The organism is Teichococcus globiformis (assembly GCF_042646265.1).
Classification (GTDB): domain Bacteria; phylum Pseudomonadota; class Alphaproteobacteria; order Acetobacterales; family Acetobacteraceae; genus Pseudoroseomonas; species Pseudoroseomonas globiformis.
The window spans coordinates 1-56,306 of record NZ_JBHRTN010000004.1 but is presented as its reverse complement, the minus strand read 5'-3'; the positions used below and the strand labels follow the sequence as shown (position 1 = coordinate 56,306).

The 56,306-nt window shown below is 68.1% G+C and carries 49 protein-coding genes, 1 tRNA gene and 1 other annotated feature; of the genes, 25 read left to right on the top strand and 25 right to left on the bottom strand.

The window, feature by feature from the left end:
- The first annotated feature begins 16 nt into the window (after window positions 1-16).
- From ACFOD4_RS02045 to ACFOD4_RS02025, 5 genes are all read left to right on the top strand, one after another.
- Window positions 17-1,180, top strand: coding sequence for a hypothetical protein (locus ACFOD4_RS02045; RefSeq protein WP_379593102.1), 1,164 nt, complete (start codon window positions 17-19; stop codon window positions 1,178-1,180).
- 70 nt (window positions 1,181-1,250) lie between these two features.
- Window positions 1,251-1,306: a sequence feature (sul1 is cis-regulatory element that is thought to sense ions involved in sulfur or methionine metabolism; They are found in Alphaproteobacteria), on the top strand.
- Between the two features lie 70 nt (window positions 1,307-1,376).
- On the top strand, window positions 1,377-2,852 hold the full coding sequence (locus tag ACFOD4_RS02040; protein WP_379593100.1) for a SulP family inorganic anion transporter: 1,476 nt from the start codon (window positions 1,377-1,379) through the stop codon (window positions 2,850-2,852).
- A 66-nt stretch (window positions 2,853-2,918) separates the two neighbouring features.
- Entirely contained in the window at window positions 2,919-4,178 is a 1,260-nt protein-coding gene (locus tag ACFOD4_RS02035; protein ID WP_379593098.1) for an Hsp70 family protein, read from the top strand.
- A 58-nt stretch (window positions 4,179-4,236) separates the two neighbouring features.
- Window positions 4,237-5,073 carry a VOC family protein gene (locus ACFOD4_RS02030; RefSeq protein WP_379593096.1) on the top strand — a complete coding sequence of 279 codons (837 nt, stop codon included), beginning with the start codon at window positions 4,237-4,239 and terminating at the stop codon, window positions 5,071-5,073.
- 47 nt (window positions 5,074-5,120) lie between these two features.
- Window positions 5,121-6,746 carry an ABC transporter substrate-binding protein gene (locus tag ACFOD4_RS02025; RefSeq protein ID WP_379593094.1) on the top strand — a complete coding sequence of 542 codons (1,626 nt, stop codon included), beginning with the start codon at window positions 5,121-5,123 and terminating at the stop codon, window positions 6,744-6,746.
- Window positions 6,747-6,939: 193 nt separating this feature from the next.
- On the opposite strand, the gene proB is transcribed toward ACFOD4_RS02025, so the two are convergent.
- The 4 genes from proB to rplU form a co-directional block, all read right to left on the bottom strand.
- Entirely contained in the window at window positions 6,940-8,058 is a 1,119-nt protein-coding gene (gene proB / locus ACFOD4_RS02020) for a glutamate 5-kinase (protein ID WP_379593092.1), read from the bottom strand.
- Complete coding sequence (obgE, locus tag ACFOD4_RS02015; RefSeq protein ID WP_379593090.1) at window positions 8,055-9,065, bottom strand: GTPase ObgE; 1,011 nt, start codon at window positions 9,063-9,065, stop codon at window positions 8,055-8,057. The genes proB and obgE overlap by 4 nt, the downstream gene beginning before the upstream one ends.
- A 96-nt stretch (window positions 9,066-9,161) precedes the next feature.
- On the bottom strand, window positions 9,162-9,431 hold the full coding sequence (rpmA, locus tag ACFOD4_RS02010) for a 50S ribosomal protein L27 (protein ID WP_379593088.1): 270 nt from the start codon (window positions 9,429-9,431) through the stop codon (window positions 9,162-9,164).
- Window positions 9,432-9,449: 18 nt separating this feature from the next.
- On the bottom strand, window positions 9,450-9,767 hold the full coding sequence (gene rplU, locus ACFOD4_RS02005; protein ID WP_379593086.1) for a 50S ribosomal protein L21: 318 nt from the start codon (window positions 9,765-9,767) through the stop codon (window positions 9,450-9,452).
- Between the two features lie 241 nt (window positions 9,768-10,008).
- Here rplU and ACFOD4_RS02000 point away from each other — a divergent pair.
- The 4 genes from ACFOD4_RS02000 (at window position 10,009) to ACFOD4_RS01985 (ending at window position 12,961) form a co-directional block, all read left to right on the top strand.
- Window positions 10,009-10,098, top strand: a tRNA-Ser gene (locus ACFOD4_RS02000).
- A gap of 180 nt (window positions 10,099-10,278) precedes the next feature.
- Entirely contained in the window at window positions 10,279-10,716 is a 438-nt protein-coding gene (locus ACFOD4_RS01995; protein ID WP_379593084.1) for a response regulator, read from the top strand.
- Window positions 10,713-11,630: a helix-turn-helix domain-containing protein gene (locus ACFOD4_RS01990; RefSeq protein ID WP_379593082.1), complete on the top strand. Its 918-nt coding sequence runs from the start codon at window positions 10,713-10,715 to the stop codon at window positions 11,628-11,630. Before ACFOD4_RS01995 ends, ACFOD4_RS01990 begins: the two co-directional genes overlap by 4 nt.
- A 242-nt stretch (window positions 11,631-11,872) precedes the next feature.
- A complete protein-coding gene (locus tag ACFOD4_RS01985; RefSeq protein ID WP_379593080.1) occupies window positions 11,873-12,961 on the top strand; it encodes a catalase family protein in 1,089 nt (362 codons plus the stop codon).
- 905 nt (window positions 12,962-13,866) lie between these two features.
- On the opposite strand, the gene zigA is transcribed toward ACFOD4_RS01985, so the two are convergent.
- The 7 genes from zigA to ACFOD4_RS01950 all read right to left on the bottom strand — a co-directional run bounded on the left by zigA (window position 13,867) and on the right by ACFOD4_RS01950 (window position 22,321).
- Window positions 13,867-15,084, bottom strand: a complete 1,218-nt coding sequence (gene zigA, locus ACFOD4_RS01980) for a zinc metallochaperone GTPase ZigA (protein ID WP_379593078.1) — start codon at window positions 15,082-15,084, stop codon at window positions 13,867-13,869.
- 5 nt (window positions 15,085-15,089) lie between these two features.
- Window positions 15,090-15,752: a DUF1826 domain-containing protein gene (locus ACFOD4_RS01975; RefSeq protein ID WP_379593076.1), complete on the bottom strand. Its 663-nt coding sequence runs from the start codon at window positions 15,750-15,752 to the stop codon at window positions 15,090-15,092.
- Window positions 15,753-16,082: 330 nt separating this feature from the next.
- A complete protein-coding gene (locus ACFOD4_RS01970) occupies window positions 16,083-17,459 on the bottom strand; it encodes an MmgE/PrpD family protein (RefSeq protein WP_379593074.1) in 1,377 nt (458 codons plus the stop codon).
- Window positions 17,456-19,525: an acetate--CoA ligase family protein gene (locus ACFOD4_RS01965; protein WP_379593072.1), complete on the bottom strand. Its 2,070-nt coding sequence runs from the start codon at window positions 19,523-19,525 to the stop codon at window positions 17,456-17,458. The genes ACFOD4_RS01970 and ACFOD4_RS01965 overlap by 4 nt, the downstream gene beginning before the upstream one ends.
- Window positions 19,522-20,355: an enoyl-CoA hydratase/isomerase family protein gene (locus ACFOD4_RS01960; protein ID WP_379593070.1), complete on the bottom strand. Its 834-nt coding sequence runs from the start codon at window positions 20,353-20,355 to the stop codon at window positions 19,522-19,524. Before ACFOD4_RS01960 ends, ACFOD4_RS01965 begins: the two co-directional genes overlap by 4 nt.
- Before the next feature lie 14 nt (window positions 20,356-20,369).
- On the bottom strand, window positions 20,370-21,344 hold the full coding sequence (locus ACFOD4_RS01955; RefSeq protein ID WP_379593068.1) for a D-2-hydroxyacid dehydrogenase family protein: 975 nt from the start codon (window positions 21,342-21,344) through the stop codon (window positions 20,370-20,372).
- Window positions 21,344-22,321: a Bug family tripartite tricarboxylate transporter substrate binding protein gene (locus tag ACFOD4_RS01950; RefSeq protein WP_379593066.1), complete on the bottom strand. Its 978-nt coding sequence runs from the start codon at window positions 22,319-22,321 to the stop codon at window positions 21,344-21,346. Before ACFOD4_RS01950 ends, ACFOD4_RS01955 begins: the two co-directional genes overlap by 1 nt.
- A 135-nt stretch (window positions 22,322-22,456) precedes the next feature.
- Here ACFOD4_RS01950 and ACFOD4_RS01945 point away from each other — a divergent pair, with 135 nt between their 5' ends.
- Window positions 22,457-23,347, top strand: a complete 891-nt coding sequence (locus tag ACFOD4_RS01945) for a LysR substrate-binding domain-containing protein (RefSeq protein ID WP_379593064.1) — start codon at window positions 22,457-22,459, stop codon at window positions 23,345-23,347.
- Between the two features lie 28 nt (window positions 23,348-23,375).
- Here ACFOD4_RS01945 and ACFOD4_RS01940 read toward each other — a convergent pair whose 3' ends face one another.
- Window positions 23,376-24,389 (bottom strand): threonine ammonia-lyase, encoded by a 1,014-nt coding sequence (locus ACFOD4_RS01940; RefSeq protein WP_379593062.1) that lies wholly within the window; start codon window positions 24,387-24,389, stop codon window positions 23,376-23,378.
- 69 nt (window positions 24,390-24,458) lie between these two features.
- Between ACFOD4_RS01940 and ACFOD4_RS01935 the strand changes: the two genes are divergently transcribed.
- The 4 genes from ACFOD4_RS01935 (at window position 24,459) to ACFOD4_RS01920 (ending at window position 28,559) form a co-directional block, all read left to right on the top strand.
- Window positions 24,459-25,808 (top strand): aminotransferase-like domain-containing protein, encoded by a 1,350-nt coding sequence (locus tag ACFOD4_RS01935; RefSeq protein WP_379593060.1) that lies wholly within the window; start codon window positions 24,459-24,461, stop codon window positions 25,806-25,808.
- A 317-nt stretch (window positions 25,809-26,125) separates the two neighbouring features.
- Window positions 26,126-26,890 carry a GGDEF domain-containing protein gene (locus ACFOD4_RS01930; protein ID WP_379593058.1) on the top strand — a complete coding sequence of 255 codons (765 nt, stop codon included), beginning with the start codon at window positions 26,126-26,128 and terminating at the stop codon, window positions 26,888-26,890.
- Window positions 26,891-26,923: 33 nt separating this feature from the next.
- The gene (locus ACFOD4_RS01925; RefSeq protein ID WP_379593056.1) at window positions 26,924-27,994 is read left to right on the top strand and encodes a single-stranded-DNA-specific exonuclease RecJ family protein; all 1,071 of its coding nucleotides are present in this window, start codon (window positions 26,924-26,926) and stop codon (window positions 27,992-27,994) included.
- Window positions 27,995-28,109: 115 nt separating this feature from the next.
- The gene (locus tag ACFOD4_RS01920; RefSeq protein ID WP_379593054.1) at window positions 28,110-28,559 is read left to right on the top strand and encodes a GNAT family N-acetyltransferase; all 450 of its coding nucleotides are present in this window, start codon (window positions 28,110-28,112) and stop codon (window positions 28,557-28,559) included.
- A 101-nt stretch (window positions 28,560-28,660) separates the two neighbouring features.
- Here the strand turns inward: ACFOD4_RS01920 and ACFOD4_RS01915 are convergent, their stop codons facing one another.
- Entirely contained in the window at window positions 28,661-31,996 is a 3,336-nt protein-coding gene (locus ACFOD4_RS01915; RefSeq protein WP_379593052.1) for a PAS domain S-box protein, read from the bottom strand.
- Between the two features lie 548 nt (window positions 31,997-32,544).
- Window positions 32,545-33,018, bottom strand: coding sequence for a hypothetical protein (locus ACFOD4_RS01910; RefSeq protein ID WP_379593050.1), 474 nt, complete (start codon window positions 33,016-33,018; stop codon window positions 32,545-32,547).
- Between the two features lie 246 nt (window positions 33,019-33,264).
- On the opposite strand from ACFOD4_RS01910, the gene ACFOD4_RS01905 reads away from it, so the two are divergent.
- Entirely contained in the window at window positions 33,265-33,732 is a 468-nt protein-coding gene (locus tag ACFOD4_RS01905) for an acyl-CoA thioesterase (RefSeq protein WP_379593048.1), read from the top strand.
- A gap of 31 nt (window positions 33,733-33,763) precedes the next feature.
- Here ACFOD4_RS01905 and ACFOD4_RS01900 read toward each other — a convergent pair whose 3' ends face one another.
- On the bottom strand, window positions 33,764-34,972 hold the full coding sequence (locus tag ACFOD4_RS01900) for an MFS transporter (protein ID WP_379593046.1): 1,209 nt from the start codon (window positions 34,970-34,972) through the stop codon (window positions 33,764-33,766).
- Window positions 34,973-35,206: 234 nt separating this feature from the next.
- Between ACFOD4_RS01900 and ACFOD4_RS01895 the strand changes: the two genes are divergently transcribed.
- The 5 genes from ACFOD4_RS01895 to ACFOD4_RS01875 all read left to right on the top strand — a co-directional run bounded on the left by ACFOD4_RS01895 (window position 35,207) and on the right by ACFOD4_RS01875 (window position 38,782).
- On the top strand, window positions 35,207-35,578 hold the full coding sequence (locus tag ACFOD4_RS01895) for a DUF2946 family protein (protein WP_379593044.1): 372 nt from the start codon (window positions 35,207-35,209) through the stop codon (window positions 35,576-35,578).
- 147 nt (window positions 35,579-35,725) lie between these two features.
- On the top strand, window positions 35,726-37,102 hold the full coding sequence (locus ACFOD4_RS01890; RefSeq protein WP_379593042.1) for a PepSY-associated TM helix domain-containing protein: 1,377 nt from the start codon (window positions 35,726-35,728) through the stop codon (window positions 37,100-37,102).
- 67 nt (window positions 37,103-37,169) lie between these two features.
- A complete protein-coding gene (locus tag ACFOD4_RS01885) occupies window positions 37,170-37,544 on the top strand; it encodes a DUF2946 family protein (RefSeq protein ID WP_379593040.1) in 375 nt (124 codons plus the stop codon).
- A 76-nt stretch (window positions 37,545-37,620) separates the two neighbouring features.
- Window positions 37,621-38,256 (top strand): SCO family protein, encoded by a 636-nt coding sequence (locus ACFOD4_RS01880; protein WP_379593038.1) that lies wholly within the window; start codon window positions 37,621-37,623, stop codon window positions 38,254-38,256.
- A gap of 22 nt (window positions 38,257-38,278) precedes the next feature.
- Entirely contained in the window at window positions 38,279-38,782 is a 504-nt protein-coding gene (locus tag ACFOD4_RS01875; RefSeq protein WP_379593036.1) for a copper chaperone PCu(A)C, read from the top strand.
- Window positions 38,783-38,928: 146 nt separating this feature from the next.
- On the opposite strand, the gene ACFOD4_RS01870 is transcribed toward ACFOD4_RS01875, so the two are convergent.
- Window positions 38,929-39,510, bottom strand: a complete 582-nt coding sequence (locus ACFOD4_RS01870) for a hypothetical protein (RefSeq protein WP_379593034.1) — start codon at window positions 39,508-39,510, stop codon at window positions 38,929-38,931.
- Between the two features lie 448 nt (window positions 39,511-39,958).
- Between ACFOD4_RS01870 and ACFOD4_RS01865 the strand changes: the two genes are divergently transcribed.
- From ACFOD4_RS01865 to ACFOD4_RS01850, 4 genes are all read left to right on the top strand, one after another.
- Window positions 39,959-43,633, top strand: a complete 3,675-nt coding sequence (locus ACFOD4_RS01865) for an indolepyruvate ferredoxin oxidoreductase family protein (RefSeq protein ID WP_379593032.1) — start codon at window positions 39,959-39,961, stop codon at window positions 43,631-43,633.
- 77 nt (window positions 43,634-43,710) lie between these two features.
- Window positions 43,711-44,871 (top strand): isovaleryl-CoA dehydrogenase, encoded by a 1,161-nt coding sequence (locus ACFOD4_RS01860; protein WP_379593031.1) that lies wholly within the window; start codon window positions 43,711-43,713, stop codon window positions 44,869-44,871.
- A 131-nt stretch (window positions 44,872-45,002) separates the two neighbouring features.
- Window positions 45,003-46,409: an L-serine ammonia-lyase gene (locus ACFOD4_RS01855; protein WP_379593029.1), complete on the top strand. Its 1,407-nt coding sequence runs from the start codon at window positions 45,003-45,005 to the stop codon at window positions 46,407-46,409.
- 126 nt (window positions 46,410-46,535) lie between these two features.
- Entirely contained in the window at window positions 46,536-46,883 is a 348-nt protein-coding gene (locus ACFOD4_RS01850) for a hypothetical protein (protein WP_379593027.1), read from the top strand.
- A 114-nt stretch (window positions 46,884-46,997) separates the two neighbouring features.
- Here ACFOD4_RS01850 and ACFOD4_RS01845 read toward each other — a convergent pair whose 3' ends face one another.
- From ACFOD4_RS01845 to ACFOD4_RS01820, 6 genes are all read right to left on the bottom strand, one after another.
- Window positions 46,998-47,789, bottom strand: a complete 792-nt coding sequence (locus ACFOD4_RS01845) for an exodeoxyribonuclease III (RefSeq protein WP_379593025.1) — start codon at window positions 47,787-47,789, stop codon at window positions 46,998-47,000.
- A gap of 70 nt (window positions 47,790-47,859) precedes the next feature.
- On the bottom strand, window positions 47,860-48,525 hold the full coding sequence (locus ACFOD4_RS01840; protein ID WP_379593023.1) for an MBL fold metallo-hydrolase: 666 nt from the start codon (window positions 48,523-48,525) through the stop codon (window positions 47,860-47,862).
- Between the two features lie 47 nt (window positions 48,526-48,572).
- The gene (locus ACFOD4_RS01835; RefSeq protein ID WP_379593021.1) at window positions 48,573-49,205 is read right to left on the bottom strand and encodes an SAM-dependent methyltransferase; all 633 of its coding nucleotides are present in this window, start codon (window positions 49,203-49,205) and stop codon (window positions 48,573-48,575) included.
- The gene (locus ACFOD4_RS01830) at window positions 49,202-49,960 is read right to left on the bottom strand and encodes a PIG-L deacetylase family protein (protein ID WP_379593019.1); all 759 of its coding nucleotides are present in this window, start codon (window positions 49,958-49,960) and stop codon (window positions 49,202-49,204) included. The genes ACFOD4_RS01835 and ACFOD4_RS01830 overlap by 4 nt, the downstream gene beginning before the upstream one ends.
- Window positions 49,957-51,120, bottom strand: a complete 1,164-nt coding sequence (locus ACFOD4_RS01825; protein WP_379593017.1) for an acyl-CoA dehydrogenase family protein — start codon at window positions 51,118-51,120, stop codon at window positions 49,957-49,959. The genes ACFOD4_RS01830 and ACFOD4_RS01825 overlap by 4 nt, the downstream gene beginning before the upstream one ends.
- 103 nt (window positions 51,121-51,223) lie before the next feature.
- Window positions 51,224-51,766, bottom strand: coding sequence for a cytochrome b (locus ACFOD4_RS01820; protein ID WP_379593015.1), 543 nt, complete (start codon window positions 51,764-51,766; stop codon window positions 51,224-51,226).
- Window positions 51,767-51,844: 78 nt separating this feature from the next.
- On the opposite strand from ACFOD4_RS01820, the gene ACFOD4_RS01815 reads away from it, so the two are divergent.
- Window positions 51,845-52,699, top strand: coding sequence for a glycosyltransferase family 2 protein (locus ACFOD4_RS01815; protein WP_379593013.1), 855 nt, complete (start codon window positions 51,845-51,847; stop codon window positions 52,697-52,699).
- Window positions 52,700-52,705: 6 nt separating this feature from the next.
- Here the strand turns inward: ACFOD4_RS01815 and ACFOD4_RS01810 are convergent, their stop codons facing one another.
- The 3 genes from ACFOD4_RS01810 to ACFOD4_RS01800 are packed head-to-tail and all read right to left on the bottom strand — an operon-like array spanning window position 52,706 to window position 55,982.
- Window positions 52,706-53,755, bottom strand: coding sequence for a hypothetical protein (locus ACFOD4_RS01810; RefSeq protein WP_379593011.1), 1,050 nt, complete (start codon window positions 53,753-53,755; stop codon window positions 52,706-52,708).
- Window positions 53,752-54,801 (bottom strand): glycosyltransferase, encoded by a 1,050-nt coding sequence (locus tag ACFOD4_RS01805; protein WP_379593009.1) that lies wholly within the window; start codon window positions 54,799-54,801, stop codon window positions 53,752-53,754. The genes ACFOD4_RS01810 and ACFOD4_RS01805 overlap by 4 nt, the downstream gene beginning before the upstream one ends.
- Window positions 54,801-55,982, bottom strand: a complete 1,182-nt coding sequence (locus ACFOD4_RS01800) for a glycosyltransferase (RefSeq protein WP_379593007.1) — start codon at window positions 55,980-55,982, stop codon at window positions 54,801-54,803. The genes ACFOD4_RS01805 and ACFOD4_RS01800 overlap by 1 nt, the downstream gene beginning before the upstream one ends.
- Window positions 55,983-56,306: the final 324 nt, after the last annotated feature.

Here is a 56,306-nt window from a genome sequence, read left to right as displayed (position 1 = left end):
CGCCCGGAGAACCCAAGTGCCCGCGATCCCCGAGCCCGTGATATCCAGACCTGCGCGCCTGTCCGGCCCGATCGTCATATTCTCCTTCGATCGTCCCCAGTACCTTGGCCGCCTTTGCGCCTCGCTGAGGACGCAGCGGCGCGTCGAGATCCGCGACGAGGACGTGTATCTGCTGCAGGACGGGGCCGTGTCGCCGCATAGTGGGGTGCGCATGGCCGAGGATGACGCCATCGCCGCCTGCATCGCCGCCTTCCGCGAGCATTTCCCGGGCGGAAAGGTCATGCACAGCACCGAGAATCTGGGCATCGCCTTCAACATCCGCCGCGGCGAGAAGCTGGTTTTCGAAACGTTGGACTCCGATGTCGGGTACTTCTTCGAGGACGATCTCGAGGCCGGGCCCCTCTACATGCACATGATGGAGGAAATGTACGCGGCGCTTCGCCATGTGCCGCGCATGGGATACTTCGCCGCCTATGGCGATCAGAAGCTTTCCGCGCCGGGGCCGGAGGTCAGGCTGATCCCGCTGGCGCATAACTGGGGCTTCGGCCTCCTGCGCGGCGCCTGGCGCCAGATCGACGCGAAGCTGTCGCGCGGTTTCTACAAGGTGCTGGAAGGGCGCGACTATGGCGCACGCAACCATTTCCGGCTGCATGATCTGATGCGCGAAAGCGCGGTCGCCACTTCCGCCACCTCGCAGGACGCGTTCAAGGCGATGGCCTGCGCCGAACTGGGTTTGGTCCGCGTGCGCAGTGATGTTTGCTTCGCCCGCTACATCGGCGAACACGGCGTTCATTTTACGCCGAAGAATTTCGAGAAGCACGGCTTCCGCGACATGATGTGGGTGGACCGCGAGGATGTCGCTCTGGCGCCGGTGGACGGAGCGGAGCTGGCCCACCTGCAGGAGCGCACCGCCGAGGGGCTGCGCCGCTTTCGCCAGGACGGGTTCGAGGCCATGGCCGCCGCCCATGCCGAGAAGCGCTACGACGAGGACCGGCTGGTGACGCGCGAGGATGTCGAGGATCTCTACCGCCTGCTGCTGGACAAGCGCCCGCATGGCGAGGCGATGTTCAACGGCTTTGTCGGCAAGCGGTCGCTGAAGGATCTGCGGCGGCGCCTGGTGTTCACCGACGAATTCCGCAGCCGCAACCCGCTGCCGGACAGCTGGCACCGCAACGGCTGAAAACCCGGCACTGTGATCGGACGGGGTGTTGCGGTGCAGCGGAGGCTTGGCTACCGTTCGCCGTACTCATCCCGGACCCGGTGAAACCCCGGGTGGCTCTTCCGGCCGCCGATCCGCCGGATAACGCATACGACATGGCCTGAGCGACGCCTCCGATGGGGCGCGGTACCATGCCCCGATTGCGGATAATCTCGTTATGAAAACAAAAATGTTCGTCCACGACCGCGTGGAATGGTTCAGCGGCTGGCGCGATGCGCGACGCGACGTCCTGGCCGGCATGGTCGGCACTTTCGCGCTGATCCCCGAGGTGATCGCCTTCTCCTTTGTTGCCGGAGTCGACCCCGAGGTCGGACTGTTCGCCTCCTTCATCATCGGTCTGGTCATTGCCTTCGCGGGCGGGCGCCCGGCCATGATCTCCGGTGCTGCGGGCTCGGTCGCGCTGGTGGCGGCCGCGCTGGTCGCCAGCCACGGTGTGCAGTACCTCCTGGCTGCCACCGTGCTTTGCGGGGTCATCCAGGTGGTGTTCGGGCTTCTGCGGCTCGACGTGCTGATGCGCTTCGTGTCCAGGTCGGTGCGGACCGGCTTTGTCAATGCGCTGGCCATCCTGATCTTTTCGGCGCAGGTGCCGCAGATGATCGGCGTCACCTGGCACACCTACGCGCTGATCGCCGCCGGCCTCGGCATCATCTACCTCGTGCCGAGGGTCTTCACCGCGATCCCGTCGCCGCTGATCTGCATCCTGGTGCTCACGGCCTTCACGGTTGCCCAGCCGATGCCGGTGGCCACGGTGGCCGACCTGGGCCGGCTGCCGGACTCCTTGCCGCACTTCCTGCTGCCGGAGGTCCCGGTCAGCTTCGAGACCCTGTCCATCGTCGCGCCCTATGCGCTGGCCATGGCGATGGTCGGGCTGCTGGAATCCATGATGACCGCCAGCGTGGTGGACGACCTGACAGACACAACTTCCTCCAAGGCGCGGGAATGCACGGGGCTCGGCCTCGCCAACCTCGCAGCGGGCTTCTTCGGCGGCATCGCCGGTTGCGGCATGATCGGGCAGACGGTGGGCAATGTGCGCTTCGGTGGGCGCGGACGGCTATCCACCCTGACGGCGGGCGTGTTCCTGCTGGTGCTGATGGTGCTGCTGCGGCCCTGGGTCAGTCAGGTGCCGGTGGCGGCGCTGGTTGCCATCATGATCATGGTGTCGGTCGAGACCTTCTCCTGGTCCTCCCTGCGTGACGTGGCACGGCACCCCAAGGTGTCCAGCCTGGTGATGGTGGCCACGGTGCTGGTTACGGTGTTCACCCACAACCTTGCCCTGGGAGTGACGGTGGGCGTGCTGCTCTCAGGCGTGTTCTTCGCCTTCAAGGTCATGCGGCTGATGGATGTGCAGAGCCGCCTGGACGAGGCGGGGATTACCCGCACCTACCGGGTGCGGGGTCAGGTCTTCTTCGCCAGCGCTGACGCGCTGGCCGAAAGCTTCGACCTGCGCGACGAGGCCCTCCACGTGCGCATCGATCTGACGGAGGCGCATCTGTGGGACATCACCGCCGTGTCCGCGCTCGAGGGCGCGGTGGCCAAGATGCGCCGCAGCGGAAGGAGTGTGGAGGTGATCGGGCTCAATGCCGCCAGTGCCGTGCTGGTGGACAAGCTGGGACCGTCCATCCAGTCGCGCTGAGGGCTTGCCACGCGCCGCCAACCCTGCTGAAAGGCCCGCCCTTCCGGGCAGGGCAAGAGGCGGGGCATGGCGACGGTCATCGGGCTGGATTTCGGCACCACCAACAGTGTGATCTCGCTGCTGGACGAGGAAGGTCGCAGCAGCACCGCCAGCTTCCACCTGGGCGCCGGGAGCCTGGACGTGTTCCGCTCCGTGCTCTGCTTCTGGAGCGAGACGGCGCGCGGCAACGCGCTGCGGCACGAGGCAGGGCCGGCGGCGATCGAGGCCTATCTGGAGGACCCGCTGGCCAGCCGGCTCATCATGTCGATGAAGAGCCACCTTGCCACGGCGAGCTTCACCGAGACGCGAATCTTTGGCCGGTCCTGGTCGTTGGAGGCGCTGATCGCGACCTTTCTGCGAGCCCTGCTGGGCGCGTCCGGCAATCCGTCGCCCGAGGCGCTGCTGGTGGTAGGCCGGCCGGTTCGCTTTGTTGGCGAAACGGCGGACGATGCCCTGGCCGAGCGCCGCCTCCGCGCCGCCTTCGCCGAGGCGGGCCGGACGGCATTGCACCTGGCGCTGGAACCCGAGGCCGCCGGCACACGCTTCGCCGCGACGCTGGACGGGCCGGCAACTGTGCTGGTGGGCGATTTCGGCGGCGGCACCAGCGACTTCTCCATCTTGCGCTTCGATCCCCGGCAGGGCGTCGAAGCGCTGGGCCATGCGGGCGTCGGCATCGCCGGCGATGCGCTGGATTACCGGATCATCGACCGCGTCGTCTCGCCTGCCCTGGGCAAGGGCGGCACCTACCGCGTCATGGGCACGGACCTGCCGGTGCCGCCCACCTTCTTCTCCAATTTCGCCCATTGGCACCGATTGTCGATGATGCGCGGTCCAAAGACGCTGCGCGAGATCGAGGAGGTGGCGCGCCTCTCGGCCGATCCCTCCCGGCTGCGGCACCTCATCACGTTGATCGAGGACGAGGCGGGTTTCAGCCTTTACCGCGCGGTGTCCGGCGCGAAGGCAGCGTTGTCCGTCGCGGAGACGACCCGGCTGGTCTTCGAACATGAGCGATTCAAGGTCGACGCCGAGGTGACCCGCGGTGAGTTCGAAGGCTGGATCCGGCCGGAACTCGCGCGGATGGGCGGTGCCATCGACGCGGCGCTGAACGATGCTGGCCTTTCGGCGGGACAGGTGGACCGCGTCTTTCTGACCGGCGGCACCTCGCTGGTGCCGGCCGTACGAGGGCTGTTCGAGGAGCGCTTCGGGGCGGGCAAGGTCATGGGCGGCGGCGAGTTCGTGTCCGTGGCGGAGGGGTTGGCCCTGATCGGACGGCGCATCGCCGCCTGACGCCTTGCGGCACCGGCCAGCGCGGCCTTAACTGACGCGCAGCATCCGGGAGGACCCGATGGCCAGCTTCGCGCCGCGTATCGACCATGTGGTGATCACCGTGGGCGAGGAGCTCAATGCCGCTCAGCGCCGCTATGAAGCGTTGGGCTTTGCCCTGACCGAGCGCGGCCATCACAGCCTTGGTTCCAGCAACCATCTGGCCATCTTCGGCCAGGACTACCTTGAACTGCTTGGCTTCGAACCGGGACGTGGCAAACCCGGCCTCTGGCCCGACATCGCCGGGCTGAGCGGACTGGTGCTGAAGCCGGCGGGCGGCGAGGCGTTCTACGACACTCTTCGGAGCCAAGGCCTGCCCGTCGGTCCCGCACGGCGTTTCAGCCGCCCCGTGCGCAGCAGCGACGGCGTTGCCGAGGCGCGCTTCGTGACGGCCGATTTCGAGCATGCCGCGATCCGCCAGGGCCGGGTCTTCTTCTGCCACCACGAAACGCCGGATCTGGTCTGGCGCGACGAATGGCGCGGTCATGCCAATGGCACCACCGGTATTTCAGAATTCATTCTGTGCGGCGCCGCGCCTGAGCGCCTTGCCGAGCCCTATCGTGACCTGTTCGGTTCGGCGGCCCTGCAAGCCGTGGATGGTGGGCTCTCAATGGCCACCGACACGGCGCGGCTCCTGCTGTTGACGCCGCGCGCGGTGACGGAGCGCTTCGGCAACGCTGTCGCTCTGCCGCCCGAGGGTTCCGATGGCATGGTGGCACTGGGCCTGCGCAGTCAGGCGATGGCAGGGTTGGCCGACCGGATTCGGGCGGCGGGGATTACGGGCGTGACCGAAGGGGGCGGCCATGTGATCGTGCCCGCGCCGGAAGCCGCCGGCGTGGCGCTGGCCTTTGCCGCCTGAGCCGGCCGGACGCCGTAAAACAGAAGCCAAGCGCGAGGAGCAGGTCGATGGCGGATAAAGGGTGGGAGGCGCCGGTGTTGATGGGACGTAGGTCGGCGGGAAGTCTGGCGGCCTCGGCCCTGCTGCTGGCAGGGCTGGGCGGGCGTGGGGCGCGAGCCGCCGCGGCAGCCGGCACCACGCTGCGCGTGGCGCTGATCAACGACCTGACGGCGATCGACCCGGTCTTCTCCCAGGCGGGCTTTGTCCGAAACCACGGATTCTTCGTCTACGACCAGCTTTTCGCCTTCGACAGCCAGGGCGTGGCGCGGCCGCAGATGGTGGAGCGGCACGAGGTATCCGCGGATGGGGCGCGCTACAGCTTCACGCTGCGCGAGGGGCTGCGGTTCCATGACGGCCAGCCGGTGCGCGCGGCCGACGCCGTGGCCTCGATCCGGCGCTGGTCGCGGCGCGATGTGGTCGGCCGCGCCCTGGCCGCGGCCACCGAGGCGCTGCAGGTGGTGGACGACCGGAGCTTCACCCTGACCCTGAGCCGGCCTTTCGCGCTGGTGACTGAGGCGCTGGCGCGGCCGACCGCCAGCGCGCTGTTCGTGATGCCCGAGCGGATCGCCAACACGCCGCACGACGTCGCCATCACCGATCCCACCGGCTCCGGCCCCTTCATCTTCCGCAGCGAGGAATGGCGCGTCGGCGACCGCGCCGTGTACCACCGCAACCCCGATTACCGCCCCCGCGCCGAGCCTGCCGACGGGCTGGCCGGCGGCAAGGTGGTGAAGCTCGACCGGGTAGAGTGGGTCGCGATGCCCGATCCGGCCACCGCGGCGGCTGCCCTGCAGAATGGCGAACTGGATTTCATCGAGCAGCCCGCCCCTGACCTCCTGCCGACGCTGGAGCGCAACCGGCAGATCCGCACCATGGCCTTCAACCCGGTGGGCTTCCAGGTGTGGCTGCGGATCAACCACACCCAGCCGCCCTTCAACGATCCCCGCATCCGGCAGGCGCTGCTGAGCGCGATCGGGCAGGAGGAAGTGCTGGCCGGGATGGGTATCCGGCCTTCCGAGCAGGTGGCCGACTGCCCGGCCTTCTTCTTCTGCGGCACGCCGCTGGAAAGCCGCACCGGCTCGCCCAGCATGGCCAAGGGGGATCCGGAGCGTGCCCGGAGCCTGCTGAAGCAGGCGGGCTATGACGGTGCCCGGGTCGTGTTCCTGAACGCCTCCGACAGCCCGCTCAACAATGCCGCGACGCTGGTGATCGCCGATGCCATGCAGAAAGTCGGTTTCAACGTCGATGTGCCGACCATGGACTGGGGCACGCTGACACAGCGGCGCAACCGGCGGGAAGCCCCGTCGGCCGGAGGGTGGAGCCTGTTCATCACCGTGGCCAACGTGCTGGACGGGCAGAATCCGCTGACCAACCTGTATCTCGCCAGTCCCGGTGACAGCGGCCTGACCGGATGGCCCCAGGATGACGAGCTGGAGGCGCTGCGCCGGTCCTGGTGGGAGGAGGGCGACGTGACCAAGCGGCAGGCCATCTTGGACCAGGTGCAGGCCCGGGCCATGGCGGTGCTGCCCTATATCCCGGCGGCGCAGTTCCGCACGCTGGCGGCCTATCGCAGCAACGTCGAAGGGCTCCGGCCGACCACCATCCCCGTTTTCTGGGGCGTGTCGAAGGGCTGAGGCAGAGGGGGAGAGGGATCCGCTTTGGGCGGATTCTGGCTTAGCGGGCTTGGCCTGGCCCGGAACGTGCTCCCCGCAGACGCGATCGACCTGTGCGCTGCTGGGTGCCGTTGTTGGAAGGCATGGCGGCTTTATGGCCGCAGCGGCCAGACACCATGCGGCGGCGGGGGAGGGCAGAGGCCCGCAGGTGCCTTTACAGCAGCACCAGATCGTCGCGATGGATGATCTCGTCGCGACCGCGCCAGCCAAGGATCTCCTCGATCTCGGCCGACCGGCGGCCGGCAATCTGCCGCGCCGCCTCTGAAGCATAAGCGGAAAGGCCGCGTGCCAGCTCGGTACCGTTGGTATCCCGCACGGAAACCGGATCGCCGCGGCCGAAGCTGCCCTCCACCACCCGCACGCCCGCCGGCAACAGAGAGCGACCGTCACGCAGCGCCTGGGCGGCGCCGGCATCGACGCGCAACGCGCCCAACGGAGCCAGGGAGCCGGCGATCCATTGCTTGCGGGAGGAGCGGCCTTCCGGGGCCGGCAGGAACCAGGAGCAACGGGCACCGTCACGCAGCGCCACCAGCGGGTTGTCGCGCTTGCCAAGCGCTATGGCCATGGCGCAGCCGGCACCGGTGGCGATCCTGGCCGCAATCAGCTTGGTGCGCATGCCGCCGGAAGAATAGCCGGGCGGTGGCTCGCCCCCCATGGCCATGATCTCGTCGGTCAACCGCTCGATCACCGGCAGGTGCCGCGCTTCAGGATTGTTGCGCGGATCGGCGGTGTACAGGCCGTCGATATCCGACAGCAGCACCAGCGCATCGGCATGGATCATCTCGGCAACGCGGGCCGCCAGGCGGTCATTGTCGCCGAAGCGGATCTCGGCCGTGGCCACCGTGTCGTTCTCGTTGATCACCGGCACGCATCCGAGGTCGAGCAGCGTGCCCAACGTCGCGCGGGCATTGAGGTAGCGGCGCCGGTCCTCGCTGTCTTCCAGTGTCAGCAGCAACTGCGCGGCATTGAGCTGGTGGCGGGAAAGGGCGGTCTGCCAGGCGCCGGCGAGGCGGATCTGGCCGACGGCCGCGGCGGCCTGCTTTTCCTCCAGCCGCAGCTTGCGGCGGGTGAGACCGAGCGCCTGCCGTGCCAGGGCGATGGCGCCCGAGGAAACCACAACGACTTCCGCACCGCCGGCCCGGAGCGCCGCCACATCGGCAGCGACCGAGGCCAGCCAGGTTTCGCGCGGCGCCGCCGTTTTGCCATCCACCACCAGGGCCGAGCCGATCTTGACGACGATGCGGCGGGCTGCGGCGAGGGACGGGGTGGTCATGCGCCCTGCTCTTCGCGATGGCGGTGGATGGTGTCGGCCAGCTCCCGCAAAGTTTCAGGCACGCCTTCCTGTGTGGCACCGCTGATCAGGCGCACAGGACGGCCCAGAACGCGTTCCAGCGCCTTGGCCCGGCTTGCCCTCGCCTGGGGTGTCATGGCGTCGAGCTTGTTCAGCGCGACGATCTCCGGCTTGTCGATCAAGCCGCCTCCGTACTCCTCCAGCTCCCGCCGCACCGTTTCATAGGCGCCCACCGGGTCGGGCTGGCTGCCGTCGATCAGGTGCAGCAGCACCGCCGTCCGCTCCACATGGCCCAGAAAGCGCGTGCCAAGCCCCGCTCCTTCGGCGGCGCCCTCGATCAGCCCCGGGATATCGGCAAGCACGAATTCTTCCGTGGCGTTGAGTCGCACCACGCCGAGCTGCGGATTAAGGGTGGTGAAGGGGTAGTCGGCGATTTTAGGCTTGGCCGCGCTGACAACGGAAAGAAAGGTCGATTTGCCCGCGTTGGGGAGACCCACAAGCCCGGCGTCGGCGATCAGCTTCAACCGCAGCCAGAGCCACCGCTCCTCGCCCGGATAACCCTTGTCGGCGCGGCGCGGGGCGCGGTTGGTGCTGGTCTTGAAATGGGCGTTGCCGTGGCCACCGTCGCCGCCGCGACAGATCACCGCCCGCTGGCCTTCCTCCACCATGTCAGCGAGCACCGTCTCCTTGTCCTCGTCCAGGATGACGGTGCCCACCGGCACTTTCAGCACCACGTCGTCGGAGCCAGCGCCAGTGCGGTCGGAGCCCGCGCCATTGCCCCCCTTGCGGGCCTTGAAATGCTGGGCGTAGCGGTAATCGATCAGCGTGTTCAGCCCGGGCACGGCCTCGACAATGATGTCGCCACCCTTGCCGCCATTTCCGCCATCCGGTCCGCCAAACTCGATGTACTTCTCGCGCCGGAACGCAATCACGCCATCGCCGCCATCGCCGGCCTTCACCCAGATTTTGGCTTCATCGAGGAACTTCATCGGGGGGAGGGGGTCCGGAGGCTTTGGGGCGGAACAAAAAGAAACGGGGGCCGTGGGGCCCCCGTTCGCGTGCGGTCGTGTCGCGGAGGCGCGAGGTTACTCGGCAGCCTGCGGCAGCGGCTCCACCGAGACGTGGACGCGGCCCTCGGCGCGGCGGGTGAACTTCACCTTGCCCTCAATCGCGGCGTGGATGGAATGGGTGCGGCCCACCAGCACATTGGTGCCGGGAACCACCTTCGTGCCGCGCTGCGTCACGATGATGTTGCCGGCCAGCACGTGCTCACCACCAAACTTCTTGACGCCGAGGCGCTTGCCGGCGGAGTCGCGGCCGTTGCGCGAGGAACCGCCTGCCTTCTTGTGTGCCATGGGGGGTGTCTCCTGAAATCAGGCCGCGTTGATGGCGGAGATGCGCAGCACGGTCTGGTGCTGGCGGTGACCGTTCTTGCGGCGGCTGTTCTGCCGGCGGCGCTTCTTGAAAATGATGACCTTGTCGCCACGGTTCTGCTCAACCACCGTGGCGGTCACCGTGGCGCCGACGACTGTGGGGGCGCCGATGGTCAAACCGGCCTCGCCGCCGATGGCCAGCACGTCCTGGAAGGTCACGGTGGCGCCGGCTTCGGCGTCCAGCTTCTCGACGGTCAGAACGGCGTCCGGGGTGACGCGGTACTGCTTGCCGCCGGTGCGGATCACTGCGTAGGTCATGGTTCGCCCTGAAAACTCTGCCGTCTGGCCTGAAACTGAAACATGGTTGGCCGAGAACGGCCTTCGGCGGAACCACAAGGCTCCGTCGGGAGGAGGGGCGTATAGCGCCGCAGGGCCGCGGGAGTCAACGATCAGGCCGAATCGGCACCCTCTCCAGGTGCCATTTTCGGCCCACGGATCCGTTGCGCTGACGCCCGGCTGCCTCTATACCCCGGCCCGCCCGGCGACCAGGCCGCACCGCGGAGAGGTGACAGAGTGGTCGATTGTGACGGTCTCGAAAACCGTTGTCCTCGCAAGGGGACCGTGGGTTCGAATCCCACCCTCTCCGCCATTCCCTTAATTTGCTGAGGAACTTTCACTGAGACCGCCTTGGACGCCCCTGTGCTCCAAAATGGTGGTCCAAAGTGGAGTCCATCCGACATCTCCGCCGGCACCCTACGACCGGGCTGCTGCACGACCGGCGCGTTACTCCGCCGCACCTTCGCGCCCATGTCGGCGTCGGCTGACCGAGGTGGTGGCAGACCTGGGCTACACGGCCATCGAGGTGGCGGATGGCCCATCGGAGCTGCAAGTCCTGCATTCGCACACCCGGATCGATCTCCTGGTCGGCGACGGAGGCCCCCCCGATGGCATCAACGGACGCCAGATGCCCGACGCGGCGCGGGTGAGTCGCCCTGATCTGAAGGTGTTGTTCATCACTGGCGACGCCGAGAACGCGGTGGTCGGCGACTGGCACCTGGGCCCAGGCATGCACGTTATGACCAAGCCTTCTTGCTTCAGAAGGCATTGCCAGCCGCATTCGGGAGTTGATCGCCGGGCCATGAAGCATGAACCACTGTCACGAGCACCCTCTATGTCCTGGGTCAGAGAGCAGCCGCAGCCTGATGCACTGTTCGACGGCTTCAATGCTGGACGTGCTGACAAGCCCCGGACAGCCCATCCGTCATGACCCATTATCCTCTTGACCGACTGTTGACAGCCTTCGCGGGCCGCCTTCATGCTTTCTCCGTCTGCAGCATCCAGGATGGCTGGCGCCTGTGTTTCCCAGGCTTCGACGCGGTCACCATCCACTTCGTCCTGCAAGGATCAGGATGCGTGCGGATCGGGAACGGTGATTGGCAGCCTTTCGGATCCCGCAGCGTCATCGTCGTACCGCCGCTTCAAGGCCATGCGCTCGGATACGTTGGGGCCGACACCCGAGAAAGTCCTGGTGGCGAGCACTGTAAGCCCTTCGGCGACGGCCTCGTTGCCTTCACCGCCGGTGATGGTCGTCAGGACATCCTGATGGTCTGCGGTTCCCTAGCCCGCCAGGACGGGCATGCCTTAGGGCTAATTGACCTCCTGGCCGGTGAGCCAGTGATGGATCTCGCGGGCTCAATTCCTGCCCGGCCCGCTTTCGACCTCATGCTGGCGGAGGTCACGCAGCCCGACCTCGGCACCCAGGCCATGGCCGAGGCGCTGATGCAGCAATGCCTCATCCTGCTGCTGCGCCAGCGCCTGCGCCAAGGCGAAACGCCTTTCCCCCTCGTGACGCCGGGTGACCGGCGGCTGACCAGGGCTGTCATCGCCATCCTGGCGAACCCGGCAGCGCCGCATAGCGTGGAAAGCCTGGCCATGGCCGCAGGCATGGGCAGGACCGCCTTCGCCGAAGCCTTCTCGCGTGCCTTCGGGCAAGGGCCCATCGACTTTGTGCAGAAAGCCCGCCTCCGCGCGGCGGCACGCTTGCTGACCACCACAGACCTGCCGGTGAAGGTGGTGGCCATCAGTGTCGGCTATGCCAGCCGGAGCCATTTCTCCCGTGCCTTCGTCGCGACCTACAACACCGATCCAACGAGCTATCGCCAGCAGGGCCAAGGCGACTGATCAAGTCACGTCGGTGACCCTGCCGGCAGGCGGGAGGTGCCTCTTTATTCAATAGGGGTGCCGAATCGTCCGCGCCCTGCCATGCATAGCAACCCCCAGCCGGAATAAGTTTTGAGCGGGAGACACGCGCGCCTGCGTGTTCCCGGTGCTTGATCCACCGCCTGTGGATGTTTCCCGATGGGGATGCCGCCGGTCCGCCCTCTGGCGCCTGTTTGGCTGCCCAAACCCGGAGAAACGCGCTGATGAGCCCTGCCGCCCCGATCCGCTACACCGCTGCCGTCGAAGACATTCAGGCCGATGAGGCCGAGACGATCCAGGGTCTGAACAACGCCTTCGATACGATCCTGGAGACCACGGCCAAGGACTACGGCCACGCCGTCCGCTCAGTGCATGCCAAGGCGCACGCGATCCTGGAAGGCAAGCTGGTCGTCGCCGAGAACCTGCCACCCGAGTTAGCACAGGGCCTCTTCGCGCGATCCGGTGAGCACAAGGTCTACATGCGGGTTTCCACAAACGCCGGTGATGTCCTGCCGGACGCGATCTCCCTGCCGCGCGGGCTGGCCCTGAAGGTGCTGGACGTTGAGGGTGAGCGGCTGCCGGGTGCCGCAGGCACGACACAGGACTTCATCATGGTGAACGGCCCGGTCTTCCAGACCAGAACCGCCGACAAGTTCCTCGGCAACCTGAAAATGCTGGCCAAGACCACAGACAAGATGGAGGGCACCAAGAAGGTCATGTCCTCCGTGCTGAGGGGCGTGAACACGGCCCTGTCGGCAGTCGGCATTGAGAGCCCGAAGGTGCAGTCCCTCGGTGGCGCGCCGAACGTCGATCCCCTGGGGGAGACCTACTACAGCGTCACCCCGTTCCGGTACGGCGACTATATTGCCAAGTTCAGCGTAGCGCCCGTTTCGCCGGACCTGTTGGCGCTGAAGGACACGATCATCGACGCTTCTGACCGACCGGACGCGATCCGCGAGACCGTGCAGTCCGAGATGCAGCGGATCGACGGCGTATGGGAACTCCGCGTGCAACTCTGCCGCGACCTGGAAAAGCAGCCGGTCGAGGATCCGACCGTGCCCTGGGATGAGGAGGATGCTCCGTTCCAGAAGGTGGCCACCATCACCGTGCCACGTCAGGACAGCTGGGCTGCGGACCGGGTGCAAGCCGTTGACGAGCAAATGCACTTCAGCATCTGGACTGGCTTGGCCGCACATCAGCCGCTTGGCAACATCAACCGGGCGCGGCGCGACACCTACAAGCACTCAGCCGACTTCCGCGCGCAGTTCAACGGCTGCCCGATGCACGAGCCAAGCGCCCGCTCCGGCGGCTGAGACCCTTGTGGGCCCCGTAGGTATGCGACGGGCTCTGCGTCCGGCGGGTCCGCTTTCATGCCTACGGACAGCAAATTCATCCTCCCACTGTTCTTCCTCAACAAGGATCCCCGAGGCGGCGCCCTGACTTTCGGCGCGACCAGCATCCTCGGCGTGACTGGTTGTTGAGAGGCCGAGAATCTCGTTGCAGCAGGGACCGTTGCCGGTTCCAGGACGGCAGGGTTTCGCCTGGCAACCGGCGTCAAGGCAACGGCGGCCCGTACGAAGCCCGACCTGGCCCGGGTCGAGAACCGCCAATAACTGGATCAAGCTCCAACACGCCTTGGCTCCGTCCACTCGGATCGCAGCACCCGCAACAGATTCGTGTCGCGTTCACCCGTTGGCCGCGTGCCCTGCGATGCTCAACCTTTTCTGTGTGAACCTCTGAAGAGACAAAGACCGACGCCGATGCCGTGCGCTCCTCGATCGACAGAATTAGGCGCCGTGTGCGTGCGCCATGGGTCGTGCTGATCCCTGCGCCGGCTTTGGCCACGCTTTCGGCTGTGGCCGTCTTGCTGGCAAGCCTTTTGCCCCAGCTTACCCGGCCGCACACAAGGCGGGACGGAGAAGGCTGGCTTGAAGAAGAGCGTCTTAACCTGAGATCGGCTGGTTTCTCTTTGGGCGAGGGCCGACCGAAGCTGAATCCCTGAGTATCCCACATGCACAGGTCAACGCGGAGACAGCCCGATCTTCTCGCCGATCGGCGGCAACTTTCGGCGCCCTGGCATCCGCAACGTGGCCTCCTTCAAGGAGGACGCGGTGCTGCTGCCCGGACGCACCGTCCGCCTGCTGCTGACCATGACCTTCCGAGCCGTGCTCCCGCCAGGATTCCGTTCGGCAGCCCGGTGGAACAGGCTTGGAAAGCACTACGCCCGCCGCCAGGCCGGGAATGGGTCGAGCAGCTGCCCCCATGCCTTCGGTCCGCCGCGCATCTCGCCGTCCGTCAGCAGGCAGGCATCCAACGCGCGGCGCAGAGCCGCCTCGTCCAGTTCCACGCCGATGAAGACGATCTCCTGACGTCGGTCACCATGCGGTTCCACCCAGTTGCGCAGCACCTCCGCGCGCCACTCCGGATCGGTCGGCCAGCGGCTTTCGGGCACGGCGGCGAACCAGAACCCTGCAGCTTCGTGCCGGCCGACAGCCCCGGCGAGCTGCCAGGACCCGGCCCAGGCCATGCGGCTCGCCAGCCAGAAGAAGCCCTTGGCCCGCACCACGCCCGGCATTGCCGATTGCAGGAAGCGGTGGAAGCGCGTCGGGTGAAGTGGCCGTCGCGCCCGCCAAACGAAGCTGCGGATGCCGAACTCCTCCGATTCCGGCAGGTGGTGGCCTGCTAGCGCCTGGGTCCAGCCCGCGGCCTGCTGCGCCCGGGCGAAGTCGAAGCGCCCGGTTTCCAGCACCGCCGACAGCGGCACCTGGCCGAGCGTCGCCGGGATGATGGAGGCCTGCGGGTTGAAGGTGGCCAGGATGCCGGAGAGCATCTGCAGCTCCGCCGTGCTGACCAGGTCAGCCTTGTTCACCACGATCACGTCGGCGAACTCCACCTGCTCGACCAGGAGGTCCACCAGCAAGCGCGTGTCGCCTTCGCCTGCCGTCTCGCCGCGCTTCGCCAGTGTGTCGGCGGAGCCGTAGTCACGCAGGAACGCCCGCGCATCCACCACCGTCACCATGGTGTCGAGGCAAGCCACGTCATCCAGCGAGTGGCCGTCCTCGTCGCGGAAGTCGAAGGTGGCGGCCACCGGCATCGGCTCGCTGATGCCGGTGCTCTCGATCAGCAAGGCGTCGAAGCGGCCTTCCTCGGCCAGGCGCCGCACTTCCTGCATCAGGTCGTCGCGCAGCGTGCAGCAGATGCACCCGTTCGACAATTCCACCAGCTTCTCCTCGGTGCGCGACAGCCCGCCGCCCTGCGCAACCAAGGCGGCATCGATGTTCACCTCCGACATGTCATTGACGATGACGGCGACGCGTCGCCCTTCACGGTTGGCCAGCACCTGGTTCAGCAGCGTTGTCTTGCCCGCGCCGAGGAAGCCGGACAGCACCGTGACGGGAAGCCGACGGTCCCGGGGAGGCTGCGAGTGGGTCGCCATGGCAATCATTCCTCTTCGGCAGGGTCGATGCAGAGCAACAGGCGAGGGCGCAGGGCGCGCCCGGTTGCGTCTCGGGGCATTGGTGGTGAGCGGTGGATGCAGCCACAGCCAGGCGTCCGGGCCTCGCCGCGCAGGATGGCGGCGGCGCCGGTCGGCAGGCGTTGGACACTCGAGGGATCCGGCAAAGCCGACCCGTCGCGCAGGCGCCGGGCTTCCGCTCCGCCGCCCGCCCGCGCCAGCCACTCCGTACCGTCGCCGCAGTAGGTGCAGAGCAGCCGCAGTCGCACGGCATCGGCGTGGAACAGGGAGCAACTACTATCCGCCACGGCCTCGAGGCGCAGCCGGACGTACAAGCTGGCGGATACCTCGGCGAACAGTTTGGCCAGGAACAGCATGTCGGCCATCAGGGCCGGATGCGGTAGTGGATCGAAGCCATCGATGGCCCGCGCCACGGCAACATCCGGCTTGCCCTGACCCACTCGCACGAAGGGGGCGGCCTGCGCCACGCGGCAAGCATCCCGCAGGAGCGGCCGAGGCAGTTCACGTCCCCAGATGGCAAGCGAAACGGTGGGCGAGAGGATGCTGGCAAGGATGATGGGTTCAGCGGCGGCCACCATACGCAGCGCTTGCGGATCCGCGGACGTCAATGCTTCCGAAACTAAGGTCATCGATTTAGTATGTTATAACATTGCATCAAAGGCAAGGGTCGCGCTCGCAGATGGTCAGGTGCAAGGGCTTGCCCCCGTCAGTGATCCAGGGAATGGCGGCGTTGTTGGCGGCTGTGACGCGGGACGTGGTCCGGCGAGTGCGTGGCCGTCATCGGCGCGAACCGTGTCCAGCCAATGGCGAACACAGCCCGGCGGCACGAAGCACGCTGGCGCCTTCCTGGCTTGGTTATCCGGCCATTCCGAAGAGGGGGCACCGCAGATGTCGGCGCCGCGGTTCAGAAGCCGGCTCGCGTGATCTCTGCCTCGCGGCTGATGGGACTTCCGGTTCAGTCATGGTGAGCGGCCTGTCACCATCGGTGCTGACAGAGTTACCAACACACCAGGAAGTTCCGTGCCTCGTCGGATCAGGTCTCGAAGCTCTGCCGTGCTCAGCATCCCCAGAACGGGTTCCGCCAGTTCTTCGAACTTGGCGTCGAGTTCCTCGTCGGTGAGCGGATCCTCCGGATCTCCCTTCCGGGTGGGTTGCTCGTGCTCAAACACTTGGCCATCCTTGAGCTCCAGCCGCAGCCGGGCCGCGCGGCGCCTCGGATAAACATCGACCAACTCCGGCGCCATGCTGACAGACACTTTCGGCATGAAGGCGTGCAGCACCGGGTCGCGCAGCCTCTCCGGCGAGAAGGCGTTCAGCCGGACGGCACCGTGGTGCAGCAACGCCGCCACGCAGTACTGCGTGCTGAACCGGGCCTCCTGCTCGGTTTTCACCAGCGGCCGGTCGCACATCTCCGCCGTCGCGTGGTATCCGGCGACGTGGATGCGCGACACGTCATCCGGCTGGAAGGGGTGCCGAGCCCTCAGGGCAAGCAGGCCGTCCAGCGCCGGAAAGATATGGCCGCAGCAGCCGTGGTTCTTGAAGGTCATTCCGCCGATCACGAAGCGCGTGCCGAGATCGGCCAGCGCCAGGTCCCAGCGCCCGGTCGAGCTGCTGGTGGCGGCGGCGAAGCCGGCCGGGCCATCCAGCACGTCCGCCGCGCCTTCCACGCCCGCCGCCGCGGCTCTTGCCGCCAGCACGCCCGCCTCGGCGGCATGGCCCGCATGCATCGGCTTGCTCATGCCGCTGCCGCGAAAGGCCTGCTGCAAGCCGCCGGACATGGTGGCGGCCAGGGCGATGGCGTGGCCGACCCGATCGGCATCGCAGTCCAGCAGCACGGCGGCGGCTGCGGCGGCGGCCATGGTGCCGACGGTGCCCGTGGTGTGCCACATGCGGTAGTGGCTGGGCTGCACCGCCAGCGCGATGCGGCCGCCGACCTCGTAGCCCGCCGCCATGGCCCGCAGCAACGCGTCCATGCCGGCGCCGCGCGCCTGCGCCACGGCCAGCGCCGCCGCCACGGTCGGGCTGCCGGGGTGCAGGCCGGAATCCCGGTGGATGTCGTCGAACTCCACCGTGTGGCTGGCAATGCCGTTCAGCAGCGCGGCGTGCCGGGCGGCACCGCGCCGCCCGTCCACGTAGCAGATGGCGGCGCCTTCCCCCCGCTCGTCCGCCAGCGCCGCCGCCAGCAGTGTTGCCGGCGGCTGTTGCGTGCCGGGCAGGGTCGCGGCGAACCAGTCCAGCAGCGCCCGCCGCGCGTGGTGCTCCAGGCCCTCCGGCCAGGCGGCATGCCGCCAGCCCGCGGCATGGGCGGCCAGGGCGGGCAGGGGGGCCGTGGTCACCGCAGGACCGCCAGCCCGTCCACCGCGCGGGCACCCTGTCCCTGCGGCAACACGAAGAGCGGGTTGATCTCCGCTTCCAGCAGGCGCTCGCCCGCCGCGCCGGCCATGGCGGCGAAAGCCATGACGGCCTCCACCAGGGCCGGCACGTCCGCCGGCGGGGCGCCGCGGTAGCCCTGCAGCAGGCGGGCGGCCTTCAGCTCTTCCACCATCGCCTCGGCATCGCTGCGGGAAATCGGCAGAAGGCGCAGGGTGGTATCCTGGAACAGTTCCGCCGCCACGCCGCCCGAGCCGAGCAGGATCACCGGGCCGAGCTGCGGGTCCCGGTGGAAGCCCAGGATCATCTCGACGCCGCCGCGGATGCGCTCCTGCACCAGGAAGCCTTCCGGATCCGGTGCCCCCGCGTCCTTCAGCCGCCGCAGCATGGTGGCGCAGGCTTCCGGCACCTCCTCCGCCGTCAGGCCGACGCGCACGCCGCCGATGTCGCTCTTGTGGGCGATGGCGCGGGACAGGATCTTGAGCACCACCTCGCCGCCCAGCGCGCGCGCGGCGGCGGCGGCGCCTGCCGCGTCGGCCGCCACGTGCTCGCGCGTCACCGGCACACCGAAGCGGGCGAAGATGCTTTTGCTTTCGACCTCGTTGAGATTTCCTGCGGGCAGGCCCGCCAGCACGGAAGCGTCCTCGGCGGCCGGGGCCGGCTGCGGCGCGGGCGCGCGGCGGTGCAGGGCGCGCAGCACGGTGGCGCAGCTTTCCGGCGTGGCGAAGGCCGGGATGCCCTGGCCGTTCAGCAGCCGCACCAGGTGCGGCGCGTGCGGGCTGACATAGGCCAGTACCGGCTTCTCGCTGCGCGCCTGGCACTCCACGATGGCGCCCGCCACGATGTCCGGCGTCGCCAGGGCAGAGGAGCCGATCACCACGATCACCGCGTCATAGCCCGGGCTTTCCAGCAGTGCGTCGATGGCGCCACGGAACAGGTCCGGCCGCAGCCCGGCCAGCGTGACGTCCACGGGGTTGCGGCCGATCGCGGCGGGGTCCTCGTTCAGCAGCGTGGCCAGGCGCTGCGTCGTCGCCGCGTCTGGCGCGGGCACCTCGATGCCCGCCAGCCCGCAATTGTCGGCCAGCAGCGTGCCCGCGCCGCCCGTGGAGGTCAGGATGGCGACCCGGTCGCCCTGGATGCGCCGCCCGCCCGCCAGCGCGGCGGGGATGTCCAGCAGGTCCGTGAAGCTTTCCGCGCGGATGACGCCGTACTGCCGGAACAGCGCGTCGTAGACGCGGTCCGCCCCGGCCAGCGCGCCGGTGTGCGACGTCGCCGCCCGCGCGCCGGAATCCGAGCGGCCAACCTTGTACACCACGATGGGCTTGCCCAGCTCCGCCGCCCGCCGCGCCGCCTGCTTGAACACCTCCGGCCGCCGCAGGCCTTCCATGTAGACGGCGATCACGTCGGTGGCCTCGTCCTCCACCAGGTGAGCGATCATCTCGCTGCTGTCGATGTCCGCCTCGTTGCCGGTGGACACCAGCTTGGCGAAGCCGATGCCGCGGTCCGCCGCGCGCGACAAAAGCGAGCCCAGGATGCCGCCGCTTTGCGACACCACCGAGATGCGGCCGGCGGCGAGGTTGCCGACTTCCAGCGCGCCGGTGGCCGACAGCATCATGCCGTCCGTCAGGTTCACCAGCCCGATGGTGTTGGGGCCGAGCAGCCGCATCCCGCCCGTCGCATCCTTCAGCGCCTGCTGGCGGCGGGCGCCGTCCTCGTTCGCCTCGCCATAGCCACTGGCCAGCACGATGGCGGCCTGGCAGCCCTTGGCTGCGAGGTCACGCACCGCCGCTTCCGCCCGGTCCGGGCCCAGCAGCACGATGGCGGCATCCGGTGCGCCGGGCAGGGATGCGACGTCGGGGAAGCAGCGCAGGCCCGCGATGCTGTCGGCGCGCGGGTTCACCGGCCAGATCTCGCCCGCGAAGCCGTATTTCTGCAGGTAGCCGACGGGGCGGCCGGTCATCTTGCTGGCGTCGGCGGAGGCGCCGATCACCGCGACGCTGCGCGGGCGCAGCAGGGCGCCGATGGCGCTCATGCCACCGCGCCCTTGTCCTTGGCAGCGCGGCGCTGCGCCACGCCTTCCAGGAAGGCCGCGACGGACTCCTGGTGCTCGCGCGAGCTGTAGCAGATCGCCTGCGCCTGGCTGCCCATGGCGAAGACCTGCTCCACCGAAAGCTCGAAGGTCTGGTCGAGGATGTTCTTGCTCAGCGCCAGCGCGGCGGGGGCGCCGTGGCTCAGCTCGGCGGCCCATGCGCGCGCGTCCTGCAGCAGCGTGTCCGCGCCCGTGACACGGTCGATCATGTTGATCCGCAGCGCTTCCTCCGGCTCCACCGTGCGGCCGGAGAAGATCAGCTCCTTGGCGCGCGGCAGGCCAACGCGGCGCGGCAGGAAGTACATGCCGCCGCCATCCGGGATCAGCCCGCGCAGGATGTAGGTCATGGCGAAGCGCGCGGCGTCCGAGGCGATGATGAAGTCGCAGCACAGCGCGACGTCGCAGCCGAGCCCGGTGGCGGCGCCGTTGACGGCGGCGATGGTGGGCTTGGGCAGCGCGTGCAGCATGGAAATGGCGTGGTGCGTGCGCTGCTGCCGGCGCCAGCCGTTCAGCGCCACCTCGCCCGGCGGCACGGACAGGCGCGCCTGCATCGACTTCACGTCGCCGCCGGCGCAGAAGCCGCGGCCCGCGCCGGTGACCACCAGCGCCTTGATGCTGTCGGTCCTGGCAACGTGGTCCAACGCCGCCATCAGGTCGGCGCGCATGGCGTCGTCGATGGCGTTGCGCGCGGCCGGGCGGTTCAGGGTGAGCACGGCGACGGGGCCTTCGGCGTCCAGCAGGATGGCGTCGGATTCGGTGGAGGTGGGGGTCATGGAGGCGGTCCTCGTCAGGCTTTGGCGGCGGCGTTCAGCGGCCGCGGCAGGGGAATGCCCTCGTTCCAGGCCCGCAGGCATTCCACCGTGCCTTCGAAGTACTGGCGGAAGTTCTGCTGCGTGACGTAGCCGAGATGCGGCGTCAGGATGGTGTTCGGCGCCTGCCGGATGGGGTCGCCGGCGGTCATCGGCTCGGGCTCGTGCGTGTCGATGGCGGTGCCGCCGAGCCGGCCGCCGTGCAGTGCCGCGACCAGCGCCGGCTGGTCCACCAGCGGGCCGCGCGCGGTGTTTACCAGCAGCGCGCCGGGCCGCATCAGCGCCAGCTCCGCCGCGCCGACGATGCCGCGCGTGCTGGGCCCCAGGCCGAGATGCAGCGTCAGGATGTCGGCCCGGCGGAACAGGGTTTCCTTGTCCACCAGCTCGGCGCCCGCGGCTTCGGCGGTGGCCGCGGTCATGTTGGGGCTCCAGGCCAGCAGCCGCATGCCGAAGGCGCGGCCGATGGCGGCGACGCCGGCGCCGATGCGCCCCAGCCCGGCGATGGACAGCGTCGCGCCTTCCAGCCCGAGCCCGGCCCCCTGCTGCCATCCGCCCTGCCGCAGGAGCCGTTCCTGCTGCGGGATGCGGCGCGCCAGGGCCAGGATCAGCCCCCAGGTCAGCTCCACCGTCGGCGAGGGCAGGGAAGGCGTGCCGCAGACGGCGATGCCGGCGGCGTCACAGGCCTCGAGGTCGAGCACGCGGTTCCGCATGCCGGTGGTCACCACCAGCCGCAGCCCGGGCAGGCGCCGCACCAGGCTGGCGGGAAAGGCGCTGCGTTCGCGGATCAGCACCACGGCATCGGCGCCCTCGGCCTCGATCCGTGCGGCGAGCGCGTCTTCGTCCAGCTTCTGGTCCAGAAAGGCGACGGGCAGGCCGGACCAGTCGGTCGAACCCGGCGCGGCGTTGCCGAAATCGTCCAGCACCAGGATGCGGCGGAGTGGGGCGCGCGGCATCACTCGGCCCGGATGTTGGCGCGGGTGACGACTTCCTGCCAGCGCGTGCGGTCCGTTTCGATGAAGCGCGCGTAGTCGGCGGGCGTCGGGCTCATCTCGATCTCGACGCCTTCCTCGGCCAGGCGCTGCTTGGCGCCGGCATCCGCCAGGGTGGCGTTCAGCGCGGCGTGCAGCGCCGCCACGCGGTCGGCCGGTATGCCCGCCGGGCCCAGGAGGCCGTACCAGGTCGAGGACAGGATCCTGGGGAAGCCCTGCTCCACCGTGGTCGGCACGTCCTGGAGAAAGTCCAGCCGTTGCGGGGCTGCGACGGCAAGGGCGCGCAGGCCACCCGATGCGATGTGGGGCCGGAGCGGCGCCGCGGCGTTGGTCAAGATCTGGACGCGCCCCGCCAGGACATCGGTGATGGCGGGCCCCGTGCCACGGTAAGGGATGTGCTCCATCTCGGCACCGAACTCGAGCGAGAGCAGAGCCCCCAGCACATGACCCGTTGTTCCCACCCCGGGGCTGGCATAGGACAGCGGCGGCCTGGCGCGGCGAGCCAGGTCCCGCAACTCGCCCATCGTGCGGGCCTCGACCTTCGGATTCACCGTGATGACATTCGGCGCGTTGCCGATGAAGCCCACCGGCGCGAAGTCGCGGATAATGTCGTACGGGATCTTTGGCTGGACGAGACTGCTGATCAGGAAGCTCCCGCTGCCGCCCAGCAGCAGCGTGTAGCCATCTTTCGGGGCCGTCGACACCGCCTCGTTGCCGAGCACGCCACCGGCACCGCCCCGGTTCTCCACCACAAAGGTTTGCCCCAACCGGGCTCCCATCCCTTCCGCGATGACACGGCCTACGATGTCGTTGCTGCCGCCTGCAGCAAAGGGGATGATCAGGCGGATCGGCCTGTCAGGATAGCGCCCCTGGGCCAGAACAGCCGGGGCACGGAGCCCGGCCAGGGCAGGCAACATCATCAGGGCGGTGCGGCGGTTCATGGGCGGGTCCTCCGGTGGCTTGCCGTGCGGACATGCCGCCGGGCGCCTTGTTTCCGGCATTCTCGTCCTGGCGGGATGAGGCAGGAAAGTCCTAGAATTCCTTGCTGTACCCCAACCAGATGTTAGGGTGGCGTGATGAACCGTCCGCCGTTGCCCTATGAAAGCCTGTGGGCTTTCCGCATCGTCGCGGAGACCGGCAGCCTGACGGCGGCAGCGGCCACGTTGGGCGTTACGCAACCGGCGGTCAGCAAGCGGCTGCGCGACCTGGAACTGACCCTGGGCTGTTCGCTGGTCCGGCGCGGCGTCAACGCCATCGGCCTGACCAAGGCTGGGGCGCGCTTTGCGGAAGAGTTGCAGGAAGGCTTCGCGCAGATCCAGGCCGCGGTGGATCACCTGCAGACCCAGTCAGCGCCCCTGCGCATCCGCGCCTACACCACCTGGGCGTTGCGGTGGCTGATCCCGCGGCTGCCCCGCTTCCATGCGGCGCATCAGGGCATCGACGTGGAGGTCTCCACCTCGACGGCCATCGTCGACCTGGCGCGGGAGGGCGTGGACGCGGCCGTCCACACGGTGCCGGCCAGTGCGGCGCCACCGTTCGGGGGACGGCGCTTGCAGGCGGTCGTCATCTCGCCCTTCGCCGCGCCGTCGCTCATGAAAGGCGCGCAGGGTCGATGGCCTGGCTCGGCAAGGCTGCTGGGTAGCAAGGTCCGTGCCGGGGACTGGGACCTCTGGCTGCGGCAGGCAGGGGCAGCCACCACGCAGCCTCCCCTGCTGTTCGAAAGCACGACGCTGGCGATCCAGGCAGCCCTGGAGGGGCTGGGCGTTGTCATTTGCTCTCCGTCCTTCGTGCGCGATGAGGTGCAAACAGGGAAGCTCGTGGCACTCTCGGATATCAGCATCCCGACGGGCGACCTCTACTGGCTCTTTCTGCCAACCGGCCGTGTCGGCGAAGCCCTCGGCATCTTCGCGGACTGGCTGGTCCGCGAAGCGCAGGCCGAGAATGCTCTCCCGGATCAGGAGCCGTAGAGACATCCCAGCCGTTCTTCCGCCGCAGTCAGGTGATGGTGGAAAGCGCGCGCTGGTACATGCCGGGGTCTACATTCGCACCGGTCAGGACCACGGCGACAATGCGGTTCGCGACAGGCAGGCGGCCGCACAAGGCAGCAGCGAAGGCCACGGCGGCACCCGGCTCCACCACCAGCCTGAACTCCTCGAAAGCCACTCGCATGGCCTGAAGGGCTTCGGTGTCGCTCACGACCAGCCCACCGCCAAGGCGGGGCGCGTTGATGGAGAAGGTGAGGATCCCCGGCATCGGCGCCTGCACGGCATCGCAGATTGAGGTCGCGCCGGGCGCGTTTCCCAGCCGCATCCCCGCCGCGAGGCTGCGGGCCGTGTCATCGAAGCCTTCCGGTTCCGCGGCGAAGACGCGCGTGGTGGGCGTCAGGGTTTCCAGGGCCAGGGCGCAGCCCGCCGTCAGGCCTCCCCCGGCGCAGCACACCACGAGCGCGTCCGGCACCGCACCCATTGCCTTGGCCTGTTGCGTGACCTCCAGGCCGAGCGTGGCCGCCCCGGCGATGACGCGACGGTCATCGTAGGGCGGCACGAGGATGAGGCCTCGCTCCGCCGCCAATCGCCGTCCCAGCGCTTCACGGTCCTCGGTCGCCCGATCGTAGAGCACGACCTCCGCACCCCATCCGCGGGTCCGCTCGATTTTCGCGGCCGGGGCATCGGACGGCATGGCGATCACCACCGTCCCGATGCCCAGGCGTTGCCCGGCCCAGGCCACGGCCTGAGCATGGTTGCCGGACGAGAAGGCAACCACCCCATGTGACCGCTCCTCAGACGACAGCAGGGAAAGGCGATTCCAGGCGCCGCGTGCCTTGAAGCTGCCCGTTCGCTGCAGCCCCTCCGCCTTGACCAGCAGGCGCCCACCCAGGCGTGCGTTCAGGCACTCGCTCTCCAGCAGCGGGGTTTCGACAAGCACGCCTCGGATACGCCTGGCCGCCTCCTCGATTTCTTGGAAGGTAGGGGGTGTCAGGTGCCAGGGAGTGGGGGTGCCGTCGTTCATGCCTGCAAGGTTGGAAGTGCAGGGCGGGTGAGGCAATAAGAGGATTGTCTCAGAGACAATGATGGCGGCATGGGTATGGGCGCGAAGGAAATCGCCGCGATCCTGGAGGCAGAGATCCTGGAAGGCAGGCGGCTGCCCGGCGCGCGGCTGCCGACGCACCGGGACCTTGCTTTCCGCCACGGTGTAGCCCTCAACACCGCGTCGGGCGCCATGCGGCTGCTGGAGGCGCGGGGCCTTGTGGTGGGGGAAGTGGGACGTGGCAGCTTTGTCCGTACGCCAGGCCACATCGACGCCGCCTCATTCCGGATTGAGGAGACCGGGCCCGGCCTGATCGACCTGTCCCGCAATGTGATGTCCTTGCCGGGTCTGGCCGATCGTTTCGAGCGAGCGGCGCAGCTCGTCCTGCGGCGGGAGCGTGTCGCCATTGCCGACTACCAGCCTCACGCCGGACGTGCGGCCGACCGGGCCGCCGGAGCCGCCTGGCTGTCGCGGCGCGGCCTGCCCGATGACCCGTCCCGCGTGGTGATCTGCGCGGGTGCGCAGCACGCCGTCATGGTCGCGCTGATGGCCACCACCCGACCCGGCGACACGATTGCGGTGGAAGCGCTGAGCTGGCCTGGCATCAAGGCCAGCGCAGCGGCACTGGGGCTCGAAGTCCTGCCGGTGCCGATGGATGGGGAGGGGCTGCGGCCGCGCGCCCTGCTGCAGCTGGCAGCGCGCCGTCGGATCGCGGCGCTCTACTGCATGCCGTCGCTGCAGAACCCCACGGGCGTGACGATGCCCGCGCGGCGGCGCGACGCGGTGGCCGCGATTGCCCGGCGCCTCGACTTTCGCATCATCGAAGACGACGCCTACGGCTTCCTGACGGAGGACGACGCACCGATCCCGCCGCTGGCGGTCTTGGCACCTGAGCGGAGCTGGCACCTTCGCTCCACGTCCAAGAGCTTTACCCCTGGTCTGCGGGCAGCGTGGATGCTCGTGCCGCCCGGACGGGAGGAGCAGGCCGCGAATCTCGTTCGCGCAACGGTCTGGACCGCGCCACCCCTCGGAGCCGCTATTGCCTCGCTCTGGGTGGGGAACGGGACCGCGGCGCTCCTGGAAGCAGAGAAACGCCGCGAGGCGCGCGCACGTCAGGCCCTCGCCAGGAGCCTGCTGCCCATCCCGGCGTCGCCTCACGCTCACCCCGCCTCGATGCACCTCTGGCTCGACCTGCCACGCAGGGGGACGGCACAGGAGCTCGCGCAACGCCTGACCACCCTTGGGGTGAAAATCTCCCCCGGAGCAGTCTTCGGGATCGGCAGCGCGCCCAACAGTGTGCGGCTGGCCCTTGGTGCGCCCATGGATCGTGAAGATCTGGAGCGGGCGCTTCGTATCGTTGCGCGGGCTCTGAGGCCACGCACTTCCATCGTCAGGCCGTGAAGGACCGCTTCAGGTCGCTCGCCAGCGATTGCATCGTCCTGGGCAGCGAGCGCTTCTCCTCGGGTTCGGGCCGGAAGCGGCTATCCCTCTGCCAGCCATCAGGATTGACGCAAGCCACCCGCTTCCGCAGCCACCCACCCGCACCAGGCCCGACCTATTCGGCCGTCGCCCTGGTCAGCGCCGCACCAGATCGAGTGCCTGCCATTAACGCCCCCTTCACAGTCCATGCCCTAAAATGCTCCCGGCTCCCCGGTCGCGCGATCAAGGGTTGGGCAGGGACAGGCGGGGGTACACCTTTGCGCAGGCTGTGGACTCTCGTGGCAGCTCCGGAGCTGAAGGACCGCCAGGACCTCATCCGATACGTCTTCCTGGCGTCGGGCTTGGCCGTGGCCATGGCCCTGGTGCTGGACATCGTCAACCAGCTCACCTTCTTCCATGACTGGCCTACGGCCGTTAGGTCGTGGATCATCACGATCGGGGTCGCGATCGTCATCGCCGGGCCGATCTTGTCATGGATCGGGAAGGCGCATCTGGCGCTGTACCAGGCCAAGCAACAGGTTGACGCGCTGAGCCGCACCGATCCGCTCACGGGCCTTCCCAACAGACGGGCTCTGCTGGAACGCGCCGAGCAGTCGCACGTAACCCTGATGGTGCTGGTCATTCTGGACATCGATCACTTCAAGAAGGTGAACGATGTGTACGGCCATCGCACGGGGGATGCGGTGCTGCGGGAGGTCAGCCGGATCATGGACACCTCGCTGGCCGACATCGGCATGCTGGGACGAATCGGCGGAGAAGAATTCGCGCTGATCTCCAGCGGCGTCCCACCCGGACAGGTCATGGAGCGTCTGGCAGAGCTTCGCCATCGCATCGCGGAGCGCCCGCTCATGGCGGCAGGCCAGGCCGTCGCCGTGACCATCTCGGCTGGGATGGCCGTGGGACATGGCAAGACGCTCGATGAGCTCTACAGTGAGGCTGACCGTGCCTTGTACGCGGCCAAGAATGGCGGTCGGAACCAAATTCGCCGCTCCGACGAACTCCAGGCCATCTACGAAGCCGAGGCAAGCCGCTCCGCGGCCTGACAACCCCCCCGCGCCTCCGCGCATTATCGGCGGATGGAACCTTGCAGCGTCGCGCGTACCCGGGCCGCTTCCGCTTTCGCCGAGGCACTCCGGAACTTCCAGCCAGGCAAGCCTGCCTGGGTCCTTGGCCACAATGACGCGGACGGGCTGGCCGCCACAGCCCTGTTCGCCCGTGCCCTGGAACAGGCAGGATGGACGGTGCGAACCCGCATCGTGGGCAGGGGCGAAACCCCGTGGTCCGCAGCCATGCGGGAGGAGCTGGCCGACGAGCCTGCAGGCGGGATGGTCATCACCGATCTGGGCGTCCGGAACTCGCTGCCGAAGCCGGGCATCGCCACCGTCGTGGTGGATCACCATGTCCCGGGCGACGCTCCGGCCGGCGCCACGGTGATCAGCGGGTACGGGCAGGACCCGATCCCCACCTCCTCGCTGTTGGCCTTTTGGTGCGCCGGCGCAGTGGCCGATGCAGAGGACTGGCTCTGGCTGGCGGCCTTGGGGCTGATCGGCGACATGGCCGAGAAGGCCGGCTTTCCCGAGATGGAGGCGGCGAGGCGGTTCGGCATAACGGCCCTGCGGGATGTTGTGGCGCTGGTGAATGCGCCGCGGCGCAGTGCGTCAGGCGATGCCAACGCGGCGCTGCGGCTGCTGATGGTTGCGGATGGGCCAAAGGACGTGCTGTCTGGCCGCTGGCCGGAGATCGCGGTGCTGCAGGCCGCGCGATCGGAGGTGAAGCGGGAGTTGGAGGCGGCGCGCCGTGTGGCGCCCCTGGTTCGGGACGAGGTTGCGCTGATCCGGTTCGCTTCGCCCACCCAGATCCATCCCCTGATCGCCCAGCAATGGCGAAGCCGGCTGAAGAACAAGATCGTGATGGCTGCCAATACCGGTTACCGGCCGGGCTGGGTGCATTTCGCCGTGCGCTCGGGGGATGATCGGGATCTCGTGGCCTTCCTGGCAGAGCATCGTCCGGCGGGAGCTGACGAGATGTACGGCTCTGGCCATCGGCAGGCGACTGGCGGTGCATTGAGAACGGAGGACTGGAACGCCTTCATTGCCGGCCTCGGCTTCGGCCAGTCGGCCAGCGTGGTGACCGCCGCGCCAGGCTGAGCAGTCCCGATGCCGCCTGGCATGGTTCCGCCGGTGAACCGGACTGGACCATTGTTCCCTGGAGCTGGAGGCAGTTCATGCACATCCGAGCCGCAACACCCGCTGATGCGCAAGCATGAGCCATGTGCTCGAGGACATCATCGGACTGACCGGCCGACAGCGTCCCAGCGAGCCCGCCTTTGTTCTGGCCAGCTACATCCTCAATCCATCCGGCATCCGATGTTCGGTTGCCGTGGATGACAAGCTGGGCTTTCTGGGCTTCCAGTCCCTGATCAGGGCCAGCGCTGGAAACCGCTATGGCGTTGCGGAGGGTTGGGGGATCATCGGCACCAACATCAGTCCATATGCACACAGGCAAGGCGTCGGAGCAGCGCTGTTCCGGGTGAGCAGCCAAGCCGCGGTTGAAGCCGGCATCGCGATGATCGATGCATCGATCGGCACGAATAATCCTGGCGCTCTGCAGTACTACGAAGCGATCGGTTTCCGCACCTACCGGGAACAGGACGGCGTGATTGGAAAGGTGTTCGCGGTTCCACGGCAGAATCGGAGCGCCGGCGAAGGTTAGCATCGTTCATGCGGAAACCCCTTGCAGCCTCGTCAGCAGCCGGATGATCGGCGGGGGCTCCAGGGGGGATTGCGCCGGGCGAGCCCTTGGTGCCCCGTGTGTCAGGACGTTCGGCCGGTGATCAGCTCCTTGATGCGGCTGGCCAGGGCTTCCATGGCGAACGGCTTGGTCATCACGTGCATGCCCGGAGCCATATGCCCGTTGCCCAGCACCGCGTTCTCGGCATAGCCCGTGATGAACAGCACTTTCAGCCCCGGACGGTGAAGCCTGGCCAGATCGGCCATCTGCCTTCCGCTCATACCGCCGGGTAGCCCGACATCCGTGACCAGCAGGTCGATCCGGGAAGCCGACCGCAGCACTTCCAGCCCGGTGGTTCCGTCCACCGCCTCGATCGCGGCATAGCCCAACTCCTCCAGCACTTCCGTGACCAGCATGCGGATCGTCGGTTCGTCATCCACCACCAGAACGGTTTCGCCGGGCCCGGCCCGCGGCGCTTCGGCAAGGTCCGGCGGTTCATCCTGGTGTTCCACCGCGCCAAGGTGGCGGGGCAGGTAAAGGCGCATCGTCGTGCCCTGGCCAACCTCCGAATAGATCCGAACCTGCCCTCCGGATTGCCGCACGAAGCCATAGATCATCGACAGGCCCAGGCCGGTGCCCTGGCCGATCGGCTTGGTGGTGAAGAACGGTTCGAAGGCCCGGGCCGCGATCTCGGGCGGCATACCGGTACCGGTATCGGTCACGCAGATCGCGATGTACTGGCCCGGTGCCATATCCCGATCCCGTGCCGAGCGATGGTCGATCCAGGTGTTGGCCGTCTCGATGGTCAGCCTGCCGCCAGCGGGCATCGCATCCCGGGCGTTGATGGCCAGATTCAGCAAGGCGTTTTCCAGCTGGTTCGGATCAACCAGAGTCGCCCAAAGCCCGGCTGCGGCCACGATCTCGATCGTGATGGCGGGTCCAACGGTGCGCCGGATCAGCTCCTCCATTCCGGCCACCAGGCGGTTGGCGTCGACAGGGCGGGGATCGAGGGTCTGCTGGCGTGAAAAGGCGAGAAGACGATGGGTCAGGGTCGCGGCCCGCTTGGCGGCGCCCTCGGCGGCCAGCACGTAACGGTCGGCATCCTTGAACCGCCCTTGCGCCAGCCGGATGCCCAGGATTTCGAGGGAGCCGGTGATGCCAGTCAGGAGGTTGTTGAAATCGTGCGCCAGGCCGCCGGTGAGCTGACCGACCGCCTCCATCTTCTGGCTTTGCCGCAGCGCCTCCTCTGTTCGCCGCAGCGTCTCGGCCGCCTCCTTCTCGGCCTGCATGTCGCGGCCGACGGCGTGGATGAAGCGCTCGTCCGGCACAGCGGTCCAGGACAGCCAGCGATAGTGGCCATCCTTCTGGCGGTACCGGTTCTCGAAGCGAAGCGTGGTCTGCCCGTCCGACAGCTTGCCGACCTCAGCCAATGTCGCCTCGACATCCTCGGGATGAAGGAGGCTCATGAAGTCGCGGCCAACCAATTCGTCTGCTTCCCAGCCCAGCAGTGTGGTCCAGGCAGGGTTCACCGCCTCGATCCGCGCCTGAAAATCCGCCACAAGCATGATGTCGGTGGAAAGCCGCCACATCCGGTTGCGGTCGCGCGTCTGCTCCTCCACCTGCTCCTCGAGCGATTCCGCGAGGTTGCGCAGCGCCTTCTCGGCCCGGCGGCGCTCGATAGCCGATCGGGTGCGCTCGGCGACGTTGCGCATGAAGGTCAGCTCGCCCTCGCTCCAGACGCGGCCCACGCCGTTGTTGACAAAGAACAGGGCCACGAAGCGGCCTTGCTCCATGAGCGGTAGATTGACCATCGCCCTGGCCTCTACCGCCGAAAGAGCCTCGACGCGGTGAGCGGTGCGGGGATCATGCTCCACATCTGCGATGGCGACGGTGTCGCCGCGCTGCAGATCCCCGACATAGTCACCGAAGGCGCAGAGGTCGAACTGCCCTGCAACATCGGCCATGCCGGGTCGTGTCCAGCTCTGGGTGATGGTCAGCACCCGCCCTTCGGCATCCATCGTGCCATAGCCCGCGCGGCTGGCACCGAGTGTCCGACCTATGATCTCGGAGGCGGCGTAGGCCATCTGCTCCAGATCCGGTGCTTCCTGCAACCTGTCGCCGAGTACCAGGAGGGCGTTGCGCTTGGCCTCGGCCTGGATGTGCCCAGTGACATCGATGAAGACCACCGCGAAGCGGTCGCCCTCCACATGGTGCGCTCGGCCTTCATACCACCGGTGAAGTCCGCCAACCCGGTGTGTGAAGGTCATCGGTTGCTTGGTGGCTACCAGGCGGGACATGTCCGCGACCCACGCGTCTGCGGCGTCGGGAAGCAGCTCCCGCACAGTGCGGCCGGTGGCGCTGCCGGGCGGAATGTTCATCAGCCGGCCCCAGGCCGGATTCACCTCGAGGTAGCGCCAGTCGGTCACCAGGCCTTTATCGTCGCGGATCAGCTCACCGAGGATGATGCCCTCTTCCAGCCGCTCGAACAGGCCGCGCCAGTGCGCCTCGCTCCGGGCCAAGGTCAGCTCGGCCTTGCGTCGGTCGGAAATGTCGTTGAACAGGATGGCAACCTGATGCTCCTCGGGAGCTCCGATCCGCAGCGCCTGCACGTCGTACCAGCGGCCGAACGACACCGCGGCATTCTCGAAGCGCACAGGTAGTCCGGTCAGGGCGACCCGCCCATAGGTATCGAACCAGTGCCGCTCCAGATCCGGTGCGATCTCGCTGACCCACTTGCCTTTGGAGCCGAACAGGCCGGTCATGCGCTCGAAGGCGGGATTTCCCTCGACGATCCGGTAATCGATGGCACGGTCTGAACCGTCGAAGCGCATCTCGACAATGCAGAAGCCGGTTTCAATGGCATCGATCAGGGTGCGGTAATGGGTCTCGCTCTTCTCGATGGCCATGGCGGCCGACCGCTGCTCTGCCAGGGCGCGATGCAGTTCCAGCTGCGCCATGACCTGCCGCGCCAGTGCCTTCAGGCCGAAGCTCTGCCGCTCCGTCAGCCCCTCCGGCCGGGGCTGGGTGTCGAGCACGCATAGCGTGCCAAGCGGCAATCCGCCCGGCGTCCTCAGCAGCTCCCCGGCGTAGAAGCGGAACCGCGGTCCACCCGTGACCAGCGGGTGATCGGTAAAGCGAGGATCGTTCCGCAGATCGGGGATGACGAGCTTGCCCTCGGCGCGGAGAAGCCGTGCGCAGATGGCATCGTCCAGCGGCATTTCCCGAACGCCGATGCCCCGTTCCGCCTTGAACCATTGCCGGTCCGCGGCGATCAGGTTGACCGCGGCAACCGGTGCCTCGAGCAATTCTGCCGCCATGCGAACCAGGTCGTCGAAATCGCGCTCTGTGGGCGTGTCGAGCACTCCGTACCGGTCCAGAGCCTCGAGCCGGTCTGCTTCCGTCCAGTCCGGCGCACTCATCGCCCTGCCCGCAACAGGCGGCCCTGAAAGGTCCGGCGACCGGGGACCATGCCGCTCCTGGGATCAGGCAGGGATCTCCGGGTGGCCACGGGCGATCCGGTACATCCTCGGACGCGGCAGGTTCTGGAAGCGTGCCGCCGGAGCGGGCTCCGCATGCCGGGGAGGCCGGGAAGGGGTGCGATCACGAGGGCCCTGGAATGAAAATTTGGAAGCATTTGCCAGAGCCAAAAGAGGTTTCTGAAGGTCTGGGCAGGTTGGATTTCCCCCGAGGCCCCGAGGGGGTCAACCGGCCGGACAGGTCAAGGTTTCGTTTACTGGTCAACTCCAGCGTTCGGCAGCCAGGCGCGGGCGGTGTGTGGCACTGAGCTGCCACGCTTCGGCCTGCGCCGGCGGTACGGCATCCCTCAGCGCAGCGAGGAACGGGCTGGCGACGCGATCAGCTTCTTCTTCCCCCCCCCCGGAGGCGGCGTCGGGTTGCCGCGTCGGAGGCCGGACAAAGACGATGCTTGGGCCGTGCGTGGAGCGGCTCGGCTATGCTTCGCACACGTTCAAAAGCCCTGTCTGCCGGATAGCCGTTCCAAGTTGCGCAGAATGGCGATCGCGCCGATAAGAACCACCGCGTCCTCCACCAGGCCGGTCGAAACCTGACCATGGCGGGAGATGGCGGCGAGCCGTGCGCGCAAGCCCAGATGGGAGGCCAGCACCGCGGTTGTTCCGCCAAGCGCCGCGGCAAGCCAGCGCTGCCGGCGCGGCGCGAGCAAGCCACCGGCTATGGCGGAGGTCATGAACCGTGTCGCCAGTCCGATGGCGATCGTGCGGTTGGGGGCCGATTTCATCTTGTCGCCGGCTAACTCGGCGGCTGCCAGAGCCACGGTGGCGGCCACGATAGCTGGATGTCCGAGGCTCGGCGGAGCGCCGCTGTGCGGCGGCAGACGGTTTTGCGCGGCCGCAACGGCAACCGTGGCCAACGGCATCATGCCGCGTTGTCCGCCGACAAGACCCATCAGGAAGGAGGCGAGCATGTGCTGATCCCGGAGCGAGATGGGAAAAGAACCATGCTCCGGGACGGCGGTTTCGCCCGTGCTTCTCCGCCGCTGCCTTCCATGGCCCAACGCGCCCCGGGAGACCGCCTTGCCGGGACACGCCCGGGTAGACCGGAACACGATCCAGCTGTGAGATGAGCGGAACAGTCAGATCGGTGCGGCTTTGGCAAGGTGGAGGCCAGCCGCCACCGATTGGAGCGCCGGCTCTTGAGAAAGGAAGAACCCATGGCCCAGGCCGAGCAATGGAACGCGGATGCGCCGGTGTTGACCCGGGTGCGGCCGGAATGGGTGGATCATTATGGCCATATGAACCTTGCCTTCTATGTCACCGTCTTCGACATGGCGACGGATGCATGCTGGCCTGCCCTCAGTCTCGGCCCATCTTTGCGGGCGCAGGGTCTCGGCACCTTCGCGGCGGAAAACTGGGTATCGTATCGCCGCGAGGTGAGGCTGGACGATCCGCTCTCCGTCACCAGCGCGGTGCTGGCGCACGACGAAAAGCGGCTACTGATCCGGCACCGCATGTTCCATGCGGAAGCTGGGTTCGAGAGCGCCCGCTGCGAGTTGCTGTTCCTGTGCGTCGACCTGACTGTACGGCGGGTATCCCGGTGGCCGGAGGCGGCGCGGACGGCGTTCGGTGCCGCGCCCACCGGCGCGCCGCCCGAGCGGCTCGCTCTGCGCCGGTCGGCCTAGCGGCGTTCAGCCGCGTGGAATCCGGTCGGCTTTATCTGCCCGGCTGGCGCCTGCCGAGGATAAGCAGCAGCATGGCCAGAACCGACAGTCCTGCGCCGAGCAGGAAGGGCATCGCCGACCCGAAGCTCTGCCATGCCCAGCCTGCCGCGGTGTTTCCAACCAACACCACGAGGCCGGTCACGAGGTTGAACGTGCCAAAGGCGCTGCCCTTCAGCCCCTCCGGGCTGGCGCCGGCGATCATGGCGCCGAGAAGCCCCTGCGAGAAGCCCATGTGGAGCCCCCAGAGAACAGTGCCGAGGAGATAGACCCAGGCGGCGGTGGCGAAGGCCAGCACCAGATGCGCGGCAACCAGAAAGGCCAGGCTCCAGAGCAGCAGCCCCATGCCACCGACGCGATCCGATAGGCGGCCGACCGGGTAGGCGGCCAATCCATACACCGCATGCATGATCACCATGGAAAGCGGAACCCAGCTGGGCGAGAAGCCCGCTTCCAGGGATTTCAGCAGCACAAAGGCCTCGCTGAACCGCGCCAGCATGATGATCGCGGCGATGCCGATCACCGCCCATACGGCACGGTTCAGTCGAAACGCCTGCGACAGCCGGAAATCGGGGCGCTTCGCCCCGCCCTCTCCAGGCGGCTCCTTCACGCCCCAGGCCAGAACCGCCACGGCGAGCGCTGCGGGGATCACGGCCATCCAGAACACGGTTACGATGTTGCCGGCCAGCAGCATCATCGCCGCGATCGCGAGCAGCGGACCGAGAAAGCCGCCCACGGTGTCGAGCGACTTGCGCAGCCCGAAGCTGGCGCCCCTGATAGCGGGTGGGCTGACCGCAGCGATCATGGCGTCGCGCGGCGTTCCGCGGATGCCCTTGCCCACGCGGTCCATGGCCTTGGCCAGGATGATCAGGTCGATGCTGGCCGCCAATGGAAAGACGAGCCGCGAGAGCGCCCCGATGCCGTAGCCGAGCACGGCCAGCGGCTTGCTGCGGCGACTCCAATCTGCAACCAGCCCTGAAAGGAACTTGGTCGCGGTTGCGACGGCCACCGAAAGGCCCTCGATGAAGCCGATGGTCATGGCAGATGCGCCGAGGCCGGTCGCCAGGTAGAGCGGCAGCAGGGTCTGCACCATCTCGGACGAGATATCCATCAGCAGGCTCACCAGGCCCAGCACCCAGACTGTGGCGGGGATGGACCTCCGAGGTGGGGCGGCCTCCATCTCGGCGCGCTGTGGAGAAAGCATCGGAGTACCGCCTCGTCGCAAGTCAATGCAGGACGCTATGCGCCTGCCGGCGCAGCCACCACAAGCGGGTCCCTGGCGGTTCCGGTCCCGCCTGCCGACTGGCGGCAGTGAAGGGGACAAGCATCGCGGCTCCGGCCCAACCCTTTGCCCTCCGGTGCTGAGAGGCTGACCCTGCGAGCCGCGACAACCTTGCCGCGTGACAAGCTTCGGGTGAGTTGGTAGGCACTTCATGCCATGTTGCGCCCGGCCCGCCCGATGCTTCGCCTTCTGGCCCTGCTGCTTCTGATGCAGTGGGGGGGCTGGCCCTTGCCACATCTCGGCGGCATGGCCGCGGCGGGCGAACTCACCGTGATCTGCTCCCCCGAGGGGCTGCACGAGGTGCGGATCGGCCCCGATGGAAAGCCTGTCGAGCCGCCACCCATGGCGATGGGCTGCTGCCTGATGTGCCAGGGGCCACTGGCTGGGGGCGATTTGCTTCCACCCCCGGTCCTGCCTGAGCCGAGCGTGGTCGCGGCGCCGTCCGTGGCCATGGCGGAGGCGGTGCGGCAGCTGTTGTTCAGTCCGCCGCCCAACACCCACCGTTCCCGCGCGCCGCCATTCTCCTGAAGCGTCCGACCGTCCTGGCCTGAACCGCCGACCCGTCGCTGCTTTCCGGAGTTCCCTTATGGTTGCCATGAACCACGCATGGACAGGCGCGCATGCCCTCCTGCCCGCTGATCTGTTTTTCCACCCTTTTGCCGGCCGAGGCGGCCGATGAGTCCTCCCCACACGGCCACGGCTGCCGAGCTCAAGGCCTTCGTGACCAGGCTGCACTTCTACGTCGGCCTGTTTGTCGGGCCCTTTCTGCTGGTGGCCGCCGTGACTGGCGTGCTCTACGTCATCACGCCCCAGCTGGAGGAGGTGGTCTACCGCGGCGCCCTGACCGCGGAAGCCACGGGTCCGGCGCAGAGCCTGGCGGCGCAGACGGAGGCCGCCAGAACCGCGGCCGGAGCCGATGCGCGCCTTTTCGCAGTCCGTCCGGCAACGGCGCCAGGCCGCACCACGCGTGTGATGTTCTCGGACCCTTCCCTCGGGGAATCGGAAAGCCGCGCCATCTTCGTGGATCCGGTGACGCTGGCGGTGCGGGGTGATCTCACCGTTTATGGCACCAGCGGCATCCTGCCTTTCCGCACCACGCTGGACTACCTGCACCGCAACCTGCTGCTGGGCGATTTTGGCCGCTTGTACAGCGAACTGGCCGCCTCCTGGCTCTGGGTCGCGGCGCTTGGCGGCATCCTGCTCTGGCTGTGGCGACGGACCGGGCGCCTGTCGCAACAGAATCCGAGGAATGCCCGGTTGCGTACGCGGCGGCTGCACGGGCTGCTTGGCGTCACCTTGTCCCTCGGCCTGCTGTTTCTGTCCGTCACCGGGCTGACATGGTCACAATGGGCAGGGGGGCGCATCGATGGCCTGCGCAGTGCCCTGGGCTGGGTGACGCCGTCCGTGTCGGCGGCCCTGACGCCGGGACCAGTGGTGCCGGTCGGCGACCATGCGGATCACCACCAGCATCATGGCAATGGGGCGGCGATTCCTGTGGATGCGGCATCCCGCCTTGACGAGGTGCTGGCCGTGTCGCGCGCGGCGGGCATCGACTCCCCCCTGGTGGAGATCCGCCTGCCAAGAGCCGACCGAGCATGGCTTGTGCGGGAATACGATCGCTCCTGGCCGACGCAGGTGGATACCGTCGCCATAGACCCGGCCTCGATGCAGGTGACCAGCCGCGCCGACTTCACCAGCTTTCCCCTTGTGGCCAAGCTAATCCGCTGGGGCATCGACATCCACATGGGCGTCCTGTTCGGCGTGGCGAACCAGATCCTGATGGCGGCTGTGGGCCTCGGCCTGGTCGCGGCGACCCTGTATGGCTACCGCATCTGGTGGCAGAACCGGCCTGCACCCGGCGCCCTTCCGCGAACACTGATGCAGAGCTGGCTGCAGCTGCGGGCACCAGCCCGCGCCATTGTTGCGCTGGTGGCCGCAGGCTTCGCATGGGCCCTGCCTGTGGCGGGCGCCAGCCTGGTGGCCTTTCTGATCGTGGATGTTCTTCGCTGGCGAATGGCCAGGCCGTCGCCGCGGCCGCTTCCGGCGGAATGAGGCCGGTCCTTCCTTCATGGCGGCGGCGGGTGACATCCCGCACGGCCTTCGGTAGAGATCCGCGGCGATGACCGACCGGGGCAGGCACCTGCTGCGCATCCTGACCACCCTGCTGCTGGTGCAGTGGGTGGCGGCGCTGGAGCCTGGCCTTCGGGCGCTTGTCAGCGTCGCCTCCGCCCAAGCGGTCGAACTTTGCAGTTCGTCCGGCCAATACCGCACCGTCCTGCTCGATCCGGATGGTCGGGAGGTGCCGCAGCACGAGGGGCATCCGGGCTGTCCGCTGTGCCGCCACGCGCCGCCGATCGGGCTGCCGGCGCCGTCAGCCATATCTCTCGGCCTGGTTGCTGCCAGCACGATGGACTATCCCCCGGCCCGGCGGAACGTGCTCCCGCCACCGCCGCGCGGACCGCCGCAACTGCCCCGGGGGCCGCCCGTCGCCTGATTGCCGAAACACCGCCGCCGTCTGGGAACCCTGCTCCGACGGCCCACCGCCATTCGCGTTGCGATGGATTCGCCGCATGTCCTTTTTGCCGAAACGCGACCGGCTGGTCGCGTACCTTGTTCTCGCGTCACTGCTTCTGACAGGCGTGGCTTGGCTGTTCGATCCCGGCCGCGATGCCACCGCCCATGCCTACCCCGCCGAAGCGTCGTTCTCCGGGGGCCGGCCGGCCGGCGGTTCCTTTGTGCTCGTGGATCAGGACGGGCAGCCGAAAACCGATGGCGATTTTCGAGGTGGCTGGACGCTGATCTATTTCGGCTATGCCTCCTGCGCCGATGTCTGCCCGACCGAGCTCGCCACCATGGTCGGCGCGCTGGATCTGCTGCCGGAGGAGGTGGAAAGCGATGTCAGCCCCGTTCTCATCTCGGTCGATCCGGAACGCGATACCCCCGCTCTTCTGGGGGAATATGTGCCGCAATTCCATCCCCGATTGACCGGGCTGACCGGCACGCCGGAGCAGCTCGGACCGGTGCTGCAGGCCTATGGCGTGGTCGCCGAAAAGCGCTACTCCGGCGGGTCTGCCGAGTATTCGATGGATCATTCCTCCTTCTTCTACCTGCTGGCGCCTGACGGGCGCTTGCAGGCCGTCTTTCACCCCGGCCTGTCGCCGGAGGCCTTGGCCGGCGGCCTGTCCCGCCGCATCGCCGAGTCCTGAGAAATCACCTGGAGTTTCTGCCATGACAATGCTTCTCCGCCGGTCCCTGGCTGCCTTTGCCGTCCTTCCGCTGATTCCCCTCCACCCCGTCGCGGCGCAGCAGGCGGCGGCTGCCTCCTCCGGGGCGCTCGCGATTGAACAGCCCTGGGCACGGGCCGCCGTGCGGGGCGGGACCGGCGGCGTGTTCATGACCATCCGGAACAAGGGCGGCAGCGCCGATCGCCTGGTCGGTATCTCCAGCCCGCTGCCGCGCGTCGCGGAAATCCACTCCACCCAGCGGGATGGCGACGTGATGCGGATGCGGCCGGTGGAAGCCATCGAGATCCCGGCCGGAGGGAGCGTCACGCTTCAGCCGGGCGGGCTGCACCTGATGCTGGTGGGGCTGAAGGAGCCGATGCCCGCTGGCGGCTCCGTGCAGGTAACACTGACGTTTGAGCGGGCCGGGGCCATCACGCTGGAGGTACCGGTGGGGGCTGCTGGCGCCGGGGGGCATGGCCATGGCCATAGCCACGGTATGCGGCACTGAGCGTGCTTTCGGCCGCCTGATGCGTGGAAGCCACGATGGGCGGCGGTGCGGCCGCGAATCATCACCCGCGCGCCAGGCGTGGATCGTTGACGCGGCCGGCGTTCTTCCCCGGGAGCAAGGGGCGGTGGCCGGGCCGGATGGTGACCTCAGCGCGGGATCGAGTCGGAGGAAAGCGCCACCAGCAGGCGCCAGCCGCGCAGAAAGCCGGCATGGGCGTCGGGCGCCTCGGCCGGCATCAGCACGATGGGGGATGCTTCGCCCATCCGTGACAGCATGTCGGGCAGACTGACAGCGGTGATGAGGCCTCGGAGGACAGGTGTTTCCTGGTCCTCCTCCATGTCTGAGCCAAATCGCACGGTCCATATTCCTTCCGGCTCGGGCAGGGCCTGAGAGTCGGCCGCGATACCGAAGCGGCGGGCGACCAGCCCGTTCGGCTTTCCTTCCACAATCCAGCCGCTTCTTCCCCCCTGGTCGGGAACATGCCCGCGGGGAGCTTCCAGCCAGAAGAGCGGCGGCAGCCCGTCCAGCACGGCAGGGGATTGCGACACAGTGGACGAGGCCAGCCCGCCCGCCAGAACGGTCACATCACCTTCGACCGCCACCGCTGGCGCGCCCTCCGCACGCAAGCGACGTAAGGCACGCCGGGCCTCGTGCGGCGCGCTCTCGTTCAGCATGGCGGCCAGCAGGCTGTTCTCGGGGAATCGTGGCCTCGCATTGGTCTGCATCATGCGCCTTCCTTGAGGTGCTCCGTGATGCCTGAAGGCCGCTGGCTGCGCCACTCGCTGTTGCGGGCCGAAGCCATGACGGCGCCTGTTCGCTGACGGCCGCACTGGACGGGGTTGCAGCGCGGGCATCCGGACGAAACCCCTTCCATCGCGCCGGCTGCCCGGCTCTTATGGTGCCAGCATCAACACGCATCGCGTGCAATGCCCAGAAGGCCGCAAAGGTCCGGGGATCGGGGGACGTGCCATGGTACCTTGTTCCATCCTGCTGGCTTGGACCGCACCTGTCGTGCGCTGCCGGTCATGAGGCAACAGGGCACACCGGGAAACCGGGCCGCCAGGGCCAGGACGATGCCCGGTCCGATTGCATTCCGGCGATGGCCCGATGCGCGGTGGCCCCCGGCACACCAGATCAAATCCCGTCGTCACGATCCGGCTCACGGAGATCCGAGTGATGCCCAATGACAGCGTGGCCTTCGCTTCCTCGGACCGATCCTACCTTTCGGGGATCCAGGCGCTTGTGCAGCTTCCAATGCTGCAACGGCAGCGCGATGCCAGGGCAGGGCTGAACACGGCGGGCTTCATCTCGGGCTATCGCGGCTCGCCGCTCGGCAATCTGGACCAGTCGCTCTGGCGCGCTCAACACAAGCTGGATGAGCACCGCATCCACTTTCAGCCGGGCGTGAACGAGGAACTGGCGGCCACGGCGGTCTGGGGCACGCAGCAGGTCAACCTTTTTCCGGGCGCCAGGTACGACGGCGTTTTCGCCATGTGGTACGGCAAGGGCCCAGGAGCGGACCGCAGCGTGGACGTGTTCAAGCACGGCAACGCGGCCGGAACCGCGCCGCATGGCGGTGTTCTGGTCGTGGTGGGTGATGACCACGGCGCGAAATCTTCTTCGCTGCCGCATCAGAGCGACCATATCTTCACCGCCGCCATGATCCCGGTGCTCAACCCTGCGGGTGTGCAGGAATTCCTGGATTTTGGGCTGCATGGCTGGGCCATGTCTCGTTTTTCCGGCTGCTGGGTGGCCATGCGCGCCATCGCGGACACGGTGGAAACCTCCGCCTCCGTGGTGCTGGACCCGTTCCGCGTGGAAACACGGGTGCCAGGCGACTTCGAGGTTCCCGAAGGTGGCCTGTCGATCCGTTGGCCCGATCCGCCATTGGACCAGGAATGGCGGCTGCAGCATTCCAAGGTCTATGCCGCCATGGCCTATGCGCGTGCCAACGGCCTCAACCGCACCGTTTTCAACAGTTCCCGGGCCCGCTTCGGCATCATCACCACGGGTAAGTCCTACCTGGATGTGAGGCAGGCGCTGGATGCGCTGGGCATCGATGCCGCGCGGGCGGCGGAGATCGGCCTGCGACTGTTCAAGGTGGGCATGACCTGGCCGCTGGACCCCGAGGGAGTTCGCCGCTTCGCGGAAGGGCTGGAGGAAATCCTGGTGGTGGAGGAAAAGCGCCAGGTCATCGAGTACCAGCTCAAGGAGGAGCTTTATAATTGGCGCGAGGATGTTCGCCCTCGCGTCACCGGGAAGTACGATGAATCGGGCGAATGGGATCAGTTGGGTCGCGACTGGCAGCTTCCGGCCGCGGGGGAGCTGACGCCCGCTGTCATCATGCGCGTCCTGGCACGCCGCCTTGGGCGCTTCCACCAGGATGATCGCATCCATGAGCGGTTGGCATTGCTGGAAGCCCGGGAAGCCGCGCTGGCGGCGCCGCGAGCCAGCGCCGTGCAGCGTCTTCCGCACTACTGCTCCGGTTGCCCGCACAATACCTCAACCAGGGTGCCTGAGGGGAGCCGTGCGCTGGCGGGGATCGGCTGCCACTACATGGCGCTATGGCTGAATCCGGAGCAGACCCGCACCTTCAGCCAGATGGGCGGCGAGGGCGTGCCCTGGGTGGGGCAGGCGCCCTTCACCGAGACGAAGCACGTTTTCGCCAATCTGGGCGACGGCACCTATTCGCATTCCGGCCTCCTGGCGATCCGCCAGGCGGTCGCCGCCAAGGTGGCGATCACCTACAAGATCCTGTTCAACGACGCCGTCGCCATGACCGGTGGGCAGCCGGTGGAAGGCAGCCTGACCGTGCCGCAGATCGTCCGCCAGGTCGCCGCCGAGGGGGTGGAGCGTGTGGTGGTGGTGGCCGACGATCCTTCCCGCCACCCGGCCGGGACTTTGCCTGCCGGGGTACCGCTGCATCACCGGCGGGGCTTGGATGCGGTCCAGCGCGAGCTGCGAGACTATCCGGGCGTATCCGTGCTGGTCTACGACCAGACCTGCGCGGCAGAAAAGCGGCGCCGCCGCAAGCGCGGCCTGATGCCAGATCCGGCGCGGCGGGTCGTCATCAATGACCGGGTCTGCGAAGGCTGCGGCGACTGCAGCACCAAGTCGAACTGCCTGTCGGTGGTGCCGCTGGAAACCGAGTTCGGGCGCAAGCGCGAGATTGACCAATCCTCGTGCAACAAGGATTTCTCCTGCCTCGAGGGGTTCTGCCCCAGCTTCGTCACGGTTGAGGGGGGTGCGCTCCGCAAGGGGCGTGCCGCTGAGCCGGGTGGCGGACTGGGAGCAGCAGGCGGGCATGCGTCGGTCGGCGGCCGCGGCGATGGCGAAGCGCAGGAGATGCCGGGCCGCGGTCATGCTGCGGCATGGGGCCGGCCGACATTTGCCGAAGACGGGAACGCCGTCCTGCCTGAGCCGGAGCTTGCCGCGGCTCACGCGCCCTATGGCATCCTCGTGACCGGTGTGGGCGGCACCGGTGTCGTCACCATCGGCGCATTGCTCGGTACCGCCGCGACGCTGGAAGGCAAGGCCGTCTCGACATTGGACATGGCCGGGCTGGCGCAAAAGGGCGGGCCGGTCTGGTCGCATGTACGAATCGCCACGCGGCAGGAGGACCTGCACGCCGCCCGGATCGCAACGGGGGAGGCCCAGCTGTTGCTGGGCTGTGACATCGTTGTCGCGGTGGCAAAGGATTCCCTTTCCAAGTTGCGCCCCGGAGTGTCGCGCGCGGTGGTGAACCGCGATTTTGCTGTAACCAGCGACGTTGTGCGCACCCTGGCGGCGCAGGGCAGAACCGGTGACGCGGTGCACATCGCCGATCCGCGCTTCCCGGTGGCTGAGATGGAGCGGCAGATCCTCGAGAGTGTCGGCACGGGCCGCGCCGATTTCGTGCCCGGCACGCGGCTGGCTACGGCGCTGTTGGGGGATGCGATCGCCTCCAACCTGTTCATGGTGGGCTACGCGTCGCAGAAGGGGCTGTTGCCGGTATCGCCCGCTTCCATCCTGCGGGCCATCGAGATGAATGGCGCTGCGGTTGGGATGAACCGGAGCGCCTTCGCGTGGGGTCGTCGCTGCGCCCTGGACCCTGCGGCGGTGGAACGGCTGGCGACCCCGCCCGAGGCAAGATCCCCGCAGCAGCGCCTATCCACCAGCCTGGATGAGGTCATTGCCCGGCGCGAGCAGGAGTTGCTGGCCTACCAGGATGCCGCCCTGGCGCAGCGCTACGCCGCGCTGGTGCGGCGGGTGCGGCAGGCGGAGCAGGCTGCGGTTCCAGGGTCAACCGCGCTCGCCGAGGCGGTGGCGCGCGGCTACCACAAGCTGTTGGCCGTGAAGGACGAGTACGAGGTGGCGCGCCTCTACACCGAAACCGGCTTCCTGGAGCATCTGCGCGAGGGCTTCGAGGGACAGTACCGGTTGGTGTTCCATCTCGCGCCACCCCTTTGGTCAAAGCCGGACCCCGAAACGGGGGAGCCTCGTAAACGCGCCTTCAGCGGCCGCTGGGTGTTGCCTGCCTTCCGGGTACTGGCCCGGATGCGGCGTTGGCGCGGCAGCGTGCTCGATGTTTTCCGCCACACGGAGGACCGCCGGCTCGATCGCGATCTGCTGACCGCTTACGAGCAGGATGCGGCCACCATCCTGGCCACGCTGACCGAGACCAACCATGCGATTGCCGTGCAGCTCGCTGCATTGCCTGATCAGATCCGCGGCTACGGGCCGGTCCGGAAGCGGCACGCCGATCATGTGGCGCAGCGGCGTGCGGCGTTGCTCAACGAGCTGAATGGCTCGGAGCGCGTTCCCAGGCCGGGCCGGGGTCCGCCGCGAGCTCCGGTGGTGATGGCGGGCTGATATCCGGGTCGGGGGCCCCAGCCTGGGCCAGGCCAGTCAAGGCCGTTCACGACTCAGCGTGGAAGGGGAGGTCGTTCATGATGTCAGGTCTGGACTTCGGGTTGGGCGAGACGGCCGACGCGTTGCGCGAGCAGGTAGCCGCCTTCGCCGCGGCCGAGATCGCGCCGCGCGCCGCCGCCATCGACGTCGAGAACGATTTTCCCGCTGATCTCTGGCTGAAGTTTGGCGCCATGGGTCTGCTGGGTGTCACGGTGGAGGAGGATTGGGGCGGCGCCGGGATGGGATACCTGGAGCATGTGGTGGCGATGGAGGAGATCAGCCGCGCCTCCGCCTCGGTCGGCCTGTCCTATGGCGCCCATTCCAACCTTTGCGTGAACCAGATCCGTCGCAACGGCAGCGAAGCGCAGAAGCGCCGCTACCTTCCCGGCCTGATCTCCGGCGCGCATGTCGGCGCACTGGCCATGTCGGAACCCGGTGCCGGATCGGATGTGGTGAGCATGCGCCTGCGCGCCGAGCGGCGGGGCGACCGCTATGTGCTGAACGGCAACAAGATGTGGATCACCAATGGGCCGGATGCGGATGTGCTGGTGGTTTACGCCAAGACCGATCCGGAAGCGGGCGCGCGCGGCATCACCGCCTTTCTGGTGGAGAAGGGGTTCAAGGGCTTCTCCACCGCGCAGAAGCTGGACAAGCTCGGCATGCGCGGCTCCAACACTTGCGAGCTGGTGTTCGTGGACTGCGAGGTGCCGGCTGAGAACGTGCTGGGGCAGCCCGGACAGGGGGTCAGGGTGCTGATGTCGGGACTGGATTATGAGCGGGCGGTGCTGGCAGCCGGGCCTCTCGGAATCATGCAGGCCTGCCTCGATATCGTGCTGCCCTACGTGCATGAGCGCCGGCAGTTCGGCAGCCCGATCGGCGAGTTCCAGCTTATGCAGGGCAAAATCGCCGACATGTACACGGTGATGAACGCGGCCAGAGCCTATGTCTACGCTGTTGCCCGGGCTTGCGACGCGGGCAAGGCCACGCGCAAGGACGCCGCCGGCGCCATCCTCTTCGCCGCCGAGAAAGCCACCTGGATGTCGCTGGAGGCGATCCAGGCGCTGGGCGGCAATGGCTACATCAACGAGTATCCGACCGGCCGTCTTCTCCGGGACGCCAAGCTCTACGAGATCGGCGCCGGCACCAGCGAGATTCGCCGCATGCTGATCGGCCGCGAATTGTTCAACGAAACGGCCTGAGGACCGGGGCGCGTGCCCGAGGCGATGTTTCCCCCCGATCTCGGTGCCGCGGGCGAATGGGGTGCCGGCGCGAGGGCTGCCGCTGAAATCGCGCTTGAGCCGCGCCCTTGTTGAGGCTTTGGTGACACGGCATGGCTCAGCTCCCCTCTTCCCCAGCTTCACCGACCCCGCTGCCCTGGGCAGGGTTGTTCGACCTTTTCCGGATCGGCATCGGCCCGTCCAGTTCGCACACCGTGGGACCTATGATCGCCGCCGGGCGCTTCATGGCCGAGTTGCCGCGGCTTCCCTATAGCGGCCTGGTGGTGGATCTCTACGGCTCGCTGGCGCTGACCGGGAAGGGCCATGCCACCGACACGGCCGTGATCCTGGGCCTGCTCGGACAAAGGCCGGACACCATCGACCCGGATGCCGTGGCGGCCTTGCTGGAAGGGTTGCGGTCCCGTGGGAGCCTTGACCTCGGCGATGGACTTGCGGTTCCGTTCCGGCCCGAAGCGGATATCGTCTTCCGCAAGCGGGAAACGCTGCCGCGGCACGCCAACGGCATGGCTTTCACGGTCACCGGTCCCGCCGGCGGCGCAGGGCTGCGCCGGGTGTTCTATTCCATTGGCGGCGGCTTCATCGTCGAGGATGGGGATGAGGGGGAAGCCAAGGGTTTCTCGGCACCCGCCATCCCTTATCCCTTCGGCACCGCGGCGGAGATGCTCTCGATGGCGGCCTCCGCTGGGGTCAACATCGCCGAGCTGCAGCGGCGGAACGAGCGCGCCTTCCGCGACGATGGCGCCATCAGCGCGGGTATCGCCGGCATCTGGTCCGCCATGCGCGACTGCGTGGCGCGTGGTTTGCGGCAGCGCGGCGAACTGCCCGGCGGGCTGAAGGTGCGGCGTCGCGCGCCGGCCCTGTATGAAAGGCTGCAGGCTCGCGCGCAGGCCAACGAGTCCGATCCGATGCGCGGCATGGATTGGGTCAATCTCTACGCGCTGGCGGTCAACGAGGAGAATGCCGCCGGCGGCCGGGTGGTGACGGCCCCCACCAATGGCGCGGCCGGCATCGTGCCGGCTGTGCTGCACTACTACATCGAGTTCGTGCCGGGGGCCGATGAGCGGGGCATCGAAACCTTTCTGCTGGCCGCCTCCGCCGTGGGCTCGCTGATCAAGCGCAATGCCTCGATCTCCGGAGCGGAGGTGGGTTGCCAGGGAGAGGTGGGATCGGCTTCCGCCATGGCCGCTGCCGGGCTCGCCGCAGCCCTCGGCGGCAACAACATGCAGGTGGAGAATGCCGCCGAGATCGGGCTGGAGCACAATCTTGGGCTGACCTGCGATCCGATCGGAGGACTGGTGCAGATCCCCTGCATCGAGCGCAACGCGATCGGCGCCGTAAAGGCGATCAACGCGGCCAGGCTGGCGCTGCACGGGGACGGGGCGCACCATGTGAGCCTGGATCAGGTGATTCGCACCATGCGCGAAACCGGCCATGACATGCTGTCGAAGTACAAGGAAACATCCGAAGGCGGGCTGGCGGTCAACGCGATCGAATGCTGAAGGGCACGGCTGTTATGATGGCGTCGGCGGGCGTAGGGCGGAAAACCACGCTGCGGCATCCTATATGAACATCCAACAGCCATTTGATCTGCCATGCCCGCCCGGGCAAAGGCCACAGGATTGCCAATGCCTAGAAAGTCCGGCGTCGTTCGGAAGCCCGCCCGCTCCAACCCACCCAGGGAAGCGCTGACCCGCATCGCGGAGGTCATCGGCCGGGGCGGCACGCCTGAGCGCGTGGCGAGGGAGGTGCAGAGCATCGTCACCGGTTGGCGCGCCGATGCCGAGATGGATCAGGGCGAGGTTGACGAGTACCTGGCTCAGTGCAGCGAAAGCCTGGCCGAAGGGATCGAGGCTGCCCGCACGCAGATCGACGATGCGGATAGCAGCGACAAGGCAGCGGCGGCGCAGGGCGCGCGCTCCCTGGCCGCGCTGGAAGCGGCCTACCGGGCGATGAGCGACACTTCGCGCCACTGAACTGGCCGGCCTTTGTGGCTCGGCCTTGGCGGCGGCAACGGAGCGGCGTTGCTGCCCTGATCGCCCCGGAACACGGACGGTTTCCAGCCACTTAGGCCTTCAAGCCATCGAGGATCAGCGCCGCGACGCCGCTTTCGGTGGCCTGAGCCTGATCCAGGCTGGCGCATGGTCGCTCGCACCCGGCTCGCCCCGGACCCAGCGGTCGACGCCGGCGTCCAGCAGCCGTCCGGACACGGCGGGGCTGAGCAGCAGGTGATCAAGGCGCAGGCCTGCATCGCGTGCCCAACGGTCGCGCTTGTAGTCCCAGAAGGTGTAGCTGCCGGCTCCGCCCTTTTCCGCCAGGGCGTCGAGCCATCCCTGCTTCAGCAGCCGGCGAAAAGCCGCTCGGCTGGCAGGTTGCAACAGGGCATCGCGGCTCCAGGAGCGCGTCGGGTAGATGTCTGCATCGGTTGGAACGACGTTATAGTCGCCGGCCAGCACCGCGGGGATGCCGGCCGCCATGAGGGTCTCCGCATGTCCGATCAGCCGGTCGAACCAGGCCAGCTTATAGGCGAACCTTGGGCCCGGCTGTGGGTTGCCGTTCGGCAGATACAGGCAGCCGACCAGAACCCCGTTCACAGCGGCCTCGATGTAGCGCTTCTGCTTGTCGGATGCGTCGCCCGGAAGCGACCGCCGCGTCAACACGGGGCAGGCGCCCCTGGCAAGGATGGCGACACCGTTCCAGCTTCGTTGACCTTCCCACACGGCGCCGTACCCTGCGGACTGGATGGCCCGCAGGGGGAAAGCCTGCTGATCCGCCTTCAGTTCCTGGAGGCAGACCACGTCGGGCGCGGCCTTTTCGAGCCAGTGCAGCAGGTTCGCCAGCCTGCGGTTCACGTTGTTGACGTTGAACGTTGCGACCTTCATGCCTGCCTTCCTTGTTCTCGGGAAAGCAGGGCCAGGTCGCGGGTTTCGCTGATCCGCCGAGGCGCCGTCGCTAGGCCCGGCCGTTGAGGAATGGATTGCTTTCGCGCTCCTCGCCGAAGCTGGAGCCCGGACCATGGCCGCACAGGAAGCGCATCCCGTCGCCGAGCGGAAGCAGCTTGTCCTTGATGGAGGCCATCAGCGCGGCATGGTCGCCGTAGGGGAAGTCAGTGCGCCCGACTGAGCCGTGAAAGATCACATCCCCCACCAGCGCGACCTGCAGCGCGGTGGAAACGAAAGCCACATGGCCGGGAGTGTGTCCGGGGCAGTGCAGCACGGCGAACTCCTGTCCGGCGATGGACACCGTGTCGCCCTCAGCCAGCCAGCGATCCGGAGTGACGTTCTCCAGGCCGTCGATGCCGAAGCGCGCGGCCTGATCTTCCAGAGCGTCGAGAAGGAATGCGTCGCGGCGATCCGGCCCCTCGATCGGCACGTCCTCGCCCTGCCGGGCCTGCAATTCACGCTTCAGCGCGGCAGCCCCGCCGGCATGGTCCAGATGCCCATGGGTGAGCAGGATGCGGTCCACCTTGCAGGCCGCCCGATCCAGCGCGGCCAGGATGCGCGGCACGTCGCCGCCCGGATCGATCACGACGCCGTGCCCCGCTTCCGCGTCCCAGATGAGGGCACAGTTCTGCTGCAGGGGCGTGACGGGGATCTGGGTGGCCTGGAGTTGCGGCATGCGCCTTGCCTGCCATGCGACGCCGCAAGGGTCAACGCCTGCGCCGATCAGGGCGTGCCATGCGATTCAGGCTGCACCTTCGACGGACAGGCCCTGCCGGGCCGGCGCAGGATGTCGATGCGATACTGCGCGTTGGCGGATGCGTGGATCGGCAGCAGCATCGGCGCGGCCGCGAGAAAGGCGGCTGTGGCGGCATCGCCGGTGAGCGGGAAGGGCGGTTCCGCCAACGGGCGCCAATGCACCAGTGCCACATCGCCGCCGGGTTGCAGGCAGGCTGCCGCGCGCCGCGCAACGGTGCCGACATCGCACGGCGACAGGTAGTAGAGCAGCTCCGAGATCAGCACGAGGTCAAAGGATCCGTCGGGCCAGTTCTCAGGGATTCTGCCCTGGCGAAAGCACACCGACGGGTTGCCGGCCAGTCGCTGGCGGGCGAGGCGCAGCGGCGCGGCAGCGGCATCCATGGCCAGGAGGCTATCGCATCGGGAGGCCAGCAGCGCTGTCAACACGCCGATGGAGCAGCCGGCCTCGAAGATGCGCCCGTAGCGGCGGCGGGGCAGGGCTGCCAGCGTCGCATGGTACTTCGCTTGCTCGTAGTCGCTGGTCTCGAAGCGCCAGGGATCGTCGGAGGCGGCGTAGAGCGCATCGAAGTAGTCGTTCGGCAGGGAAGGATCATCCTTCATGCTACCGGTTCCAAATACACTTCGAACGGGCGTTGCAACACCGCCAGCGCCGCCTCCGACAGCCGGAAGCCATCTGGGTCGTCGTCGATCAGATCGCTTGTCTGACTGCGATGTTCGCCCACGGCACGCAACTTGGTGTCGCGAAATGCGGTGATATCGAGCCTTGCTCCGCGAGGCGGACCAGGCCATTCGCGCGGTGGCAGGGGGGGCATGCCGGGTCCCATCTCCGGATAAAGGTACCTCCAGCTCCAGACCGGATAGGCCAGGAGGCGGGCGCCGGAACACTGCGCGGCGTCCTGAGCGATCGCCCAGCTCGCTTCATGATCCTTGTGCGGATCAAGGCCGAGCGGGCTCAGGATGGTGCGCGGGCGGAGGTCGAGGATGGTGGAAACAGCCTCCCGCAGCCGTGGACCGGACGCCGGAACATCGCCGTCCGGGTATCCTGCCAGGCGCAGCCGCTCAGCCGGCAGGCCCAGCGCCGCGACTGCCCGGGCCGCTTCCTGCGCCCGCATCGACCGGAGCGCCGGGGCAGGCACCCGGCGCGAACCGGGATGGGACCCGGCCCCGTCGGACAGGATCAGTACTCCGGCAGGCCGGCCCGCCGCGGCCAGCGCCGCCAGCAATCCTCCGCAACCAAGGGCTTCATCGTCGGGATGCGGCGCCAGAACCAGCACCTCGCCATCTTCCGGCAACAATGCGTCGAGGCTCACAAGCGGCAGCGCCTCGGCCGCCCGCATGTAGTCCGCCGCCATCATCGCGGCGCGTCCTGATCCCATATGTCGCCGGGCTCGGCGGGGTCCTGGAGGCAGGCGGCCGCTCCTGCCATCAGGGCACGGTCCGGGCCAGGCTGCCGCAGATAGGTGGCCAGGTCGCGCGAGATGCGCTCGGCGGGGGAAGGCCGGCACTGGGCCGCCAGGCCGATGGAGCGTTGCGTCAACTCCAGCACCGCAAGCGCTGCCTCCTCCACGGCACCCCGGGCGAGATCCACATAGGCGAGCAGCCGCCCGGCGTCGCAGACCCCGGTCTCGGCAAGCTCCGCCGCGCGCGCGACCCAGAGCCGCGCCGTTTCCAGCGCGGTGACCGCCTGCCCGAACCGCGTCCCCTGATGCGGGTCGGCGCCGCGTCCGGTGGCGCGCAGATGCTGGCGCAATGCTGAGACCAGCGCCTCGGCGCCGCCCAGCTGCACAGCAAGGAAGCGCCACGCTCCGGCGGAAAAATCGGGCTGGGCAAAATAGGCATCCGGCTCCCCCAGGATCATGTCCGGCGTCACGATCATGCCTTCAAAGCTGAAATGCCCGGTGGCCGAGGCGCGCATGCCGGCGGCGGTCCAGGGCGCAAGGTCCGCCCGGTGCTGCTGGGTGTCGAGCGGCAGCAGCAACATGGAAGCCGGGCCGCCATCCCCTTGCCGCGCGGTGATAAGCGCCCGGGCGACCAGCCCGGCGCCAGAGCAGTAGATCTTGCTGCCATGCAGCATGGAATCGGGCCCAAGCCAGGTGCCACCACCCGGCATCTCGGCATTCCACACGCCGAAGAGCCGCCCATCCCGCGCGGCGGCGGCGGCAGCTTTCCGCTGGACGGCGTTGCCGTGCAGCATCACCAGGCGCAGCGCGTTGACATGCCCTTCATACAGCCGGCCGAGAGGCAGGCTACCACGGCCGACGAGCCGCAGCGCCGTCATCAGTGCGGTGGCCTTGCCCGGCTCGATACCCCAGCCAGCCCCGCCCAGTTCGCTGGGCAGCGGCGCCGTCATCAGCCCGGCCGCCGCCATGTCGGCCAGGTCAGCCTCCGGATAGGGGGCAGCGTCGGCATCCAGCGCCGCCGCGCGCTCCTGCACCGCGGGCAGAAGGTGCCGCAACCGACGCAACAGGATCGCGTCCCGGCCAAGTGGGCCGGATACGGGCGGCAGATGGGTCAAGCGTGGCATCCTTTCGGGCAGGGGACCGACAGCGGTGCCGGTGCGGCGGGAAAGGAAAGCCTGGCAACGGGAGGAAGGTTGCGAACTCGGCGCCAGGGCTGGTTCACGGGGACCGGCGCCGCTGCGGCGGCACCATGCGATCAAGCAGCCCATCACGGCGGATGGCGACGTGCCAGGCCGTGGCGGCGACGTGCAGGATCAGAAGAGCGTAGAGGGCGAACTGCCCCGACACATGGATGGTGTTGGCCGCCACCCCCAGCGCATCGTTCCGCGGGAGGCCCGGCAGGGACAGCAGCCCGAACAAGGGCACGGGCTGGCCATTGCCCGCCATCAGGTAGCCCGTTACAGGCATGACCAGCAGCACGGCGTAGAGCAGTGCGTGGTTCAGCCGGGCGATGATGCGCATGAAGCGGGTGGTGCCCTCAGGGTAATCCGGCGCACGGTGCCGCCAGCGCCAGGTAAGCCGCAGCAGCACCAGCAGAAACACGCTGATGCCAAAGGATTCATGCATCAGGTACCAGAAGACGCGGGTCTCACCCGGCGGAAAATTCTCCGCTACCCAGACAAAGGGCAGCAGGCCGCAAAGCAGGGCCGCGGTCAGCCAGTGCAGAGCCTGGGTCAGGCCGGCATAGCGCTCGATGTCCATGCCGGCTGCAACCCGTAACTCAACCTTTTCGTTGCAGCCTGCCGGCAGGCTGTGCCGCGATGATCGGGAGCATAGGGTGTGGATGTGACCGTGCTCACCATGGCCAAGGGCAGGAACGAGGCCTTGCGGGGCTTGCTCGCCGGGTTGGTCAGGGGCGACGCCTTCCCGGAGGCCGCCGTGCTGGTGGACCTCGATCCCCAGCGGAGGTCGCTGCCGACCCTGCCTTTTCCCCTGCGCCACCGGCACTGCCCCGCAACGGAACTGCCGCTGGCCGCAGCGCGCAACCGGGCCGCTTCCGAGGCGGCAACCGAAGGGCTGATCTTTCTGGATGCCGACTGCATCCCGGCGCCGGAACTGGTTCGCGTGATGTCGGCGACACTCGATCAGCATGACGCGCTGATCTGCTGCGAGGTGCTTTACCTGCCTCCCGGCCATGGAGGGCCGGGTGCCGAGCTGCGGAAGATGGAGGCGAACGGAGTTCCGCATCCGCATCGGCCTTTCCCGCCTGGCGGTCTGCGGCGGGAACCCAATACCGGGCTGTTCTGGTCGCTTGCCTTTGCCGTGCGGCGCAGCAGCTTCGAGGCCCTGGGCGGCTTCGACACGGCCTACACAGGATACGGCGCCGAAGATACCGACCTGGCCTTCCGCGCCGCCGCGCGCGGCCTGCCACTGCTGCTGAGCGGACAGGCCAGGGTATTCCACCAGCACCATCCCGTTTACGATCCGCCCCTGCAGCACTTTGCGGATATCCTGGCCAATGCGCGCCGCTTCCATTCCAGGCACGGCATGTGGCCGATGGATGGGTGGCTTCAGGAATTCGCCGACGCCGGCTTTATCCGGTGGTCGCCGCGATCGGCGGAGATCCGGCTGCTGCGGCAACCTACGGAAAGGGAGGTGGCGGCGGCACTGTGTCCACCAGATCGGCTGTTCTGATCCGCCTCAGCGGATGCCGTAGCGGCTTACTGCTTCATCCGCCTGTGCGTCGATAAAGGCGGCGGTGCGTTGCGCGGCTCCGGCTGTGTACAGGGCGGCGATGCGTCCCGGTTCCAAGGCCAGCGCCGCATCCAGCAAAGCGGGCCAGTCCGTTGCCGGCGGCCAGCCGGGCAGCACCACTGCCGCGCCCAGCGCCTGCAGGCGCGCTGCTTTGCTTTCCTGCTCGGCAAAGGGACGCGGTTCGGGAATGCAGACAAAGCGCTTGGCGTGGGCCGCAACCTCCGACAGCACACCGTCGCCGCAGCCACCGACAACCACGTCGGCTGCTTGCAGGCGCGGAACGACATCCTCCACCCAGCCCAGCCAGCACAGGTTGGGCGTTGCGCCGACATCCGGACGGACCGGCCCGGCGACTTCCCATTTCCAGCCCGGTGTGGCGGCCGCCGCGGCGGCAAGCGCTGCGCCATCCTGCATGCCGCTGCCGCGCCCCAGCAGCACGAGGATGCGCCGCCCCAGTGGGCGCGGTGGCGGCGGCGCGGGTGCCTCGGCCAGGAAGCCAGCGTGGAAGCTGCGGTCCCGCACCCAGCCTGGCAGATCGGCGTCGTCCAGCGTTTCAGGAAACGGGGCGATCAGCGCTTCGCTGGCTTCGAAACCCGCCAGATGCGGCGCGTCGTCGCGGCGGCCGGCCAGCCGCATGGACACCACCGGCGTGCCGCAGATGCGCGACAACAGGATCACCTCCACGGACACATCCACCACCATCAGCGCCGGGCGGTTCTCGGCGATCCAGCCGGCCAGGATTGCCGCCCGGTTCCGCAAGCCTGCACCGCCGGGCGGTGCGTAGTGCAGGGCGGAAGACTCCGGAAGATCACGGGGGCGGGACGGCACGTTGGGAAGTGCGTCGTCCGGCAGTCGGAGAAAGGATGGGTCGCAGCCATCCGGCAAGGGCAGGCTGCCGATCAGCCGGCAAGGACGCCGCAGCTGCGAAGCGATGACCCGCGCGCGCTGCCAGTGTCCCCAGCCCTGATGATGCACGTAGTAGCCGATCGGCCTCACGCGACCCGTTCCGGCTCAGCCAGTGCGCGCATCTCCCGCATTGCCGCAACCATCTCCTGCTGTGCCGCGGTGCCCGTCGGCAGCAACCGGCAAACTCGGGCAACGCAGGCAATGTCGTTGGGGCTTTCCGCGGCGATCCGGGTCAGCGAGGCGGCTTCAAGGCCCAGGTATCCGGCCAGATCAGGCAACCGGCCAGAATGGAAGCCGTCCCGGATGGCACGGCGGGTGCGAGCCAGCCGGAGCCAGTGGCTGGCCGCGGGCAGGTGGTAAGCATCGGCCGGAGCAGTGGCCCATCGCCTCATCTCCGCGGCCATGCCTCCTTCGGCACGGCCATGCTGGCGCGCCGAAACCTCAACCCAGACATCAGGCGCGTGTCGCAGCCGGGCACCGGCCCATTCCAGCGCCTCCACGAGCGCGACATCCTCGCGGCTGCGCAGTGGCGGTACACCCCCCACCGCCCGCAGCCAGGGCAGGGCCACCGCGAGGCTGGCACCGGTGTGGTCGCCGTGTCGGGGGGGCGGATCGTGTGGCAAGGGATCGATGCTGTCGGACAAGGCGCGTACGGCCTGCCAATAGGCGCCGATGTGCGACGCCATCCCGCGGATGGCCGCGGGAAGGGGATTGGAGGACGTATCCTCCGCCTCGATCCGTCCGCCCACCACTTCTGCGCCGGATGCCAGCGCACGCAGGTTGGCGATCAGCCAGCCGGGCGGCAAACGGGCATCCGCATCGGTGCTCAGCACGACGCCAGTCTCGTGGGCGCCCAACTCGCACAGCCAATCGGCACCGGCCTGCACCGCGGCGCGCCGGGCGGAGCCCGCATGGGCCTCGTGCGACGGGAACTCGACTTCCAGGAGGCGCAATTGAAGGCGAGGCTCGGCCGCCGCCAACTCACGTGCCCGTTCCGCAGTGCCGTCCCGGCAATGATTGGCCAGAAGCACAAGGCGGATTGGCGCATCGGCCTCCTGCGCCGCCACCGTGCGGATCAGAGAAGGAATCTCGGAGCGCTCGTCGCGAGCAGGAACACAGATGACGGCGGGTTGCATCACAAGGACTGGCTGGCGACCCGCCCGCCCGGAAGCGGCCGTCGCTGCAGCAAGGCAAGGTAGGCGGCTTCATAGGCGGCGATCATGGTGCCGGCGTCGCAGATGCTCTCGGCACGGCGCCGGCAGGCCGCACGGGACAGCCCTGCCGCCGCCCGGATGCTTCTGGCCAGTGCCGGAACATCATCGGCCGGCGCCAGAACGCCGCATTCGGCATCGAGGATCTGCGGCAGCGCACCGCGCGCGAAGCCAGCGACCGGCGTGCCGGAAGCGAGCGCCTCGGCCACCACAAGGCCGAAAGGCTCCTCCCAGCGCGGGGTACAGACCGCGACGGCCGCGGCGGCAAGCTCCTCCGCCAGACTTGCATGGTCCAGATGACCGATATAGCTGATGGCGCCGCCGAGGCGGGGCGCAACCTCCCCATGCCAGTAGTCCGTGTCACAGATCGCGCCGGCCATCCGTAGCGGCATTCCGGCCATGCGCGCCGCATCGATGGCAAGGTGCGGTCCTTTCTCCGGGACCATGCGCCCGTACCACAGCGCATGGTTTCGCGGCACTGAATGGTTCATGGCGCGAAACCGATCCAGCTCCACGCCGTTCGGCACGATCTCCACATCTTTCCGCCACGGGCGCCATTCCTGCGCCACGGAGGCGGAAACGGCCAGCAGCGGAAGGGCCTCCGGCAGCTGCTCGGCCACCGCGTTGCGCAATTCCGGAAAGGGTGGAGTATGCAGCACGGTCAGCATGGGCGCCGGCAGCAGATGCGCCACATCCACGGGCAGATAGTGGAGCGAGTTATTGTGGATCACGTCTGGCGGATCAATGCGCAGTTTCTGCAGGATGCGCTTGTAGGCACGATGCTCCGCAAGCGCGATGTGCTCCAGGGCCAACTGAGTCTGAGGCTCCCCGGTCGGCGGTCCCATGGTTTCGGGTGAGAGGGCGGGATCGCTGCCCTCGGCGGCGTAAAGCCGCACATCGTGCCCCGCCTGCCGCAGGAGCCGCGCCAGCATGTGGGTGTGCATTTCCAGGCCGCCGGCGAAGGGTTCGCTGATGGGGTACTTCAGATGAGCAATGATGCCGACGCGCATGCAGGCCTGGCCCTCCGGATGGATCGACACGGCCACCGATCCGGCACGCGACGCCGCAATGAACTCTGGATGGTCCAGGAAGTTCCAAGGGCTCAAGGCTTCGGGATGTGCATCCTGAAGCGGAAATTTGCATAAAGGCGGCTCGACCGGGCGCGCGGCACGCCCGCCGGTGCAGCGGCAAACAGGCTGTGGGACGGGAACGCGACGCGCCAGCCTGCCTTGTCAGCATGCTGGTTGCACTGGCGGCGGATCGCCGTCCTCCAGACTCTGACGTGCAAGTCCGGGGCGCGCGGAACCATGCCGCGCGCCCCGTCACATCAACGGGAAGCCTTGTAGAGCTTCTGCGCGATCTCGAACATTTCCTCGGGCGCGTAGTCGGGGGTGAAGGCGGAGGGCACGCCGGTCAGCTGGTGGATCTTG

Excerpts from the sequence above, each read along its gene's own strand:
- ACFOD4_RS02040 (WP_379593100.1), top strand. The coding sequence starts at position 1,377 with ATGAAAACAAAAATGTTCGTCCACGACCGCGTGGAATGGTTCAGCGGC.
- ACFOD4_RS02035 (WP_379593098.1), top strand. The coding sequence starts at position 2,919 with ATGGCGACGGTCATCGGGCTGGATTTCGGCACCACCAACAGTGTGATC.
- ACFOD4_RS02030 (WP_379593096.1), top strand. The coding sequence starts at position 4,237 with ATGGCCAGCTTCGCGCCGCGTATCGACCATGTGGTGATCACCGTGGGC.
- ACFOD4_RS02025 (WP_379593094.1), top strand. The coding sequence starts at position 5,121 with ATGGCGGATAAAGGGTGGGAGGCGCCGGTGTTGATGGGACGTAGGTCG.
- proB (WP_379593092.1), bottom strand. The coding sequence starts at position 8,058 with ATGACCACCCCGTCCCTCGCCGCAGCCCGCCGCATCGTCGTCAAGATC.
- obgE (WP_379593090.1), bottom strand. The coding sequence starts at position 9,065 with ATGAAGTTCCTCGATGAAGCCAAAATCTGGGTGAAGGCCGGCGATGGC.
- rpmA (WP_379593088.1), bottom strand. The coding sequence starts at position 9,431 with ATGGCACACAAGAAGGCAGGCGGTTCCTCGCGCAACGGCCGCGACTCC.
- rplU (WP_379593086.1), bottom strand. The coding sequence starts at position 9,767 with ATGACCTACGCAGTGATCCGCACCGGCGGCAAGCAGTACCGCGTCACC.
- ACFOD4_RS01990 (WP_379593082.1), top strand. The coding sequence starts at position 10,713 with ATGACCCATTATCCTCTTGACCGACTGTTGACAGCCTTCGCGGGCCGC.
- ACFOD4_RS01985 (WP_379593080.1), top strand. The coding sequence starts at position 11,873 with ATGAGCCCTGCCGCCCCGATCCGCTACACCGCTGCCGTCGAAGACATT.
- zigA (WP_379593078.1), bottom strand. The coding sequence starts at position 15,084 with ATGGCGACCCACTCGCAGCCTCCCCGGGACCGTCGGCTTCCCGTCACG.
- ACFOD4_RS01975 (WP_379593076.1), bottom strand. The coding sequence starts at position 15,752 with ATGACCTTAGTTTCGGAAGCATTGACGTCCGCGGATCCGCAAGCGCTG.
- ACFOD4_RS01965 (WP_379593072.1), bottom strand. The coding sequence starts at position 19,525 with ATGAGCGCCATCGGCGCCCTGCTGCGCCCGCGCAGCGTCGCGGTGATC.
- ACFOD4_RS01960 (WP_379593070.1), bottom strand. The coding sequence starts at position 20,355 with ATGACCCCCACCTCCACCGAATCCGACGCCATCCTGCTGGACGCCGAA.
- ACFOD4_RS01955 (WP_379593068.1), bottom strand. The coding sequence starts at position 21,344 with ATGCCGCGCGCCCCACTCCGCCGCATCCTGGTGCTGGACGATTTCGGC.
- ACFOD4_RS01950 (WP_379593066.1), bottom strand. The coding sequence starts at position 22,321 with ATGAACCGCCGCACCGCCCTGATGATGTTGCCTGCCCTGGCCGGGCTC.
- ACFOD4_RS01945 (WP_379593064.1), top strand. The coding sequence starts at position 22,457 with ATGAACCGTCCGCCGTTGCCCTATGAAAGCCTGTGGGCTTTCCGCATC.
- ACFOD4_RS01940 (WP_379593062.1), bottom strand. The coding sequence starts at position 24,389 with ATGAACGACGGCACCCCCACTCCCTGGCACCTGACACCCCCTACCTTC.
- ACFOD4_RS01935 (WP_379593060.1), top strand. The coding sequence starts at position 24,459 with ATGGGTATGGGCGCGAAGGAAATCGCCGCGATCCTGGAGGCAGAGATC.
- ACFOD4_RS01925 (WP_379593056.1), top strand. The coding sequence starts at position 26,924 with ATGGAACCTTGCAGCGTCGCGCGTACCCGGGCCGCTTCCGCTTTCGCC.
- ACFOD4_RS01920 (WP_379593054.1), top strand. The coding sequence starts at position 28,110 with ATGAGCCATGTGCTCGAGGACATCATCGGACTGACCGGCCGACAGCGT.
- ACFOD4_RS01915 (WP_379593052.1), bottom strand. The coding sequence starts at position 31,996 with ATGAGTGCGCCGGACTGGACGGAAGCAGACCGGCTCGAGGCTCTGGAC.
- ACFOD4_RS01910 (WP_379593050.1), bottom strand. The coding sequence starts at position 33,018 with ATGCTCGCCTCCTTCCTGATGGGTCTTGTCGGCGGACAACGCGGCATG.
- ACFOD4_RS01905 (WP_379593048.1), top strand. The coding sequence starts at position 33,265 with ATGGCCCAGGCCGAGCAATGGAACGCGGATGCGCCGGTGTTGACCCGG.
- ACFOD4_RS01900 (WP_379593046.1), bottom strand. The coding sequence starts at position 34,972 with ATGCTTTCTCCACAGCGCGCCGAGATGGAGGCCGCCCCACCTCGGAGG.
- ACFOD4_RS01895 (WP_379593044.1), top strand. The coding sequence starts at position 35,207 with ATGTTGCGCCCGGCCCGCCCGATGCTTCGCCTTCTGGCCCTGCTGCTT.
- ACFOD4_RS01890 (WP_379593042.1), top strand. The coding sequence starts at position 35,726 with ATGAGTCCTCCCCACACGGCCACGGCTGCCGAGCTCAAGGCCTTCGTG.
- ACFOD4_RS01885 (WP_379593040.1), top strand. The coding sequence starts at position 37,170 with ATGACCGACCGGGGCAGGCACCTGCTGCGCATCCTGACCACCCTGCTG.
- ACFOD4_RS01880 (WP_379593038.1), top strand. The coding sequence starts at position 37,621 with ATGTCCTTTTTGCCGAAACGCGACCGGCTGGTCGCGTACCTTGTTCTC.
- ACFOD4_RS01875 (WP_379593036.1), top strand. The coding sequence starts at position 38,279 with ATGACAATGCTTCTCCGCCGGTCCCTGGCTGCCTTTGCCGTCCTTCCG.
- ACFOD4_RS01870 (WP_379593034.1), bottom strand. The coding sequence starts at position 39,510 with ATGATGCAGACCAATGCGAGGCCACGATTCCCCGAGAACAGCCTGCTG.
- ACFOD4_RS01865 (WP_379593032.1), top strand. The coding sequence starts at position 39,959 with ATGCCCAATGACAGCGTGGCCTTCGCTTCCTCGGACCGATCCTACCTT.
- ACFOD4_RS01860 (WP_379593031.1), top strand. The coding sequence starts at position 43,711 with ATGATGTCAGGTCTGGACTTCGGGTTGGGCGAGACGGCCGACGCGTTG.
- ACFOD4_RS01855 (WP_379593029.1), top strand. The coding sequence starts at position 45,003 with ATGGCTCAGCTCCCCTCTTCCCCAGCTTCACCGACCCCGCTGCCCTGG.
- ACFOD4_RS01850 (WP_379593027.1), top strand. The coding sequence starts at position 46,536 with ATGCCTAGAAAGTCCGGCGTCGTTCGGAAGCCCGCCCGCTCCAACCCA.
- ACFOD4_RS01845 (WP_379593025.1), bottom strand. The coding sequence starts at position 47,789 with ATGAAGGTCGCAACGTTCAACGTCAACAACGTGAACCGCAGGCTGGCG.
- ACFOD4_RS01840 (WP_379593023.1), bottom strand. The coding sequence starts at position 48,525 with ATGCCGCAACTCCAGGCCACCCAGATCCCCGTCACGCCCCTGCAGCAG.
- ACFOD4_RS01835 (WP_379593021.1), bottom strand. The coding sequence starts at position 49,205 with ATGAAGGATGATCCTTCCCTGCCGAACGACTACTTCGATGCGCTCTAC.
- ACFOD4_RS01830 (WP_379593019.1), bottom strand. The coding sequence starts at position 49,960 with ATGATGGCGGCGGACTACATGCGGGCGGCCGAGGCGCTGCCGCTTGTG.
- ACFOD4_RS01820 (WP_379593015.1), bottom strand. The coding sequence starts at position 51,766 with ATGGACATCGAGCGCTATGCCGGCCTGACCCAGGCTCTGCACTGGCTG.
- ACFOD4_RS01805 (WP_379593009.1), bottom strand. The coding sequence starts at position 54,801 with ATGCAACCCGCCGTCATCTGTGTTCCTGCTCGCGACGAGCGCTCCGAG.